Origin of the sequence: Flavobacterium plurextorum, from assembly GCF_002217395.1 — a bacterium.
In the GTDB taxonomy this organism is placed as follows: Bacteria; Bacteroidota; Bacteroidia; order Flavobacteriales; family Flavobacteriaceae; genus Flavobacterium; species Flavobacterium plurextorum.
The window spans coordinates 1-54,423 of record NZ_MUHD01000019.1; the positions used below are offsets into that span (position 1 = coordinate 1).

The 54,423-nt window shown below is 32.9% G+C and carries 45 protein-coding genes; 14 read left to right on the forward strand and 31 right to left on the reverse strand.

Annotated elements, in window-relative coordinates; all coding sequences use genetic code 11:
• The first annotated feature begins 230 nt into the window (after nt 1–230).
• From B0A81_RS10785 to B0A81_RS10800, 4 genes are all read left to right on the forward strand, one after another.
• A complete protein-coding gene (locus B0A81_RS10785; RefSeq protein ID WP_089055969.1) occupies nt 231–1,592 on the forward strand; it encodes an exonuclease domain-containing protein in 1,362 nt (453 codons plus the stop codon).
• A 29-nt stretch (nt 1,593–1,621) separates the two neighbouring features.
• Entirely contained in the window at nt 1,622–2,461 is an 840-nt protein-coding gene (locus B0A81_RS10790) for an ion transporter (RefSeq protein WP_089058049.1), read from the forward strand.
• 155 nt (nt 2,462–2,616) lie between these two features.
• The gene (gene miaA / locus B0A81_RS10795; protein ID WP_089058050.1) at nt 2,617–3,537 is read left to right on the forward strand and encodes a tRNA (adenosine(37)-N6)-dimethylallyltransferase MiaA; all 921 of its coding nucleotides are present in this window, start codon (nt 2,617–2,619) and stop codon (nt 3,535–3,537) included.
• 78 nt (nt 3,538–3,615) lie between these two features.
• Entirely contained in the window at nt 3,616–4,362 is a 747-nt protein-coding gene (locus B0A81_RS10800; protein WP_089058051.1) for an acyl-[acyl-carrier-protein] thioesterase, read from the forward strand.
• Between the two features lie 112 nt (nt 4,363–4,474).
• Here the strand turns inward: B0A81_RS10800 and B0A81_RS10805 are convergent, their stop codons facing one another.
• The 16 genes from B0A81_RS10805 to B0A81_RS10880 all read right to left on the reverse strand — a co-directional run bounded on the left by B0A81_RS10805 (nt 4,475) and on the right by B0A81_RS10880 (nt 20,315).
• Nucleotides 4,475–5,002 carry a hypothetical protein gene (locus tag B0A81_RS10805; RefSeq protein WP_089058052.1) on the reverse strand — a complete coding sequence of 176 codons (528 nt, stop codon included), beginning with the start codon at nt 5,000–5,002 and terminating at the stop codon, nt 4,475–4,477.
• A gap of 75 nt (nt 5,003–5,077) precedes the next feature.
• Nucleotides 5,078–5,767, reverse strand: a complete 690-nt coding sequence (gene prfH / locus B0A81_RS10810; RefSeq protein ID WP_089058053.1) for a peptide chain release factor H — start codon at nt 5,765–5,767, stop codon at nt 5,078–5,080.
• The gene (locus B0A81_RS10815; RefSeq protein WP_089058087.1) at nt 5,755–6,366 is read right to left on the reverse strand and encodes a hypothetical protein; all 612 of its coding nucleotides are present in this window, start codon (nt 6,364–6,366) and stop codon (nt 5,755–5,757) included. Before B0A81_RS10815 ends, prfH begins: the two co-directional genes overlap by 13 nt.
• Before the next feature lie 13 nt (nt 6,367–6,379).
• A complete protein-coding gene (locus B0A81_RS10820; RefSeq protein WP_089058054.1) occupies nt 6,380–7,771 on the reverse strand; it encodes an RtcB family protein in 1,392 nt (463 codons plus the stop codon).
• A 620-nt stretch (nt 7,772–8,391) separates the two neighbouring features.
• Nucleotides 8,392–9,108, reverse strand: coding sequence for a response regulator transcription factor (locus tag B0A81_RS10825; protein WP_071637402.1), 717 nt, complete (start codon nt 9,106–9,108; stop codon nt 8,392–8,394).
• 3 nt (nt 9,109–9,111) lie between these two features.
• Complete coding sequence (locus B0A81_RS10830) at nt 9,112–10,698, reverse strand: sensor histidine kinase (protein ID WP_089058055.1); 1,587 nt, start codon at nt 10,696–10,698, stop codon at nt 9,112–9,114.
• A 59-nt stretch (nt 10,699–10,757) separates the two neighbouring features.
• Nucleotides 10,758–11,354: a dephospho-CoA kinase gene (gene coaE / locus B0A81_RS10835; protein ID WP_089058056.1), complete on the reverse strand. Its 597-nt coding sequence runs from the start codon at nt 11,352–11,354 to the stop codon at nt 10,758–10,760.
• Between the two features lie 3 nt (nt 11,355–11,357).
• Nucleotides 11,358–12,356, reverse strand: coding sequence for a glycosyltransferase (locus B0A81_RS10840; protein ID WP_089058057.1), 999 nt, complete (start codon nt 12,354–12,356; stop codon nt 11,358–11,360).
• A gap of 121 nt (nt 12,357–12,477) precedes the next feature.
• Complete coding sequence (gene fabV, locus B0A81_RS10845; RefSeq protein WP_089058058.1) at nt 12,478–13,668, reverse strand: enoyl-ACP reductase FabV; 1,191 nt, start codon at nt 13,666–13,668, stop codon at nt 12,478–12,480.
• Nucleotides 13,669–13,773: 105 nt separating this feature from the next.
• Nucleotides 13,774–15,426, reverse strand: coding sequence for a DNA repair protein RecN (gene recN, locus B0A81_RS10850; protein WP_089058059.1), 1,653 nt, complete (start codon nt 15,424–15,426; stop codon nt 13,774–13,776).
• A gap of 51 nt (nt 15,427–15,477) precedes the next feature.
• On the reverse strand, nt 15,478–16,362 hold the full coding sequence (porD, locus tag B0A81_RS10855) for a type IX secretion system protein PorD (RefSeq protein ID WP_089058060.1): 885 nt from the start codon (nt 16,360–16,362) through the stop codon (nt 15,478–15,480).
• 67 nt (nt 16,363–16,429) lie between these two features.
• Nucleotides 16,430–17,641, reverse strand: a complete 1,212-nt coding sequence (coaBC, locus tag B0A81_RS10860; protein WP_089058061.1) for a bifunctional phosphopantothenoylcysteine decarboxylase/phosphopantothenate--cysteine ligase CoaBC — start codon at nt 17,639–17,641, stop codon at nt 16,430–16,432.
• A 9-nt stretch (nt 17,642–17,650) separates the two neighbouring features.
• Nucleotides 17,651–17,968, reverse strand: coding sequence for a DNA-directed RNA polymerase subunit omega (locus B0A81_RS10865; RefSeq protein WP_008463064.1), 318 nt, complete (start codon nt 17,966–17,968; stop codon nt 17,651–17,653).
• A gap of 8 nt (nt 17,969–17,976) precedes the next feature.
• Nucleotides 17,977–18,771 carry an outer membrane protein assembly factor BamD gene (locus B0A81_RS10870; protein ID WP_089058062.1) on the reverse strand — a complete coding sequence of 265 codons (795 nt, stop codon included), beginning with the start codon at nt 18,769–18,771 and terminating at the stop codon, nt 17,977–17,979.
• Between the two features lie 139 nt (nt 18,772–18,910).
• On the reverse strand, nt 18,911–19,789 hold the full coding sequence (gene dapA / locus B0A81_RS10875; RefSeq protein ID WP_089058063.1) for a 4-hydroxy-tetrahydrodipicolinate synthase: 879 nt from the start codon (nt 19,787–19,789) through the stop codon (nt 18,911–18,913).
• 13 nt (nt 19,790–19,802) lie between these two features.
• Nucleotides 19,803–20,315: a DUF6913 domain-containing protein gene (locus B0A81_RS10880; protein WP_089058064.1), complete on the reverse strand. Its 513-nt coding sequence runs from the start codon at nt 20,313–20,315 to the stop codon at nt 19,803–19,805.
• A gap of 47 nt (nt 20,316–20,362) precedes the next feature.
• On the opposite strand from B0A81_RS10880, the gene B0A81_RS10885 reads away from it, so the two are divergent.
• Both B0A81_RS10885 and B0A81_RS10890 read left to right on the forward strand, forming a co-directional pair.
• The gene (locus B0A81_RS10885) at nt 20,363–21,142 is read left to right on the forward strand and encodes a 5'-nucleotidase C-terminal domain-containing protein (RefSeq protein ID WP_089058065.1); all 780 of its coding nucleotides are present in this window, start codon (nt 20,363–20,365) and stop codon (nt 21,140–21,142) included.
• Between the two features lie 132 nt (nt 21,143–21,274).
• Nucleotides 21,275–22,186 carry a bifunctional metallophosphatase/5'-nucleotidase gene (locus B0A81_RS10890; protein ID WP_089058066.1) on the forward strand — a complete coding sequence of 304 codons (912 nt, stop codon included), beginning with the start codon at nt 21,275–21,277 and terminating at the stop codon, nt 22,184–22,186.
• Here the strand turns inward: B0A81_RS10890 and B0A81_RS10895 are convergent.
• The 9 genes from B0A81_RS10895 to rpsF form a co-directional block, all read right to left on the reverse strand.
• Nucleotides 22,172–22,867 (reverse strand): hypothetical protein, encoded by a 696-nt coding sequence (locus B0A81_RS10895; RefSeq protein ID WP_089058067.1) that lies wholly within the window; start codon nt 22,865–22,867, stop codon nt 22,172–22,174. The two genes, B0A81_RS10890 and B0A81_RS10895, sit on opposite strands and share 15 nt — an antisense overlap.
• Nucleotides 22,854–24,860 (reverse strand): NAD-dependent DNA ligase LigA, encoded by a 2,007-nt coding sequence (ligA, locus tag B0A81_RS10900; protein WP_089058068.1) that lies wholly within the window; start codon nt 24,858–24,860, stop codon nt 22,854–22,856. Before ligA ends, B0A81_RS10895 begins: the two co-directional genes overlap by 14 nt.
• A 246-nt stretch (nt 24,861–25,106) precedes the next feature.
• Nucleotides 25,107–27,041, reverse strand: a complete 1,935-nt coding sequence (locus B0A81_RS10905) for an OmpA family protein (protein WP_089058069.1) — start codon at nt 27,039–27,041, stop codon at nt 25,107–25,109.
• Nucleotides 27,042–27,053: 12 nt separating this feature from the next.
• Nucleotides 27,054–27,986, reverse strand: a complete 933-nt coding sequence (locus tag B0A81_RS10910; RefSeq protein ID WP_089058070.1) for a PorP/SprF family type IX secretion system membrane protein — start codon at nt 27,984–27,986, stop codon at nt 27,054–27,056.
• Between the two features lie 46 nt (nt 27,987–28,032).
• Complete coding sequence (locus B0A81_RS10915) at nt 28,033–38,472, reverse strand: Ig-like domain-containing protein (RefSeq protein WP_244281377.1); 10,440 nt, start codon at nt 38,470–38,472, stop codon at nt 28,033–28,035.
• A 1,205-nt stretch (nt 38,473–39,677) separates the two neighbouring features.
• Nucleotides 39,678–40,151: a DUF6495 family protein gene (locus B0A81_RS10920; RefSeq protein WP_089058072.1), complete on the reverse strand. Its 474-nt coding sequence runs from the start codon at nt 40,149–40,151 to the stop codon at nt 39,678–39,680.
• A 137-nt stretch (nt 40,152–40,288) separates the two neighbouring features.
• Complete coding sequence (gene rplI, locus B0A81_RS10925; RefSeq protein WP_089058073.1) at nt 40,289–40,729, reverse strand: 50S ribosomal protein L9; 441 nt, start codon at nt 40,727–40,729, stop codon at nt 40,289–40,291.
• A gap of 64 nt (nt 40,730–40,793) precedes the next feature.
• Nucleotides 40,794–41,090, reverse strand: coding sequence for a 30S ribosomal protein S18 (gene rpsR / locus B0A81_RS10930; RefSeq protein ID WP_002987043.1), 297 nt, complete (start codon nt 41,088–41,090; stop codon nt 40,794–40,796).
• A gap of 5 nt (nt 41,091–41,095) precedes the next feature.
• Entirely contained in the window at nt 41,096–41,437 is a 342-nt protein-coding gene (gene rpsF, locus B0A81_RS10935) for a 30S ribosomal protein S6 (RefSeq protein ID WP_007810575.1), read from the reverse strand.
• Nucleotides 41,438–41,613: 176 nt separating this feature from the next.
• Here rpsF and B0A81_RS10940 point away from each other — a divergent pair, with 176 nt between their 5' ends.
• A complete protein-coding gene (locus B0A81_RS10940) occupies nt 41,614–42,309 on the forward strand; it encodes a LytR/AlgR family response regulator transcription factor (RefSeq protein WP_071637338.1) in 696 nt (231 codons plus the stop codon).
• A 3-nt stretch (nt 42,310–42,312) separates the two neighbouring features.
• Here B0A81_RS10940 and priA read toward each other — a convergent pair whose 3' ends face one another.
• From priA to nadC, 5 genes are all read right to left on the reverse strand, one after another.
• Nucleotides 42,313–44,763 (reverse strand): replication restart helicase PriA, encoded by a 2,451-nt coding sequence (gene priA / locus B0A81_RS10945; RefSeq protein WP_089058074.1) that lies wholly within the window; start codon nt 44,761–44,763, stop codon nt 42,313–42,315.
• 29 nt (nt 44,764–44,792) lie between these two features.
• Entirely contained in the window at nt 44,793–45,533 is a 741-nt protein-coding gene (gene bla-B1-FLAV, locus B0A81_RS10950; RefSeq protein ID WP_089058075.1) for a subclass B1 metallo-beta-lactamase, read from the reverse strand.
• Between the two features lie 10 nt (nt 45,534–45,543).
• The gene (locus B0A81_RS10955; protein ID WP_089058076.1) at nt 45,544–45,975 is read right to left on the reverse strand and encodes a DUF2147 domain-containing protein; all 432 of its coding nucleotides are present in this window, start codon (nt 45,973–45,975) and stop codon (nt 45,544–45,546) included.
• A gap of 2 nt (nt 45,976–45,977) precedes the next feature.
• Nucleotides 45,978–46,901, reverse strand: coding sequence for a YihY/virulence factor BrkB family protein (locus tag B0A81_RS10960; RefSeq protein ID WP_089058077.1), 924 nt, complete (start codon nt 46,899–46,901; stop codon nt 45,978–45,980).
• A gap of 73 nt (nt 46,902–46,974) precedes the next feature.
• A complete protein-coding gene (gene nadC, locus B0A81_RS10965; protein WP_089058078.1) occupies nt 46,975–47,832 on the reverse strand; it encodes a carboxylating nicotinate-nucleotide diphosphorylase in 858 nt (285 codons plus the stop codon).
• A 215-nt stretch (nt 47,833–48,047) separates the two neighbouring features.
• On the opposite strand from nadC, the gene B0A81_RS10970 reads away from it, so the two are divergent.
• From B0A81_RS10970 to rlmH, 7 genes are all read left to right on the forward strand, one after another.
• Nucleotides 48,048–49,148: a DNA alkylation repair protein gene (locus tag B0A81_RS10970; RefSeq protein WP_089058079.1), complete on the forward strand. Its 1,101-nt coding sequence runs from the start codon at nt 48,048–48,050 to the stop codon at nt 49,146–49,148.
• 322 nt (nt 49,149–49,470) lie between these two features.
• Nucleotides 49,471–50,352, forward strand: coding sequence for a pirin family protein (locus B0A81_RS10975; protein WP_089058080.1), 882 nt, complete (start codon nt 49,471–49,473; stop codon nt 50,350–50,352).
• Between the two features lie 3 nt (nt 50,353–50,355).
• Nucleotides 50,356–50,751, forward strand: coding sequence for an OsmC family protein (locus tag B0A81_RS10980; RefSeq protein ID WP_089058081.1), 396 nt, complete (start codon nt 50,356–50,358; stop codon nt 50,749–50,751).
• Between the two features lie 5 nt (nt 50,752–50,756).
• Nucleotides 50,757–51,041, forward strand: a complete 285-nt coding sequence (locus tag B0A81_RS10985) for a GNAT family N-acetyltransferase (RefSeq protein ID WP_089058082.1) — start codon at nt 50,757–50,759, stop codon at nt 51,039–51,041.
• A gap of 217 nt (nt 51,042–51,258) precedes the next feature.
• Nucleotides 51,259–52,674: an amidohydrolase family protein gene (locus B0A81_RS10990; protein ID WP_089058083.1), complete on the forward strand. Its 1,416-nt coding sequence runs from the start codon at nt 51,259–51,261 to the stop codon at nt 52,672–52,674.
• Between the two features lie 92 nt (nt 52,675–52,766).
• Entirely contained in the window at nt 52,767–53,069 is a 303-nt protein-coding gene (locus B0A81_RS10995; RefSeq protein WP_089058084.1) for an antibiotic biosynthesis monooxygenase family protein, read from the forward strand.
• A gap of 143 nt (nt 53,070–53,212) precedes the next feature.
• A complete protein-coding gene (gene rlmH / locus B0A81_RS11000) occupies nt 53,213–53,686 on the forward strand; it encodes a 23S rRNA (pseudouridine(1915)-N(3))-methyltransferase RlmH (RefSeq protein WP_089058085.1) in 474 nt (157 codons plus the stop codon).
• A gap of 39 nt (nt 53,687–53,725) precedes the next feature.
• Here rlmH and B0A81_RS11005 read toward each other — a convergent pair whose 3' ends face one another.
• Nucleotides 53,726–54,358, reverse strand: coding sequence for a hypothetical protein (locus B0A81_RS11005; protein WP_089058086.1), 633 nt, complete (start codon nt 54,356–54,358; stop codon nt 53,726–53,728).
• Nucleotides 54,359–54,423: the final 65 nt, after the last annotated feature.

Genomic DNA, 54,423 nt, shown 5'->3' on the forward strand with positions numbered 1-54,423 from the left:
ATTTTAAACTTACAATAATTTTAAAAAAAAGAATGGTTTTTCAAGTAGTATTTTCTATCTTGAAACCTGAAAAAATATTATAATTCAAGAATATAAAAATGAAGATATTCTCTAATCAAAGAGAATACTGAAACAAATAAACGAGCCGTTTTTAAAGTCTATTTTTTAAAGGATAAAAAAACGAATTATTTGATTTTTATTTCTATATCATTGACCATTGACATTTAAGAATGTACGCAATACTAGACATAGAAACTACTGGAGGCCAGTTTAATGAAGAAGGAATTACTGAAATTGCCATTTATAAATTTGATGGCCATGAAGTAGTTGATCAGTTTATCAGCCTAATTAATCCCGAAATTCCAATTCAGCCCTTTGTGGTTAAATTAACTGGAATCAACAATGCTATGTTGCAGTCAGCTCCAAAATTTTTTGAAGTAGCCAAGCGAATCATCGAAATAACATCAGACTGTATTATTGTTGCTCACAACGCATCATTTGATTACCGAATTTTACGAACAGAATTTAGACGTCTTGGTTATGACTTTCAAGCAAAAACACTTTGTACCGTTGAACTTGCAAAAAAATTAATTCCAGAGCAGCCTTCCTATAGTTTAGGAAAACTAGTGCGCGCTCTTGGAATTCCAATGGCAGACAGACATCGCGCCAGCGGAGATGCAATGGCAACTACAAAGTTGTTTAAAATGCTTTTAGAAAAAGACTTAGAAAAAACAATCGTAAAAGATTTTATAAAGCTGGAAGTAGAAAAAGGAATTGCACCAAAATTTCTAGATCTATTAAACCAAATGCCTGCAAAAACCGGCGTATATTATATTTACAACGAAAGCGGGACTTTAATATACATCGGCAAAAGTCAAAACATAAAAAAAAGAATCAATCAGCATTTTACAGGAATCACGACAAAAAGTAAAAAAATCCAAGCCGAAGTTTTTACTATTACATATGATGAAACCGGAAGTGAATTAATTGCTCTTTTAAAAGAAAGTGAAGAAATAAAAATAAACAGACCGCGATATAATCGTGCTCAACGCAAAACAATTTTTCAATATGCCCTATATTCTGAAAAAGATTCAAATGGCTATATTAATCTAAAAATTGAAAAAACCGACGGTCGTAAGCGAGAAATCACTTCGTTTGTTACTCTGCAAGAAGCGAAAAATGCCCTTTTTAGATTCACAGAAAAATATCATCTCTGTCAAAAACTGACGGGACTTTATCAAACAAAAAAAGAGTGTTTTCAATATAAAATAAAACAGTGCGACGGAGCTTGTATTGGCGAAATTACTCCAGAAGTTTACAATGCCCGAGTGCAGCAGTTTATCTCTGAAAATAGTTTTGAGAATAAAAGCATGATTTTAAAAGACAGAGGTCGAAATGTAAACGAAAGAAGTGCCGTTTTGATCGAAAATGGAATCTATAAAGGTTATGCGTATTACGATTTAAATTATCAAATTACGAATATCGAGATTCTAAAAAACATTTTAATACCAATGCAGCACAATCGAGATGTAAAAAATATTATACAGAACTACATCCGTAAAAACAAGAATCTCAAGATTCTTCATTTTTAACGCTCGAAACTATCATTAGCTTCGCTGATATGAAAAACAAAAAAACGAACTACGAAATATTCAGAGAACGAATAAAAATTATTCTATACGGTACTAATACCATATTAGGACGAATGTTCGATTTGGTTTTATTGGGATTGATATTACTAAGTGTTCTTCTTATTATGCTCGATACCGTCGAAGGAATCAGCCAAAAATACCACAACCAGCTGCTTATTTGCGAATGGATTATTACTGTGTTTTTTACAATAGAATATATCTTAAGAATCATCTCCATTCAAAAACCAGTCAAATACGTATTCAGCTTCTACGGGATTATCGATTTACTTGCTGTTTTACCTATGTATTTATCAATATTTTTTCCTGGAGCAAGTGTTTTATCCGTTGTCAGAGCGCTGCGTTTTTTCCGATTATTCAAAATACTGCATATTCCACAAATCTCCCATCAATCCGCACAGCTTAAAGATGCAATAGAAGCCAGTAAGGAGAAAATTTTAGTTTTCATCTATTTTGTACTTATCAGTACCGTAATCATTGGTACAATTATGTATTTAGTCGAAGGCAAAGAGTCTGGATTCACCAGTATTCCAATGGGAATTTACTGGACAATCGTAACACTGACAACAGTTGGTTACGGTGACATTTCGCCACAATCTCCTTTAGGACAGTTTATCGCAGCACTTGTAATGATTTTAGGTTATGGAATCATTGCTGTTCCAACTGGAATTGTAACCGCAGAGTTTGCAAAAAGCAGTCTAAAAAGCAGTTCCGTAAACACTAAAAAAACATGCAAAAAATGTCAATCGCAAGTTCACTTCGATAACGCCAAATATTGTTACGAATGCGGAACTCAATTGCCAAATAGTTAAATTTAAGAAGCTGATCCGGCTGTACATTGCAACTCCTCCTTATCTTTGTTGTTTTTTAAAGGCATAAAAAAAGCTTCTAAAGTCGCTTTTTTATCCCAAAAAAAACGAACAAACATAAGTCCGGGGTTTTCATTTCCATCCGGGCTAAAAACAATATGAAATACCTAATTACCATTGTCGGACCAACAGCAATAGGCAAAACAGCCTTAAGTATTGCTTTAGCACAACATTTCAAATGCGAAATTGTTTCTTGCGACAGCCGTCAGTTTTTCAAAGAAATGACCATTGGAACCGCAGTTCCTAATCAAGAAGAATTAAGTGCGGCCCAACATCATTTCATTCAAAACAAATCTATTTTCGAAAATTATACCGTTGGTGATTACGAAAAAGAAGCTTTAGCCAAAATTGAAGAACTATTTCAAACCAATGATTTTGTCATTCTTATTGGTGGTTCAGGATTATATGTTGATGCCATTTTAAAAGGTTTCGATGAATTTCCTGAGATCGATCCTCAAGTTCGTTCTCTAGTAAACGCTAATTATGAAAAACTTGGAATTGAATATCTTCAAGAACAACTGAAAAGTTTAGATCCTGAATATTATCAAAAAATTACTTTAGAAAACCCGCAAACACTACAAAATCCACAGCGAATGATGCGTTTTGTAGAAGTTTGTATTGGAGCCCAAAAACCCTATTCATCATTTCTAAATCAGAAAAAAAACAATAGAAACTTCACTCCTATTTTAATTGGTTTAGATGCCGACAGAGAAATCATTTACAACCGAATCAACCAGCGTGTTGATATTATGATGAATGAAGGTTTACTTGAAGAAGCAAAAGCATTGTATCCTAATAAAGCGTTAAATGCACTTCAAACCGTCGGTTATAGAGAATTATTTAGTTATTTTGATGGAGAATTCACTTTGCCTTTTGCCATAGATGAAATCAAAAAAAATACACGACGATTCTCCAAAAGACAATTAACGTGGTTCAAACGAAATGAAAATACAAAATGGTTTGATTACGCAACAGATAGAAAAAGAATTATTGACTACATAGAAAATCTTCTAAAGTAAAAGTCTTTTTTCTTTCATCTATATTCTATTTTCTGAGGTAAAATCTAAAATCAACAATCTAAACTCTAAAAACATCAAATGCCAATATCTCCAAATTTTACATCCGTTTTAAGTAAAGACTGGGAAATCAATTTTACACAATGTACGCCAACAGGTTTCTTAAAATATACCGATTTGTGTAATATTTTACAATTAACCGCTGCCGCACACTCTGAAATTGGAGGAATCAGCTTTTATGATATGCAGGAATTTCACCAAGCTTGGGTTTTAAGCCGAATGCGCGTCGAAGTTCACGCTTTACCAAAATGGCAGGATGTAGTAACCGTAAAAACATGGATTAATAGTCTGGAGAACTCACGCTCCGTTCGTGCTTTAGAAATGTATGTAAACGGAAAGAAGATCGTAGGCTGCGAAACCTATTGGGCAGTTTTTAATACACAATTACGCCGCCCGGAAGCTTTAGCGTTGCCTTACGAACATTTCGAATTATTTCCTGAAAATAGAGCAACTGAGGAAGGTTTTTCTAAAATAAATATCAATCACGAAAAAGAAGCCGTTTTTGAAAAAATAGTTTACTTATCTGATTTAGACATTGTAAACCACGTAAACAACGTAAAATATCTTGAATGGTGTCTCGATCATGTTGACCCAAAAAGAATCATGAAGCAGGAAGTAAAAAGCTTCGAAATGAATTTCATGAAAGAACTTTCATTAAAAGATAATGTTGTGATTCATGAAAGTGAAGATGACGATCATACAACAGCGACATTCAGCATTACAAAAGGCGACAAAACCTGCTTTGCTTTAGAATTGCATTGGAAGTAAATTTCTTCTCTATTTACACAATCTTGTCATTTCGACGAAGGAGAAATCACAGACTTTGAGCTTACTCCTAAAATAAAAAACGATGCAAATTGCATCGTTTTTTTGTTTAAAATCATCTCGATTTCTCTTTAGAGCTCTTTTTAGTTTTCCTTTTTTTCTTTAACAAATCTATTTTTCCTTGAATTCTTTTCTCTACTTCACTAATATCAGAATCAAAAGCAAACTGTAAAGTGCATAATTTTGCATTTCTAATTTCTTTTAATGCTTTTTCAAATTCCTTTTGAACTTCAAAAAGAATCGCTTGCTTCACATAGATATCAGATTTATTTATTCCTTTTATCGTTAAAGCAAAATCGATTAACTTTTGAGCTTCTTCAAAATCTTCATTTAAAATTAAAGTCTGCAAATAATGCGGATACACTTCAAACGCATAAATATTAATAGCCAAAGCTTCCTGAAAATAGGATTTTGCATCTTCATAATTCAGTAACTGCTCCGCCTGAATTCTTCCGTACAAACACAAAACCATAGTATTTTTTGCATCATAAGAAAAAGCATAATCCAAAGACTCAATGGTTTCCTCAAGCGAATACGGATAGTTATCCAAAGCCTGAAAAAGATATTTATCAATTGTTTTCATTTTATCTGTTGATATTTATTGTTATTTTGATCACATATAATTCGCATATCATTATTGTTTCTTGCGATCAAGTTTTTAATCATGCTCATTTCGTAAATCGTTTTTTAATTTCTGACGAGTTCCTTTATAATTTTTCTCTATTTTATTCTTCTTAAAATCACTCCCGGTAAAAACTCTAATAGGATTCCCACGCTGAATATTCTGCTGATTTTCCCATTGTTTTCCTACATGATTTTTAAGCTGAGTTAGTTTTTCGTCTTCTAATTTTTTTAATAATCTTTCTGTTGCTAATTTTTTGTTTTGATGCTGCGAACGACTGTCCATTGCTACCACAGCAATTCCAGTAGGAATATGTGTTGCACGAATTGCTGAACTCACTTTATTCACATGCTGACCTCCTGCTCCAGAACTACGCATTGCCTGATACTGAATATCATTTTCTGAAACTGATGCATTTTTTTGCGGTTCGATTTCAAAAATCCCGATAAACCAGTTCTTCCGTTTGTGCATTTTCCTAAACTGACTTTGACCGATCCACTGAATTGTACCAACCCAAGAATTCACAAAACTGTCCGCATTTATTCCTTTTACAGCAATTGATGCTGTTTCAACCGTTCCATTTTCCTGACCAACTTCTCGCTGAAGCAAAACAACATCCAGCTGCTGATCTTGCGCTTCATCCAAAACTTTTTTAAGCACTTGGGCAGCAACCCAAGTGCATTCAGCAGGTCCGCGACCCGCTGTTATTTGAATTATTCTTTCCATTTTCTTAAAATCTTAAGCAATTTTTCTCTACTTTTTGCTGCTTTTACAAATTGCGGTAAACGAGAAACTAAACTTGATGAATAGTTAACTTTCGAATTCCGTTCTCTTAAATCAGCTTGAATATATCTTTCTAAATAATCAATATGATCTTGATTATAAGCCCAAAAAATATTGTCGCCTACTTCTTTTTGAAACCACAAAGGCAAATTATACCAACTTTCTTTTACCAAACCAACATCTTGTTTTGATTCCTTTCTAACTCTATAAGACTTTGTTTTCCATTCCTCTTGAAAATTACAATGAGGACATTTGGTTTTATACATAAGCGGCTTTTCTTTTAATGCCTGAGACTCGTATTCAAATTTTTCAAAGCAATTATTACAATACTCTTTCCCGTATGCCACATATTGATAAATAGGTTCATCAATTTTGTAAAAGCAATCTTTGCATTCAAAAATCATTGTGATGCATTTACCACATTCACAATCTTTTTTAGGTACACTCTTTACATTGGCCCTAGATTCACATTTTGGGCACTTTACTAAAATCTCATTGTAGAAACTCCCTAACCATTTATTTTCATCTTGAAATCTTTCCATAACCTTCTTTTTTTTAACGATCCATTCTAACAATCTTCGGCGTAAAAGTTCCCAAAACTTCAACCAGATCGGTTTGATTTGCCATTACTTTTGTAATGTCCTTATACGCCATTGGAGCTTCGTCAATGTTTCCTCCAATCAAGGTTACATCATTTGCTTTCAAAACCTTTTTAATTTCACTTTGCGTAAACGTACTTTTACATTTCGCTCGAGAAAACAAACGTCCAGCGCCATGTGAAGCAGAATTTAAACTATCTGCATTTCCTTTTCCTTTTACAATGTAGCCTGGCGCAGTCATCGAACCAGGAATAATTCCCAACTGACCTTCTGCCGCAGGAGTCGCACCTTTTCTGTGAACAATACATTCCTTACCGTTTAACATCTCTTTCCATGCAAAATTATGATGGTTTTCAATTGTTACTACAACTCGTTTACCAATTGCTTTTGCAATTCGCCTATGAATATCGTCATGACAAGCTTTTGCATATTCTCCGGCTAAATTCATCGCCAGCCAATATTCCTGACCATCGTGCGTATTTAAATCTAACCAAGCCAAATGCTGTACGTTTTTTGGTAACGGACACTGCTTTGTTGCCAGATACGTATAATGTTTCGCAATGTTTGCCCCTAAACCACGAGAACCGCTATGCGAAAGAACGGCAAAATATTCGCCTTTATCAAGCTTCCATTCGTTCTCTGGGTTTTCAATTTTAGCGATTCCGAATTCGACAAAATGATTTCCTCCACCTGAACTTCCTAATTGTTTATAGGCTTTTGGTAAAAGATTCTTCAGTAATGGAATATCCTGAAATTCACTTTTATAAAACACTTCATGATCGACTCTTGAAGCGTGCGTTTCATACATCCCAAATTTTGTATTGTCTTTTAAAATTGCTTCTAATTGATGTTCTTTTCCTTTGAAATGAGAAGCGGGCAAATCGAAAATCGAAAGACTCATTCGGCATCCAATATCAACCCCAACTCCATACGGAATTACAGCATTATCTGTTGCCAAAACTCCGCCAATTGGCAATCCATAACCCGAATGTGCGTCTGGCATTAATGCTCCTGCAACTGAAACTGGCAGCTTCAAAGAATCATACAGTTGAAACTTTGCCTGCTGATCTATTTCATTTTCGCCAAAAATCGTAAAAGGTACTCTTGTTGTTTTAAGCTGATGCATTCTAACCTGAACTGGTTTTATCAAACCTTCGGCTACTTTTCCCCAAGTTCCATGTCCATCATAATTTTCAGGATTTAAGAGTACATCTTTTGCTTCCGTTAAAATAGATTCCTTTTTTTCTCTTTTTCTATATCTGTTTATCTGCCCTAAAGCAATATTTATTGAATTGTTCTTTGGAAAACCTAATTTAATCAGGTCTTTTCCAGTTAATTTATTTCCCATAAATTATTTAATTATTTGTTGTGCAAGCTCAAATCAAAATGAACTGTAAATGGTTCAAAATGAAATAAACATGCGAAATCTTTAATCCTTTCGGATAGTTGTTAAATTATTCTTTCGGGAAAATTTGAAGTGTCTAGAATAAAAAAAGCCCGAAACTAAATGTCTTCGGGCTCTTTTATATATCTAAAAAGGTATTTCTAAGATTGAAATAAGCCACGAAGAAATGCTGCACCAAATCTGTTTGGTGTGAAGCTTTGTGATGTTGATGTAAATACAAACATTTTCTTCGTTTTTAAAAGGGTTATTATTTTTTCGTCTGCAAATATTCAGAATTGTTTTTTGAATATCCAAATTTATTTTAAAGAAAATTCTTTAAAATAAATTTTTACTCTCTTTAATACTTAACAAAAACAAAACTATTAGCTTGGTAATAAGACTTTTAACTCCAATGAAATTTAATTAGATTTTTGTCGGCATTACCAACGATTTCAACCGTTAGTGTGTAATTAATTATTGTAATTCGTCTTCTAAGGTTGAAATCGTGAGCTATATAAATTCTAATTTTAAAGCATAAAAAAAGCTCTGATTACTCAGAGCTTCTATTTTTTCGGATGAATTTATTATTCAGACACTTTGCTTTTAACAACTAATCTGAAACCTTCTCCGTGAATATTTAAGATTTCTACATCTTCATCTGCTTTTAGATATTTTCTAAGTTTCGCGATGTAAACGTCCATACTTCTTGAAGTAAAGTAATTGTCGTCTCTCCAAATCTTAGTCAAAGCCAATTCTCTTGGCATTAAGTCATTTTCATGAAGAATCAACATTTTAAGCAATTCGTTCTCTTTTGGAGACAATTTTATTGGTTCTTCGTTTTCAAAAGTTAAAAATCTAAGTTTAGAATTAAGGTGGAATTTACCAATATTAAACTCAAATTGAACTTGTTCTGCTTTTGTATCAGCAGATTTTCTTTGAATAATAGCTTTTATTTTCATCAATAAAACTTCTGAATCAAAAGGCTTATTCAAATAATCGTCAGCACCAGCTTTGTATCCTTTTAACACATCCTCTTTCATAGATTTTGCTGTTAAGAAGATAATAGGCACTTCACTGTTTTTTTCTCTGATTTCTTTGGCTAAAGTGTAACCATCTTTATAAGGCATCATTACATCCAGAATGCATAAATCATATACATCTTTTTTGAATTTCTCGAAACCTTCCATACCGTTTTTAGCTAAAGTAACTTCAAAGTCATTTAACATTAGATAATCTTTAAGAACTGCCCCAAAATTAAGGTCATCTTCTACTAAAAGTATTCTTTTGTTATTATTTTCCATATTTTAATTTATTAATGGTATTTTTATTATAAAGGTGCTACCTTTTCCTTTTTCACTTTCAACATATACTTGACCATTGTGGTCTTCTACAATTCTTTTTACGTAAGCAAGACCTAAACCATGTCCTTTTACGTTATGTAAATCTCCTGTATGTTCTCTATAAAACTTCTCAAAAACCCTTTTTTGAGCAATTTTACTCATACCTAATCCATTGTCTTTTACTTTTATCAGAATCATGTCTTTGACATTCTCTGTAAAAATTTCAATTTCAGGAGTATCTGGTGAATATTTTATTGCATTTTCTAAAATATTAACCAATACGTTTGTAAAATGTACTTCATTTATCAAACAAGTGGTTCTGGCTGCATTATAATGTCTTACAACAGTCCCTTTTCTATCTTCTAAAATTAAATTTACGTGCTCAATTGCATCATCAATTATTTCAGTAATTACAGTTGGCTCTTTTGTAATATCTAATTCTCGTTTTTCAAGTTTAGAAATACGTAATACATTCTCAACTTGTGCATGCATTCTCTTATTCTCATCCCGAATCATTTGAAGATAACGATAAACCTTTTCTTTATCTTCAATAATTTTTGGATTCCTAATTGCATCCAGCGCTAAATTTATAGTTGCAATTGGAGTTTTAAACTCATGCGTCATATTATTTATAAAATCGGTTTTGATTTCAGAAATATGTTTTTGACGCAGCAACTGGTTTAATGCACTGGTATAAGCTATTATAATAATTAATGTAAAAACGATCGATAATATCGTAATGCTTAACAATTCAGATAATAAAAATTTCTTTTTATGAGGAAATGTAACTGATAACTGATACTTACTATTTCCTTCGTTATCTGTAAAAATTGGAATACTATACGTTGCCTCTTTGTCGTAATGAAATCCATCCGACTTTATTTTAGTTGGAACGCCGCTGCTGTAAACTCCAAATTCAAATTTGGTTTTAACGCCGTATTCTTCTAATTCTTTCTTTAAGAGTTTATAGAGTTTATCTTTTGTAATTCTGCCATCAATTGGGGTTAATGACGCAATATCTTTATATTGAATTTGCTGTTGAACTTTATTAAGAATATCTAAACTACCTGATTTTTCAATCTTTAGATCAGGTATTAAACTCTGTCCTAAATTATTATTATCAATACCGTTATTATTGTTATAAACTTCAGTTACTCTTTTCGTACTAAAATTTTTAAATCGTTCACTGCTGAATTTTTTATTAAAAAGCGAACCGCTTATATCATAATCTTCAGAAGTTAATGTATTCGAGTATATAATAGTTTTATTCGTCTTTGCATTTCTCTGAACATAAAAAACCTGCAATAAATCTTCTTTTTTTGGAATTTTCCCTGTACTGTCTTTTATACGATTGTATTTATCGTAAAAACTGTACTCTTCTTGTTGTTCAAGCTTATCAGCAACATTTCCGATTACTTGTGTAACGTGGTATTTAAACTGTTCTTCGTTATTTTTAAACGAAGAATTAAACCAAAATACCTGTACTAGAATTATCCCTATTAAGGACAAGCTCATCAATAAAACAAGTATTCTAAAAAATAATTTATTCATCGAAACAAAATTAATATTTTAACAATATACTAAATAATACATTAACCAAATATTAACATTTAAGACTGATTTTGTTTTATATTTAAAATTTTAAGAATTTTAACAACTTCTTCGTTAGCAATTTTAAGATTACTGTTATTAATAACAAAATTGCTCAAAGAAATTCGTTTTTCATCATTCCACTGCATTTCCATTCGGCTTAAAACCTGTTCTCTTGTAGTATTGTCGCGTTTTATTACTCTTTCAATACGTACTTCGATTGGAGCTGTTACAGTAACAATGTAATCACACTCTTTATATCTTCCGCTTTCAAATAAAATAGCTGCTTCATAAACCACAAATTGATCGTTTTTATGCTGCTGGAGCCAATTTTCAAAATCCTTTTTAACAGCTGGATGCACAATAGCATTTAACTGAGCGAGCTTATCTGCATTATTAAATACAATTTCAGCAAGTTTTGCTCTATTTAAAACATTGTTTTCAAAAAAAGTCTCACCAAAAGCGCTTTTTATTTTATCGATAATTTCAATCGACTGCATTACTTTCTTGGCTTCATCATCGGATATATAAACCGGCACACCTTTTTCTTTAAAAAAATTGGCTATTGTAGTTTTACCGCTTCCAATTCCGCCTGTTAAACCAATGACTTTAACCATGAATTATACTTTAAAAAACATACGAGGAAAAGCTTCTTGCGGTTTTCTCTTTAATAAAATAACTTTTATGAAAGACTCTAAAAACCCTCTTCCATATCCGTAAAACTGTTTCCAAACTGCAATTACAGATAGATACCCAATTTTAATGCTTTTATTCTGAATAGTTGCTGTAAGAAAAATTATAACGAAATATACAAAATATAATTGTAATAAAATATCAATATTGAATATTAATAGTAAAAAAGCTAATAATAGACCTAATATAAACAAAGTAGGAAACCAGAAAGTCAGCTTTTTATGCTCTGGATACCAACTATTTAATATTGGACGAGCTTTTCCGAACTTATTAACCTGTATCGAGAATTTCTCCCAATCGATTCTACGTTTATGATACACATAGGCATCTGGAAATAATCGAGTTTCAAATCCTAAATTCCATAAACGAATGGATAAATCCGGATCTTCCCCAGGATGTATATTACCAAATCCTTTTGAAGCTTCAAATGCTTTTTTAGAAATTCCCATATTAAAACTTCGCGGCTGAAACTTATTAATTTTTTCAGAACCACCACGAATTCCTCCTGTTGTCAAGAAAGAAGTCATAGCAAAATTGATTGCTTTTTGTATGTCTGAAAAACTATCTAATGCTTTATCTGGACCACCAAAACAATCCACATAATCTTCATTTAAAGCCTTGCGAACTTCACTTAGATAATTTGGAGGAATTATACAATCTGAATCGAATATGATAAAATAATCTCCTCTAGCCTTTTGCATTCCAAAATTTCTAGAATCACCCGGCCCGGAATTTTCTTTAAAATAGTATGAAATATTTAATTTTCCTTGATAAGTCATTACAACATCTTTACAAGGAATTGTCGACCCGTCTTCGACAAGGACAATCTCAAAAGCTTCATTATAATCAGATTTTGAAAGACTTTCTAAAAGCTCATCTACTTCATCTGGACGATTATACACAGGTATAATTAAAGAAAAAATCATAATGGGAATGCGGTATTAAATTGTATATTTTAAACTTTAAAAATTTTAACAAAGATAGGCTATATTCATAAAAAAACCATCAACTTTTGGTTGATGGTTTTTTACTTATGTTAATTTTTATTTATTTGATACTTTCAATATTAACTATCTCATTTGCTTCAGCTTTGTAGTCAACTCCAGCAAATTCAAATCCAAATAAATTTAAGAAATCATTTCTATAACCTGCTAAGTCTCCAATAGCTGGTAATGTTTCTGTCGTAGCTTCTTTCCAAAGCTCAGCAACTTTTGCCTGAACATCTTCACGCATTTCCCAATCATCAATTCTAATTCTTCCTTTTTCATCTGTTGGAACTTCAGAACCAGAATACAATCTGTCTTGAAACAAACGCTGAATCTGCTCGATACATCCTTCATGAATACCTTCTTCTTTCATGATTTTGTACAAAAGAGAAATATACAATGGAATAACCGGAATTGCAGAACTTGCTTGTGTAACTAATGCTTTATTTACAGAAACATACGCTTTTCCTCCTATAGATTTTAAACTGTCTGTAATTGTAAATGCAGTCGCTTCTAAATGATCTTTCGCACGTCCGATTGTACCTTTACGATAAACAGCTTCTGTAAGTTCTGGCCCAATATAAGAATAAGCGATTGTTGTAGCTCCTTCTGCCAATAAATTTTCGCTCTTTAAAGCATCCATCCACATTGACCAGTCTTCACCACCCATAACTGCAACTGTATTTTCAATATCTTCCTCGTTTGCAGGAGCGATTGAAACTTCAGTTACATTTCCTGTATGAAAATCAACTGTTTTATTTGTAAAAGTTTGTCCAATTGGTTTTAATACTGAACGGTGTAAAACTCCTGTATTAGGATTTGTACGCACTGGTGAAGCTAAACTATAAATAACAAGATCTACTTGTCCTAAATCAGCTTTTATTAAATCTAATGTTTCTCTTTTTATCTCGTTTGAAAAAGCATCTCCATTGATACTTTTCGCATATAAACCTGCTTTGTGAGCTTCTGTTTCAAATGCAGCAGAATTATACCAACCCGGAGAAGCTGTTTTTCCTTCAACCGGCGGTTTTTCAAAAAACACTCCAATTGTAGCAGCATCAGATCCAAAAGCACTTGTAATTCTTGAAGCTAATCCAAAACCTGTTGAAGCACCAATAACCAGTACTTTTTTTGCACCAGCGATTGCACCTTTTGATTTGATATATTCTATTTGATTTTTAACATTTTGTTCGGCTCCCTTTGGGTGGGCTGTCAAACAAATAAATCCTCTCATTCTAGGCTCTATAATCATACTTTTTTTATTTATTCGTAAATCAGCTTCTCATTAATAATCACAAATGATAAACTAATTTCGTTTGTTTAATAAGTTTTTAGATGGCAAATATAAATTATTTCTTTAGTTCAACAAGGCTTTGGCATGATTTAAAGCTGAATCTGAAACCACTGCACCAGATAACATTTGCGCAATCTCTATAACTCTTTCGTCCTGAGACAAAAGCTTTAATTCTGACTGCGTTGCATCATCAATTATTGATTTAAAAACTTTAAAGTGCGAATCACCTTTTGCAGCAATTTGAGGTAAATGTGTAATGGCAAAAATTTGCATTTTTAAACTCATTTCTTTCATAATTTCCCCCATCCTAATAGCTATTTCACCAGAAACTCCTGTATCAATTTCATCAAAAATTAAAGTCGGTAATTTTGAATATTGAGCTAATATTGCTTTTACTGCAAGCATAATACGAGACATCTCTCCTCCTGATGCCACTTTTTTCAGTAATCCAAAATCAGTTCCTTTATTGGCTGCGAACAAAAACTGCAATTCATCTTTTCCATTCTGAAAATAAGTTTCTGATGGAATCAATTCAATTTTAAAGCGAACATTAGGCATTCCCAACGTATCTAAAATAGTTATCAATTGATTGGATAAAACCGGAATTGCATCAATTCTGTTTTTATGAATTACTGTCGCAAATTCATTCAATTCGACCGCTTTTTGCTCTATTGCTTTTGAAAGAGATTCTATTTCTTCTTCGATATTATCCAATTCAAGCAACGTCTTTCCTAAATCTTCCTGAATTTGAAGCAATTCCTCTACAGAAGCCGCATGGTGCTTTTTCTGCAGATTGAAAATTAACTGCAATTTTTGACTAATTGCTTCTAATTGCTCTGGGTCGTTTACTAATTTTTCAACGGCATTTTGTAACTCTTTAGAAATATCATCAAATTCGATAGATAAACTTGTTATCCTTTCGAATAAATTCTGATATTCAGACGAAAAAGGTGCAATTTTTTGCAGCGATCCTTTAATTTCATTTAAATTATGAAAAACTCCAAATTGCTCTTCGTTTGCAATTACAAGCGATTTATCAATTGATTCTTTAATAATTTCAACATTATTAAGTTTCTCAAAATCAGATTCCAATTCTGCTTGTTCACCAGATTTTAATTTAGCCGAAACCAATTCATTCAGTAAAAAAGTATTGTACTCTTGTTCTTTTCCTGAATCGCTTTGTTTTTTAAGCAAGGCGTTTAACTTTGACTTATCTGATTTATAAACTTTTAATAAATCTTGATATGCTGCAATTGTATTTCCGTTACTCGCAATTGCATCAATAATTTTAAATTGAACACTTTCCTCTGATAATTCCTGAGTTTGCTGCTGCGAATGAATATCTATTAAAAACAAACTTAAATCTTGCAGTTCCTGTAGGTTCACAGGACTATCATTTATAAAGGCGCGAGATTTTCCAGAAGGCAAAATTTCACGACGAATTATGGTTTCGTCTTCGTAATCTAAATCGTTTGTCTCAAAAAACTCTTTTAGATTGTATTTAGAAATTTCAAACTGAGCTTCTATGACACATTTTTCTTCTTTATTTTTTAACGAAGTAAGATCTGCTCTTTTCCCTAGAACCAAGCCGATTGCACCTAATATTATAGATTTACCAGCTCCTGTTTCTCCTGTAATTATAGAAAATCCTTTTGAAAAATCAATTGAAAGCTTTTCAATAAGGGCATAATTTTTAATTGACAGTGAAGTTATCATAGGGGGAATTTATAAATATTTAAGCTAATGAAAAAATAAGAAACAAAGTTATTAAAACTTTATTTGAGACCATTTTGAAGAATTTAATGGCGAAACTTTATTTAAAACATCTGTTAAATCAGAAATTGGAATACTTGGACCTCCAGAGAAAATAGAAACAATTTCATCTGATTTTGCATCAAAAAATATTCTAGTCAAAAAAGCATTTGGCTTAACTGTATTTAACCTTCCGATAATTAGAATTGCATTTTTTATTTTTTCTTTTGAAGTTTTCAAATCAAGGCTCATACCATCTAAACCTGTGTGATATGCATAAGTTACCTGACGCAAATCACTAAACATTGGAGAAACCATATCATTAATCAAATAATAACGATTTTGAAGTCCATCAGACTGATTCCATCCTTTAAATCCTCCCTGCTGTGCAACGTTTGCAATGTTTTGAGCAGTTTCAAGATATTGATTCCCTGCTCCCATTTGAAACGTATCTGCATCCATTCCTAAAATTAAATAGCTGTAAAACGATACTACAGAAACTAAGTTGGATTCATAAACAGATGGATTAAATAATAAAGGTTCGTACTCTGTATATTTAAAGTTGAAATCTTTATCATTGTAATTCAAAACTGGTGAAGAATAGGTTGAATTAAAAATCAATCGAGAAGACTGTACTTGTATTGTTCCTGTAAATTGATCTGAGCTGTTAGATGAAAGCGTAATATACATTGAACAGTTAATTCGTTCATTCTGCTTTAAAACAGAACCTGTCCAATCTGTTTTGTTTACAAATTCGGACAAAGCCGTTTGAAGTGTTTTAAAAACCTGCTGATTGGGATTTGGCAGTCTTTCAGTATTAATAGTTACTGTACAATTTAGTTGTTGTGCTTGTGTAAAGCCAAAAATTAAAAACGCTAAAAGAGTAACTATTTTATTCATATAAAAAATATTAACTGCTATAAAAAGCCATCTCAAACTTACTTTAAGACGCTGTGCTAAATCCTAACTATTTAGAGAAAAACGAAACTACTTTCTTTAAAATATCAATTGCTACAAATTCCTTAGATTTTAATTCCATTGGCTCGATCTTGAAGTTTTTATCAATAAAAGTAACTTTATTGGTTTCTTTTTTAAATCCAGCTCCTTCATCTTGTAAGGAATTTAAAACAATCAAATCTAAGTTTTTTTTCTGAATTTTCAGCTTAGCATTTTCAATTTCATTTTCAGTTTCTAAAGCAAAGCCAATTAAAAACTGCTTTTCTTTAGCTGCTCCCAAAGATGACAAAATATCTTTTGTTTTTTCCAGCTCAATCGAAAATTCGTTTGAATTTTTCTTGATTTTCTGTAAAGCAACTTCTTTTGGTCTGTAATCTGCTACCGCTGCTGCTGCAATTACTACATCAGAGTTTTTAAAATGCAAATGACAAGCATCATACATATCTTGTGCAGACGTAACGTTTACAACTTCAATAGACTGGTTTTTAACTTTTAAATGTGTTGGTCCTGCAACTAAAACAACTTCTGCTCCAAGTTTTGAAGCTTCATTTGCAATATCAAACCCCATTTTTCCTGAGGAATGATTTCCTATAAAACGTACAGGATCTATTGCTTCGTATGTTGGTCCAGCAGTAACTAGTATTTTTTTTCCTTTCAAAGGCAGTTTACTTTCTAAATCAGCCTCTAAAAAAGCAATAATATTTTCTGGTTCAGCCATACGTCCTTCACCAGACAATCCACTTGCAAGTTCGCCATTTTCAGCAGGAATCATTATATTTCCAAACTGTTTTAAAGAAGCAAAACTAGACAATGTTGATGGGTGTTTATACATATCTAAATCCATTGCAGGAGCAAAATAAACAGGACATTTAGCTGACAAATAGGCCGCAATCAAAAGATTATCGCAATTTCCATTTGCCATTTTCGACAATGTATTAGCGGTTGCTGGCGCAATCAACATTAAATCAGCCCAAAGAGCTAATTCTACATGATTGTTCCATACAGCATCTTCATCGTCCTGATTAAAGAAATTAGAATGTACAGGATTTTTTGATAAGGTAGATAATGTAAGCGGGGTTACAAAATCCTTAGAAGCAGGTGTCATTATCACTTGGACATGTGCACCTGCTTTTATAAAAAGTCGTACTAATGAGGCTGTTTTATACGCTGCAATTCCACCAGAAACTCCTAGTAAAATTTTCTTCCCGTTTAAAACTGACATTATACTATATTATTTATTTGAACTTCTGTGGTAAGTTTTACCATCTAACCATTCTTGAACTGCTAGAGCGTGTGGTTTTGGTAATTTTTCGTAAAATTTAGAAACTTCAATTTGCTCTTTATTTTCAAAAACTTCTTCAAGACTGTCATTGTAAGTAGCAAACTCTTCTAATTTCTCAGTTAATTCTTTTTTAATTTCAGAATTAATTTGATTTGCTCTTTTAGCCATAATGGTAATTGCTTCATACACATTTCCTGTTGGCTCTTCAATAACTGTTTTATTGTAAGTTATTGTATTAACAGGAGCATTCGTCTTTTTTAAATCCATGACTTTATTTATTTAGTAAATTTTTGTAAATCTGTTTCAACTCTGGCATTCATTTCTTCTGCCTTTTCTTTATACTTTGTATCGCTTTTAAACTTTATCAAATTATTGTATGCAACTTTCGCAACGTTTAAACGTTCTTCCATTTTTGATGGAATACTATTAATTGCTAATTGATATGCTGAATCGTATTTGTAAAACAAAGCATCTTCTTTAAAAGGTGTTCCAGGGAAATCTGCAATAAAATTATCAAATGCTACTAACGCTGATTTGTAATCTGAAATTGTGTTATACCCTTTAGCATTTTCGTATGCTTTCTTCTCTAACTTTCCATTTAATATTTTCACAGCTTCATTTGCTTGAGCAAGATATTCTGAGTTTGGATAATTATCAATAAAGGCTTGTAATTTCTCTAATGCTTTTACTGTATCTGCTTGATCTAAACTGTAAACCGGAGCTAATTTCGAGTAACTAAAAGCACCTAAGAAAGCGGCTTCTTGTACTTTTTCACTTCGTGGATAACCTGATACAAAACTTTCGAATTGGTATCCTGCTAAATAATATTGTTTTGTTTTATAGTAAGACTGTGAAAACATATAAAAAAGCTTTTCTGCTTGAGGCTTTCCTCTATATGTAGGTGCCAATTGCTCAAAAAGACGAATTGCTTTTGAATATTTTCCAGCATCATACATTTTTGTCGCCATTTCAAATTTTGCTGCGACATCTTCATTTTTTAATGCTTTTTGGTAATCACTACAAGAACAAAAAAGGGCAACAACAATTAACAGAGATACTAGTTTTTTCATTTTCTTACTTTTATTATGATTCCTTAGACGTTATGCCAAAGCAAAATCACACCGAAGTTTCGGTGGCAAATTTAGTTATTAATTTAGCGAATGCAAAATATTTTTTTCGTATAATAAAATACCGATAATCTTAGAGTTACTAAATACTCGCTTTTACAAAATCATTTAATCTTTGCGCCAGCGAATCGTCAACAGCTACTAGAGGTAAACGCACAGTATTATCAGCAATACCAAGGGCTTGAAAGATTTGTTTAATTCCTGCTGGATTTCCCTGCTCAAAAATCATATCAATACAATCTGACAATAAATATTGTGTTTTAAACGCTTCGTTTACTTTTTTATTCAATCCTAAACGAATCATTTCTGAAAATTCTTTAGGAAAACCTTGTCCAATTACTGAAATCACACCTGCACCTCCTGCTAAAACAATCGGCAGAGCGATCATATCATCTCCAGAAATCACCAAGAAATCTTTTGGTGCATCTTTGATAATCTGCATTGCTTGAGCCATATCTCCAGCAGCTTCTTTTATAGCAACTACATTACTAAAATCATTTGCTAAACGAACTACAGTAGACGGCAGCATATTACTTGCTGTTCTTCCTGGAACGTTATACAAAATTACAGGCACTGGAGATGCTTCTGCAATTGCTTTAAAATGCTGATAAATTCCTTCTTGCGTTGGCTTATTATAATATGGTGAAACAGAAAGTATAGCTTCAAAAGCTGAAAAATCTCTTGTTTTCAATTCTTCTACAATCTGCATAGTATTGTTTCCTCCTACTCCAAGAACTAGAGGCAGTCTTCCTTTATTAACATCGATAACGGTGTTTATAACCAACTCTTTCTCTTCTTGTGTTAAGGTAGCATTTTCTGCCGTTGTTCCCATAACTACAAGATACTCAACCCCTCCATCTATCGAAAAATTAACGATACGCTGTAAGGCTTCGATATCTATTGAAAAGTCTTTTTTAAATGGAGTTACAAGTGCAACACCAGTTCCTATTAATGATTGCATATTAATTTATAATTTATTTTATACTTTTTAAATACTTAAACAATTCTTTAATGAAAAGTTTATAATTCTCTATTTCGGTTTTAATCATCCAGCGATTCAATCGATTGTCTACTGAAGCAAATCCTACTTTAAACCGAGCTTTTGAGCTGTTGGTTATGATCATCAAAATTGCTTTTTCGATTTCGTAATAACTAATCAAAAGATCAAATTCTGTTTCGATAAACTCATTTAAAAAATTTTCTGTAATCTCTCCTTTCCAATTGATATGATTTTTACCAAAAGTGGGCTCTGAATACGTTTCTTTTACTTTAAATTTATCTCTGTATGCAACGATTTTTATGTTTTCCGAAGCGATTCCATAAAGTGTTAATTCTTTTATTAACTCTTTAGAATACTGAAATTTACTTTCATCAACTAATAAACCAATTGTTTGCACATTGCTAGTAAAGACTTCGTTTTTGAGATTATTCAAGTTATTTTTTAATGATTTTTTTACAAAAAATTCCTTTATATAATTTAAAAACATAGTACTTTTACCAAATTACAAAATTAATTATTTAAGCCGCATTTAAAATGGTAAAACTAAAAAAGTATAACCGATTTTTAAAACTTTTTGTTATATTCTTAACACTATTTTCAATATTTTCCTGCAGTACTAAAAAATACAATCTGACAAAAATAGAAGGAAAACAAATCCCTGTTACAGAAAAAAGTGCACAAACACCCGAAATTGAGACTTTTATAAAGCCTTATCGCGATCATATAAATAAAGATTTAGACAGTATTCTTGCTTATTGCCCTGAAACGCTTGACAAAAGTACCGGCAAATGGCAAACAAGTATAGGCTGCTTAATGGCTGATGTTTGTTTAGAACGAGGAAATCTTGTTTTTAAGGCTCGTGAAAAAAAAGATATCGATTTATGCTTCTTAAATCATGGCGGTATTCGTGCTATTTTACCAAAAGGCAACGTTACTACGAGATCTGCTTTTGAAATTATGCCTTTTGAAAATAATCTTGTGGTTCTAGCTTTAAAAGGACAACAGGTTTTAGAAATGACTACTTACATTATTAAGGAGAAAAAACCTCATCCTTTATCAGGAATGACGTTTACAATTGCAAAGGATCAAACGGCTAAAAACATACTTATTCAGGGTAAACCTCTTGATCTTGACAAGATTTATTATGTTGCTACTAATGATTATTTGGCTAATGGCGGCGATAGTATGAATTTTTTCTTGAAAAACGTTCAAAAATTTGATTTGAACTACAAGCTTCGAAATGTACTTATTGATTATTTCAAACAAGTTGATACTATTCCTGTGCCTAAAAACATTAGAATTACTGAAGAGTAAAAAAATTCGCCACGAATTGCACGAATTTAAAAATGCTAAAAAAACAATTTGTTTTAATTCGTGAAATCAGCAGTTAAAAAATAGAATTACTGAAAATAAAAATACAAGCGTTCCCGCAAAAAAACATATACAATGAAAAGAAGAGAATTTATCGAAAAAACCGCTGCAAGTACTGCTTTATTAAGCTTAGGGTTATCATTAAGCAGTTTTGGAAGTAACGATGTTAAACATCTAACGATTCTTCATACTAATGATGTTCATAGTCATATAGATCCTTTTCCGGCTGATGATCCTCGTAACCCAAACAAAGGCGGTGTATCTCGCAGGGCTGCGCTTATTGAAACTATTCGTCAGGAAAATCCAAATGTTCTTTTATTAGATGCCGGCGATATTTTTCAAGGAACTCCTTATTTTAATTATTATGGGGGCGAACTTGAATTTAAGCTGATGAGTATGATGAAATATGATGCATCGACTATAGGGAATCATGATTTTGATAATGGTTTGGATGGTTTATATGCACAAATGCCTCACGCTTCTTTTGATTTTATTTGTTCTAATTATGACTTTAAAAACACGGTCATGAACGGACTTGTAAAACCTTATAAGATTTTTAATAAAAATGGTATTAAGGTTGGTGTTTTTGGTCTTGGTATCGAAATGGCTGGATTAGTTGACAAACAACTTTATAAGGAAACTGTTTATAATGATCCTGTTGAAATTGCTCAGGATATGACTCAATTATTGAAGAAAGAGGAAAAATGTGATTTAGTTGTTTGTCTTTCGCATTTAGGCTATAAGTATAGAGATGATTCTGCTAAAATTTGCGATTTAAAATTGGCTGAACTTACTCAGGATATTGATTTAATAATTGGCGGTCATACGCATACTTTTCTTGATAAGCCTACTATTGTAAAAAACAAGGCAGGAGAAAATGTTTTGGTAAATCAAGTTGGCTGTTACGGAATAAATTTAGGCCGAATTGATTTTTACTTTGATAAAGATAAAGCGCACAGCAATCAAGCCAGATCAATTGTTGTATAATGCTTTTCTATTATTTTTCTCTTTTTCAAGGAAATATTCGACCATAAAATAGTAAGCCAGGATTTGTGTTACATCTCGAATTAAGAATAATACGACTGAGTACGAAAAGTACTCATTGAAAATATAGAATATATCCGAAAAAATATAACTTATTGCCATAAGGGACATTAATAGTGCTAAAAATGTTCCTTTTGTGATGTAGCTTACAAACGAAAAATAACTTACTAAACTAAGTACTATACCGTAAATGGTATAGATTGCATTGAATCTTTTCATTTTATCAAATTGCAGGCTCAGGACTGAAATTAAAAGGTAGACAATAAATATCACTACGATAGATATTGGCAGTATGTCCTTTTTTTTCAGGGTTATTTTTTCGTGCTCGAAAATGAAAATTTTCATGATTAACAGGTATACAATCAAGAAACTTATTACTCCTCCTATTTCCGAAATTTCGATGTCCATAAGATCGAAAACCTGCCCTATAAAACAAAATAGAAAAATAAATCCTTCTGTTTTTCTAATCTTGAAATCGTTACTTATCAAAAAATAAATAAAAATTGCTGGAAGCACGATTGCTTTAGCATAGATTGCTAAAAATTCCTGCCCTGTCCAATCAAAGATAATTGTAAACAGCAGTGCTGAAAAAAATAAAATTAACGATGGTTTATTCGCTTTCATTCAATTTACTTATAAAATCTTCCTCTGATAATATTGGAATATTCAGCTTATTAGCTTTTTCTAATTTAGCTGGTCCCATATTATCTCCTGCTACTACAAAATCGGTTTTTGCAGAAATAGAACTTCCTACTTTTCCGCCGTTATCTTCTATTGTTTTCTTCAATTCGTCTCTAGAAAATGTGGTAAAGACTCCAGAAACAACAAAAGTTTTTCCTATAAATTTCTCAGTAGCATTTGGGTTGATTTTCTCAATTATTTCAAATTGAATTCCATAACTTTTTAAACGTTCAATGATGCGTTTGTTTTCTTCATTCTCAAAAAACTCTATAACACTTTTGGCAATTCTTTCTCCAATTTCATCTACTAAAATCAGATCCATTAACGAGGCTTGGCTCAGCGCTTCAATGTTTTTATAATGTTTGGCTAGTTTTTTTGCAACGGTTTCTCCGACAAAACGAATTCCAAGAGCAAATAAAACACTCTCAAATGGAATTTCTTTTGATTTTTCGACTCCTTTAACCAAATTTTCAGCCGATTTTTGTGCCATTCTTTCTAACGGCAGAATATCTTCTACTTTTAATTCATAAAGATCTGCGTAATTATGCACTAATCCGTTATTGAATAATAAAGCAACTGTTTCTCCTCCCAATCCTTCAATATCCATTGCTTTTCTTGAAATGAAATGCTGAATTCGTCCAATAATCTGCGGCGGACAGCCATAAAAATTAGGGCAGTAATGGTTGGCTTCGCCTTCATTTCTAACCAATTCGGTTTGACATTCAGGGCAGTGTGTAATATATTGTGTTTTTTCTGAATTTTCTGGGCGTTTATCTAAATCTACTGCTATAATTTTAGGGATAATTTCTCCTCCTTTTTCGACAAAAACAGTGTCATTTATTCTAATATCAAGCTTCTCAATTTGATCTGCATTATGCAATGAGGCTCTTTTTACAATGGTTCCTGCTAATTGCACTGGTTCTAAATTTGCAACTGGTGTAATGGCGCCGGTACGTCCTACTTGATAAGATATTGATTTTAATTTTGTTGAAACTTGTTCTGATTTGAATTTGTATGCTATTGCCCAACGCGGCGATTTAGCGGTATACCCTAATTCTTCCTGCGAATGAATACTGTTTACTTTTATAACTACTCCATCTGTTTCATAAGGTAATTCATGACGGTGTACATCCCAATAATCAATAAATTCAAACACTTCTTGCATGTTATTTACCAATTTGGCTTCTTTTGGAACTTTAAACCCCCAATTTCTTGCGGCTTCTAATCCTTCGAATTGGGTTGTAAATGGAAGATCATTTCCTATTACAAAATACAATAAACATTCTAACGGACGCTTTGCAACTTCTGAACTGTCTTGCAATTTTAAACTTCCCGAAGCCGTATTCCTTGGATTAGAATAAGGTGTTTCACCAATCTCTATTAATTCTTGATTCATTTTTTCGAAACCAGCAAAAGGCAGAATAATTTCTCCTCGGATATCAAACTTTTGAGGATAATTTCCTTTCAACTGTAAAGGAACTGACTTGATTGTTTTAATATTACTGGTTACCTCATCTCCTTGAAAACCATCTCCACGAGTTAGTGCTTGAACTAATTTTCCGTTTTCGTAAGTTATACTAATTGAAGCTCCGTCGTATTTTAATTCACAGGTATATTGTAAATCTACATTACCCAAAACACGCTGAATACGGTTCTCCCAATCAATTAAATCTTCTTTTGAATAGGAGTTGTCAAGCGAGTACATTCTGTACTGATGCGCAATGGTTTTAAAATTCTTTGTTATGGTTCCTCCAACACGCTGTGTAGGTGAATTTTCGTCAAAATATTCAGGGTATTTACTTTCTAAATCTTGTAATTCTTTTAATTTAAGATCAAAATCATAATCTGAAATTGTGGCATTATCCAGCACATAATAGTTGTAGTTGTGCTGATTTAGTTCGTTTCTTAAAGATTGAATGTTTTCTTGGATACTCATAAATAATAAAATGATGCTGATTTTGATCGAGAATAATTGAATATCAAAATTAGGATTATTTTTTGTTCAAAAAGCATTAGAATTGAAAGTTTTTAAAATCAAAAATCAAGCTGCAAAATCATGCAGCCTGATTTTCTTCTTGTCCATTATTCTTAAAAAAGAATTAAACAAAACCAACTTCCAAATGGTTTCTACGTTTTATATTTTTAATACTGATTACCAAGTAATTAGATTACAAATATAGCGTTATTTTTGGATAATAATAAAGTCTGAACGTCTATTTAATAAATGCTCTTCTTCGGTACATTTTACACCGTTTTTACATTTATTAATTAATCTGCTTTCACCGTAACCAATTGCACTTTCAATTCTTGACGGATCTATGTCTTGCGAAATGATATAATCGCGGGTCGATTTGGCTCTGTTATCGGATAGTTTCATGTTGTAAGCATCTTTTCCTCTTGAGTCTGTATGTGACTCAATTTTGATGCGGATATTTGGAAATTTCTTCATAACAAATACTACTTTCGAAAGTTCTTCAATTGCCAAAGGTGTAATGTCGTATTTGTCGTAATCAAAATAAATTGGTTTTACATCTACTTTTTCAACTCCTTGTTTTTTCACTACTAAATCATCATAATTGCTAAGCTCAAAGTTGACGTCTTTAATTTCTCCTTCGTTTTCATTTGTAGTTTCTACGGTTTTTTCATCACTGCTGTAATTTGGTTTTGCCGCAATCATTTTAATTGCTTTTCCGCACGGAACAATTATAGCGTATTTACCTTCAAAATTTGTTTTTGTTTCTCCCAGTACTTCACTAAATGAATTATATGCCATTACGACAACATCTGTTAGTGGAAGTCTGGATTTTCTATCAATTGCAATACCTGATATGCTTTGATTACAAATAGGTTTTCCTTTTGCAAACGAATAAATATCGTCGTCTCCTTTTCCTCCTGCTCTATTTGATGAAACATAACCAAAGCTTTCGGTTTTATCAATTATAAAAGCAAAATCATCTTTATTACTATTAATAGGTGCTCCTAGGTTTCGTGGTATCGAAAAACTTCCGTCGTCTAATAATGTGCTTTCATAAACATCTAAATCTCCCCATCCGTAATGTCCATCTGAAGAAAAGTATAATGTTCCGTTTCTAAAAAATGGAAAAAGATCATTACCTAGAGTATTAATATTTGGCCCTAAATTTTTAGGTGAATTCATTGTGCCGTCGGCCGCAATTTTTACCACATATAAATCTGTTCCGCCAAACCCGCCCGGCATATCTGATGCGAAGAAAAGTAATTGACCGTCTTCACTTAAAGAAGGATGTCCTACAGAATAATCGTCGCTGTCAAAGAAGACTTTCTCAGAATTTTCTAGTTTATTATTGACTATTGAACCTTTAATAATCTGAAAGTTATTCGTTTTACTTTCGTCGATTACTAATTTCTTTTTCTTTACAATATTTGTCGAATAATAAATGGTTTTTCCACTGCTGTCAAATGTTGCTGTCGCTTCATGATACTTTGTCATTACGTTTGGAAGGAATAATTCTGCGTTAAGCAAATTTCCATCAGCGGCATTTCTTTCGGCAATATATAAGTTTAGAAATGGCTGATTGTTCCAGTTATATAATTTTTGACTAAATTTTGTTGTATCTCTTGCGGATGTAAATACAATTTTATCTTGAAAAAAAGTAGCTCCAAAATCAGATTTATTGGTGTTTATATCCAAATTTTTAATCTGATACAGCGATTTTGTTTTCGCTAAACTGTCCATTTGTTTCTTCTGAGTCACATAGCGATTAATCTCTTTTTGATCTCCTTTTTTATTAAGATACTCTTTCGTAATTCTATCGGCATCATCATAATCCATAACTGCTTTCATTGTTTGGATGTATCGCAGATAATAAACGTCTGTCATATTATTATCCTGAGCTTCATATAGTTTTTTATACCATTTAAGCGCATTTCGAGCATCGGATATAAAATAATACGAATCGGCAGCGTTCTTTAATGTTTGTGTCGATGGTTTTTTAATGTTTTGCAAACATTCTTCATAGGCTTTTGAAGCATCTAGATAAGAATAGTTTCGAAACAAGGCATCGGCTTTTTTTAAATTAGTTTGAGCAAAACCAAATGTCAAACTCAATACTAAACTAAGGATATATAGTTTTTTCATAGGTTCTTAATTTTAGAAGAATCGAGGAGATTTAATTTTACTTTGTCCTTTGTTAAACTGATAACGTAAGATGATTTCATGGGTTCCATCGTTATATTTATTTAGTTGGCTCACGGTGTAATCGAAAGCATATCCTAAATAAAAACTCTTAGATATTTGAAAACCTGCTAAAATGCTTACGGAATCATCTGTTCTATAAGAAGCTCCGATTACAAATTTCTCGGCAATCATAAAATTTGCCGAAATATCAGCAGTAAGTGGTGCTCCACTCACTGCTTTTACTAAAAATGCTGGTTTAAATTTTAAATTCGGATTCAAATCAAAAACATAACCTCCCATTAAATAATAATGTAAACGATCATAATCTATAGATTCCTGAACATCATCGTAATAAGTGCTTTGAATAAAACTAGGCACAGATAAACCTACATACCATTTATCGGTATAGTAATATACTCCTGCTCCAACTGCCAATTTTGCTTGATTGTTGATATTTTGATTCAATAAAACATCGTTTGGATCGTAGTACTTTCCTTTTGACCAATCAATATTCAGCATTCTCATACCGGCTTTTAACCCAAATGCTAGTCTTTTTTCATAACCTAACGGAATTGAATAAGAGAAATTTCCATCTAGATATAGTTCGTCTGACGGGCCGATTTTGTCGTTTACAACGCTAAGTCCTAAACCAATCTTTTCGTCACGAAGCGGAGTTTGAATAGAGAATGACTGTGTTTCTGGTGCACCAGGAATTCCAATCCATTGTGAACGGTATAAAAGTGCTGCTTCTAAACTGCCGGTAGACCCAGCATAAGCTGGATTTACCGCCATTGTGTTGTACATATATTGTGTGTACTCTGGATCTTGCTGCGCGGTTGCACAAAATGTGATTAAAGAACATATTATTACAAAATACGTTTCTAATGATTTTATATATAGTTTCATAACGATACTTATTTAGTTTAATTAATTAGATGATTAATCGAAATGCTTATCTCATAATAGATAACCATCCTTTTTTAACTGTTCCATCTCCAATGGTAATCACATAAAAATAAGTACCCGTTGGCAGCATATCTCCTCTATTAATTACTCCCGACACATTTGCCGTTCCGTTCCAATCATTTTCGTAATGCTGTTTACTGTATACCAATGCTCCATATCTGTTATAAACTTTCAGCTCATTATTTGGATATGATTCGATACAATCAATTCTGAAAAGATCGTTTGCTCCATCGTTATTTGGTGTGAATTCATTGTAAACTGTCAAGCAAATTGGATCAACAGAGGCTGAAGCCGAATTATTTGAAGCATCAACATCTAATGGAGTTGAAATTTCTATTGTAGCCACATTTAAATAATTTCCGCTTGGCAATACCTCAGCAACAATAGTGAGTGTTGCACTTTGACCTGAATTCAACGTTGGAATCGTCCAGAGCTGTGTCTTTGGATCATAAACTCCGATAGTTGTGCTTGAACTTACCAAATCATAACCGCTAGGCAGCAATTCGCTGACGATGGTATTTATAAAACTACCTTGTCCTACATTATTTACAGTCACTGTAAAGGTTACATGATCACCAAAATTAGGTGTTGGATTGTCGACTGTATTTGTAATTGTTATATCTGAACAAGTCGCAACTGTTACACTCAAAGTCTTGGTGGTAGTTTCATTACAAGTATTGATATAAGTAACTTGAACTTTACCCGGTCCAATATCTGACCATGAAATTGTAACATCATCATCTGATGTTCCGCCGCCATTAATAATGGTTCCATTAGTTACAGACCAAACGTAATTTGATTTTCCATTTGCTATCGAATAAGTCACACCTTGAAAAACACATGGTGTATCATCATTGGTTGTAATTGGAACTAAAGCGTCATTTTCAAAACTAACTGTTACACCTAATCTTGAAGCTCCTCCACAGCCATTTGTAATATTGATAAGGGCATCGGCATAATATGTCGTTGCAGTTAACAATGTACTTGCAGTTAACGGAGCTCCTCCTGTTGGTGTTGAATACCAAACTACATTTGCTTCATTAACCTGAATATTAGCTAATGTTGGTGATGCTGCTAAACAGAATACTTGTGCTGTTCTTGGTGTTGTAATTCTTCCAGGAGTATTAACTGTTACTGCAACTGCTAATCTATTAGGATTCTCGCAGTTTGTAGTACTTGCTGCCGCTCCGTAGTAAGTTCCTGTTGCTAAAGCTGTAGAAGCTGAAATAGCAGTACCTCCTGTTTGGGTGTTGTACCAAATTACATTTGCTTCATTAACCTGAATACTGGCAATTGTAGGCGAAGCAGTTGAACAGAAATCTTGTGTTGTATCTGTTGTAGTTGGCGTTGGACTCGGAGTTGTTACTGTAATTGTAACTTTTAAACGAGTTGCGCTTTTACATCCTGTTGCGGCGTCTGTGATTTCTCCATAATATATACCAGAAGTTAACGCAGTTGTTGCAGTAATTGCAGTTCCTCCAACAGGAACATTAAACCATGATACGTTGCTTTCATTTACTTTAATACTAGCAATGGTTGGTGTTGTTGTTGAACAAAACTCCTGTGCTGCATTATTTGTTGTAGGTGTAATTGAATTACCAACAGTTACCGTTACTTTTAATCTATTACTGCTCTCACAACCTGTTACAGCATCTTTTAATGCTGCAAAATAATCTCCATTTACTAATGGTGCAGTTGAAGCAATCGCCGTTCCTCCAATTGCTGCGTTATACCAAATTACATTACTTTCATTAACTTGGATACTGGCTACCGTTGGATTATTACCTGAACAAAAAATCTGTGTTCCAGAAGTTGTTGTTGGTGTAACAGGATCTGTAACTTTTATTGCAATTGGCAGTCTTGTATTACTTTCACAAGATGTTACTGGATCTTTTATGGCTGCATAATAAGTTCCTGTTGTTAATGTTGTTCCCGCAGGAATCAAATTTCCTCCAACTAAAGTAGTGTACCAAACAACATTATTCGCTGGACTTACATTAATTGATGCGAACGTTGGAGCGTTTACAACACAGAAATCTTGGTCTTTATCTGCAATGTTTGGTGTTCCTGGATCTGTTACATTTACTACTACAGCTAATCTTGCATTGCTCTCACAAGTCGTTGTGGCGTCTTTCAATGCAGCATAATACGTTCTTGTTGTCAATGCTGTCGTTGCTGTTACTACATTTCCGCCTGTTAATGCGTCATACCAAACTATATTTCCTGTTTCTGGACTTACATTAATACTTGCAATTGTTGGAGTATTTACTAAACAGAAATCTTGATCTTTATCTGTTATATTTGGTGTGCCCGGATCTGTAACATTTACTGCTACAGCTAATCTTACATTACTTTCACAAGTTGTTGTGGCATTTTTCAAAGCCGCATAGTACGTTCTTGTAGTCAATGCTGTTGTTGCTGTTACTACATTTCCTCCTGTTAATGCATCATACCAAACAATATTTCCTGTTTCTGGACTCACATTAATATTGGCAATTGTTGGAGCATTTATCAAACAGAAGTCTTGATCTTTATCTGTAATATTTGGCGTACCTGGATCTGTAACATTTACAGCAACTGCTAATCTTACATTGCTCTCACAAGTTGTTGTGGCATTTTTCAAAGCTGCATAGTAAGTTTTTGTTGTCAATGCTGTTGTTGCAGTTACTACATTTCCTCCTGTTAAGGCATCATACCAAACTATATTTCCTGTTTCTGGACTTACATTAATATTGGCAATTGTTGGAGCATTTATCAAACAGAAATCTTGATCTTTATCTGTAATATTTGGCGTACCTGGATCTGTAACATTTACAGCAACTGCTAATCTTACATTGCTTTCACAAGTTGTTGTGGCATTTTTCAAAGCTGCATAGTAAGTTTTTGTTGTCAACGCTGTTGTTGCAGTTACTACATTTCCTCCTGTTAATGCGTCATACCAAACTATATTTCCTGTTTCTGGACTTACATTAATGCTTGCAATAGTCGGAGTATTTACCAAACAGAAATCTTGATCTTTATCTGTAATATTTGGTGTGCCCGGATCGGTAACATTTACAGCGACTGCCAATCTTACATTACTTTCGCAAGTTGTTGTGGCGTCTTTCAATGCAGCATAGTAAGTTTTTGTTGTCAACGCTGTTGTTGCAGTTACTACATTTCCTCCTGTTAATGCGTCATACCAAACTATATTTCCTGTTTCTGGACTTACATTAATGCTTGTAATAGTCGGCGCATTTACCAAACAGAAATCTTGATCTTTATCTGAAATGTTTGGTGTTCCTGGATCTGTAACATTTACTGCAACTGCTAATCTTACATTACTTTCACAAGTTGTTGTAGCATTTTTCAAAGCCGCATAGTAAGTTTTTGTTGTCAATGCTGTTGTTGCTGTTACTATATTTCCTCCTGTTAAAGCATCATACCAAACTATATTTCCTGTTTCTGGACTCACATTGATGCTTGCAATAGTCGGCGCATTTACCAAACAGAAGTCTTGATCTTTATCTGTTATGTTTGGTGTTCCTGGATCGGTAACATTTACTGCTACGGCTAATCTTACATTGCTCTCACAAGTTGTTGTGGCATTTTTCAAAGCTGCATAGTAAGTTTTTGTTGTTAACGCTGTTGTTGCAGTTACTACATTTCCGCCTGTTAAAGCGTCATACCAAATAATATTTCCCGTTTCTGGGCTTACATTAATATTGGCAATAGTCGGAGCATTTACCAAACAGAAATCTTGATCTTTATCTGTTATGTTTGGTGTGCCCGGATCTGTAACATTTACAGCAACTGCTAATCTTACATTGCTTTCACAAGTTGTTGTGGCATTTTTCAAAGCTGCATAGTAAGTTTTTGTTGTCAACGCTGTTGTTGCAGTTACTACATTTCCGCCTGTTAAGGCATCATACCAAACTATATTTCCTGTTTCTGGACTTACATTAATATTGGCAATAGTCGGCGCATTTACTAAACAGAAGTCTTGATCTTTATCTGTTATGTTTGGCGTACCTGGATCTGTAACATTTACTGCTACAGCTAATCTTACATTGCTTTCACAAGTTGTTGTAGCATCTTTTAAAGCTGCATAGTAAGTTTTTGTTGTCAACGCTGTTGTTGCAGTTACTATATTTCCGCCTGTTGAGGCATCATACCAAACTATATTTCCCGTTTCTGGGCTTACATTAATGCTTGCAATAGTCGGCGCATTTACTAAACAGAAGTCTTGATCTTTATCTGTAATATTTGGCGTGCCCGGATCTGTAACGGTAACTGTAATCGCCAGCCTTTTTTTACTTTCACAATAAACCGTTGGATTCAATTTTATTGGAACAGAAAATACTCCATAATAGATTTTGCTAGTCAATGGATCGCTTGCTAATAGTGGAGTTGTACTTGTCGCAGAATCATACCAAACAACATCAGCTTCATTAGTTTTAAGATCTGAAACTTTTGGACTGTTTATTACACAAAAATCTTGAGTATTATCATCAGTTGTTGGTGTTGCTGGATCAGTAACTGTTACTGTTACTTCTTTAAGTTCACCAGCTTTATTTGGACAAGTATTATCACTTTTAACTGCTGCATAGTAAGTCATAGGACTCATTGCCGCCGTTAAACCAGAGGCTGTCAAAACTCCTGTTACATTATCTACTGTGTAAGTTACACCATCAATTAAACCAGTTAAAATAGGCTTCGTTTTATTAGCATCTAAATACCAAAAGAATACTGGATTTGCCAAAGAACTCGATGGTGTTAAAGTCGCTGTCGTATTATGACAAACTGAATCATTATTAACCGAAATATCCGTTGGAAGAGAAGTTGGTAAAATAGTAAATGTTACTTGTTTTCTATCGCCTGGAGCAGTTTCACAATATTCATCAGAACTAAGTCCTACATAATAAGTATAGGTTCCAGGAGACAATCCTGTTACGTTTAATGTTGAAGTTGTTTTTCCTGGTATTAAATTACTTTTTGTTCCATCAAAACTATACCAGTAATAGACTGGATTTGTAAGTGTTGGTAAAGGTGTAACTAAAACAGCTTCTAAGCTCACGTTCCCATTTTCAGAACAAATCACGGTATTAGATCCATTATTTATTTTTATACTAGCTATAGTTGCAGCTGGTGTTGTTGCTCTAACTACCACTGTTACTACGCCTCTTGTTAAAGCTGGACAACCATAACGTATAGGCTGAATATAATATTTATAAGTACCCGCTGCCATTGCAGCTGGAAGTGTATAGGATTGACCATTAGCCAATACATTACCGCCAGTTGGAGAATCATACCAAGCGTAAGTCGAACAGTTCTTAGGAGCAACCTCCAATTTTAATTCAGAACCTGGACAGACCGTGAGCGTATTTTTAATATCACTCCCTATAACCTTCGTATTGGTTACTCGATCTATACTATGAACTCTAAGCTGATCAAATACACTTGCTACACCGCCCAAACTAATTCTAACTTTATCGTAAGGCTGAGTTTGAGGTGCTAGAATTGTCATAGCCATAGTATCGCCTGAAAGTAATTTTAAACTCAACAAATTACTGTCATTCTTAATAGGTGCTCCAACCTCAATATTTCCTGAATAAAGTTGAATAACGAACCCTGTAAGCAAATTAAGATTTAAAATTGTACCAGGTTTAGAAATCACTATTCTAAGACTATCTCCTACCATTGAAGGTGTTCTAAAAGCGGTGGTAAGTTCAGCTGCTGCCAAAACTCCTGCCCCGCTAAACATTGTAGCATAAGTACCCACATCACCATCAGCAACATTCCAAGGTTGAGAAACTCCAACTGTAGTAGTTAAAGCTCCAACTCCTAAATCTCTTACGCCGGAGAAAATATCTTCAATATCGCCCTGACCACATGTAATTTGTTTTACTTGTTTTTTATAATGAGCATCATAAACATTAATACTTTGTCCCACACTTAAAACTGATCCTAGTTGTACTCGGATACCATCATAATCTTTAGTACCAGAAATATCAGAAGGAACGAAGGTATATTCAAATGAGTTTTGCCCTGATAATAGATTTACTAATGATCCAGATACAGATTGCAGAGTTCCAATATCAATTGGATTTCCAAGTCCGTCACGTTTCGTACCTACTACCGTAATACTTTGTCCTACCGCAATTAAACTGTTTTCTAAACCAAGTTTCACAGTTACAGGAGTTCCTTTAGAAATAGTTGTTGGCCATTGCAGGTTTTGCCATGTCGTTCCAATACCCAAAAGCCCAAAACCTGTCGTTATTGTCGAATATGTACTTGGGTTACCATCTACTGCTAAAGCCTCATTCGAAACACCTCCGGTAAGAATTGATCCGTAAGATTGTGCATTAGCATAAACTCTTTCTAGTAAAGTATCACAATCCAAAGGATCAATAACACTAATTGTTACCGTTTGACTATTGGTACACGTTCCATTATTGACAATTACAGTATAGGTATAAACACCAACAGTATTAAGTGCTCCTGTACTATTTGAAGGTAAAGCATTACCTTGCGGATCATACCAAGTTATTGCTGCATTTGATGTTGCGTTTAATGTTACAACTTCTCCTTTATTAACTACTCTATTAGTGGTTACATCTGTTAAAGTTGGAATCTGATTAATTGTAACAGTTACTTTCTGCTTGGCCGATAAACAGCTATTACCTTTTGTTTGAGCTTGAATCCAATAATCACCACTTGCCGTAATATTTACAGCCGCTCCGTCTGTAATTTGAGTATTTATTGGACTATAGAAAGTATAAGTCGTATTTCCTGATGTATCAAAACTTGCTATTGCATCTTTTAAATTGACCTTTGCACAACCTGATAAAGTTGCTGAAACTGTTAAAGCTGGAGTTGGAGCGTAATTTACAACTACTTCTTTTAATGTCCCCGTTTCATTTTCGCATGAACCTTCATTGACTACTGAAATAAAATATGTAGTAGAAGACGTTAATCCGCTAATCGTCAAGGCTCCCGCAACATCTTTTGAGTACGTTACACCCGCAACATTTCCGGTTGGTACCGGCTGCGTTTTATTTTGATCAAAATAATAATTAAACTTAGCTCCTGCTAATGAAGATGTTGGAGACAATACAATTCCTCCGGTACAAGAAGTTGTCAAAGGACTACTTATTAAAATATCCCCAGCTGTTGGAACTGATACAATATTTACTGTCACTGCTTGACGAGTAGAATTCACACAAGTACCACGCGTTTCTTCTAAATAATAAGTTGTACTTGTATTTAATGCCAGCGTAGTATAAGTTGAAAGTGCCGAAAGCTCAGTACCTCCTGTAGGCAGATTATACCATTTATATGTTTTTCCTGTAGTATCAGAAGTAACTGCCAAATTTGCTGATTTCCCTACACAAACAGTAGTTCCCGAAACAGCAGCTTCTTTAAATCTATAAGATGCTCCATAAATATCTAAGCTAGTTGCTATAGTAGCTAATCCGCCTAATTTAACTTGAATGGCTGAAAATGATCCTCCCGCAACAAAACTTGCTTTAAATCGATTTCCTCCCAACAACTGAACATTTACGAGAGCTCCAATAGTGGTCAAATCATTATTTGGAGTTGCACCGTTAAAACTTCTTAATGTAACATTAGAAACAAGTCCAAGATCAACAATTCCTCCTGGCAATCCTAACTCTACATCTATAATATCTCCCGCTTGACCCGTTGTTGTAAAAATTAACTTTTGTTCTAAGGTTGACAAAATACCAAGTCCGAAAGAAAGTTTTGCTGCAGTAGTATTATCTCCATCTACTGAAAAATCTGGATCTGTTACACCGCAAGGAACTATACACACAGCACCATCCAAACTCGTTTGTTGTATAGTGGGTCTCAAACAAATATCAACTGTATTAATTACAGAGACATTAATTACAGCTCTTGGGCTACTTTTGCAATCTGAAGCTGTATCTACAGCTTCTACATAAAAAGTTTTACTAGCAGTTAAAGCTGGACTAGGAGTAAAAGTACTACTGCCTAATTCTATTGATATTCCTCCGCTAGGAACATCAAACCAATTATATTTTATGGTTCCTCCAGCATCTACTACAGCCAACTGCACACTCTGACCAGACTGAATCGTTACATTTGAAGATACTGGAACTGGTACAGAAGGAAGAGGGTTTACATTTATCGTTTTTTGTGTACGAGTACTCGAACAACTTCCAATCACCGCTTCAACATAATAACTTGTAGCAGCTATTAAATTTGGTGTTGAATAGGAAGTTCCCGTAAATATTAAACTTCCTCCAGTTGTAGCATCATACCAATTATATGTTGTTCCTGCGATTGGCGAAACAACAGATAAAACGGCTGAACCTCCTGCACAAATATTTGTAATAGTAGAATTAATTGCCGGAGCAACAGGATTATTTACAGTAACAAGAACAGCCGATCTTTCGCTATTAACACATCCATTGCGAGTTACCTCGACATAATAAGTTGTATTTGCTGTTAAAGCAAGAGTTGTAAATGCAGCCGCACTTGATAATAAATTTCCTGCTGTTGCAGCATCATACCATTTAATCGATTCACCTAAAGCTACATCGGCTGTTAATGTTGTTGTTTGCCCGCTGCAAATAGTTTTATTTCCAGTTATAGTTCGTTCTTTAAATTTATAGGAAGCTCCATAAATGTCAAGGCTCGTTAATAACAAAGCCAATCCCCCCAACCTAATCTCAACACGATCAAAAGAAGATTTTGCTTCAAAAGTTACTCGAAAACGTCCACCAGAAAGTAACTGAACGTTCAAAAGAGAGTTTACTGCCTTACGATCGTTATTGAATGTAGCACCATTATAAGTTGCAAGAGAGATGTAAGTTAATAAACCAACATCAGCTAATCCGCCTGGGATTCCTAATTCAACTGTAATAACGTCTCCCGCCTGACCTGCATTATTAAATTGCAAAATCTGCTGCACCCAATCATTAACAAGTCCAACAGGTACAGTCAACCTTGCGGCAGAATTATTATCACCATCAACTGACTTATTTTGATCTGATGAACCACAAAGCAAACAAAGCCCACTCTGAGAAGTCTGCTGGCTATTTGCCTGTAAGCAGCTGCCTTGTACAGCCGTAACCGTAACTGTAATAGGAACTCTTAAAGCACTAACACAGCCACCCGCACTATTACGAGCTTCAACATAAAAAGTTTTTGTCGCAATTAAAATAGGTGTCGTAAAAGTATCGGAGCCTCCTAATAATTTAGTCCCTCCTGCAGCTACATCGTACCAATCAAAAGTAACCCCTGATTCATTTGTAAAAGCGTTTAAAGTTGCATTTTGACCAGACAGTATCGACACACTCTGAGTTAACACCGTTGGATTTGCAGGAACTGGTGTTGATGTGACAGTTACCGTAGTTCTTGTCGTTTTACAACTTCCAATCGAAGCTTCAACATAAAATTTAGTAATACCAGTTGGAACCGTTGGAGCATAAGTATTTCCAGGCGTTAAAAGGTTTCCTCCAGTTTCTGCATCATACCATTTATAATCTGTACCAAGCACAGGGTTTATTACAGACAATGTAGTTGCTTGTGTTGCGCCAGAGGAGCAAATTGCAGTACCAGCTGTACTAATTGTTGGTAAAGCCGGCTCAATTACATTAACTGTTACAGGAATACGTTGATCACTTTCACAACCTCCAACTCTCGAAGTACTAACATAATAAGTTTTAGAAGTTGTCAAAGCAGGTGTAGTAAAACTACTAACAGCTGAAAGAGCAGTTGTTGATGTTGGAGAATCATACCAAGCAACGGTTGTGCCAGCAGCTGCAGTAGCCGAAAGCGCAATTGACTGTCCTGTACATACAGATTGGGTCTCACCGCCAACAATTGTTGGTTTAGCAAATTGCAAGCGTGCATCGTAAATACGCAAAGTATTTAGAACACCTACTAAACCACCTCCAAGCTTGATTACAACTCTGTTAGCATCTTGAGTCAAAGTGTATCGTATAACCCCAATTTTATCACCCGAAAGCAATGATAAATTCAAAATAGAACTGCCTAAAGCAATTTTATCACCAGCACTTACTGTGCCCAAAAAGGGCTCAATTGTTGCAGTTGAAAACAACCCTAAATCAAGTATATCATCACCGCTGCCAATGTATAATACAATTTGATCACCAGCTTTTGCTGTCTGATTAAAAATCAAGGTTTCCTGAAGAGTACAGACAACTCCGACAACAGTACTTAAAGTTGTAGCTGTTGTTGGCACCGCACTGGACTCAGCATCATAAGCAAATGCAGGATCAGTTATACCAGAACCAATGCATAATCCCGAATTACCAATACTATGCGAAGTGGGTCTACAAAAGGTTTGCGCAAAAGTCATATTGCTCAAAAGCAATAAAAACGCCAAACCAAATAATCTCTTCTTTAAGATGAGATCATAAAAAGTAATTTTTTTCATAATTTGGAAGATTAGAAAATGGACAATAAAATACCTGTTGCGGTAAGCACGTATGCTTAGGCAATTTTAAAATTGTTAATAATCAAACACTTAGAATGAAATCTTAATTTTTAGTGATCAAAAATTAAAACTGCACTTTAATAAAAATTATGTTGTATTGTGTATACCAAAGTATACGAAAGAGCACTTTTTGCTCCTTTTGAACAAAAAATGTCTTGAAACTTTTTGGAAATACTGATCTAAACCAGACTTCCTCGTGGAGTGATTTGTTAGAGGGATAATTTTCATAAAAGAAAATTTAAGTTTAAGTAGAACTGGGGGTAATTCTATTAAATATACTATCATTCAATATTTATAGAAAGTTGATTACTCTTCCTGTAAACTGTATTTCATTAGAATAAACTCTAAAGCTGAATGTCAATACCCTTAATAAATAATAATACTGTTTTTAAAAAACAGAAAAAAATCTTTCATCAACAAAACCGCCGATTGGATTTTGAAAACGAAAAAATAAAATAATTATAAAATTTGAAAAATAAGTTTGAAGTGGAACTAAAATTAAATTTCAAAATCAATTCAATTTTATACAAACTCATAAAAAATAAAGCCAAAATAATACCTAATGAAAAAATGATAAAGAAAGTAATGATTAATTCCATACGCAGCTTAATTAAGTTATTATAAAAAACTTCAACTCTCATTGTTATAGAAGTAAACAATTAAGTATTAAAAAATACTCCATCAGAATGTTATTTCCAGAAACAGAAAAAACAACTTTGTTTAACTTTTCTAATCTAAAATTAGAAAAAAGAAACACATTAAACAAGTGTAAAATTCCTATTTTTTAGTTCAAAAAAAACTAAAAATATAAGAACATCAGAAAAACCTATAGTTGAACTGCATCTTTTATCGTCATATACCAACTAAAATTCTTTGACTTTTTTATGTTAAACTTTTTATTGTAGTACAAGTACTACGGTAAAAAAGAAAAAAATCACTCAAAAGAACATCAAAATGAACCAAATAAGGAACAAATCTTACATTTATACCTGAAAATTTCAATTTATTGCAGTATTAAGAAAAAAAGCGTAGAAATACGGGGTAAAAAAAATGACAAAGTTTAAACAAAAGTTAAAAAATTAAAAAAAGGCAAACAATTGCAATAAACAACCATTTACCTTTTACATTCTTTATTTATTTAAAACCTAAGATTCAATTATCGAATTAATCTGAGAAAATAATTGTCCATCACTTAAAAAAGCACCTTGCTGAATCAACTCAAATATAGATGCGTTTCTGTCTTCTGTAAATACTTTCTTTCCAACTTTCATTTCAATATTTTCAGTAAACATATTATCAGATAACCACTGTAAACCTTCTGTGGTTAAAAAATCAGTTTCTTCAACTAGTGATTTCAAAACTATTGATTGCACATGAGTTTCAAAACACTGAAACAAGAAAATATGATTTCTAGAAAAATGTTCTAAAAATTCAGCTCTTGACAATACACCTTCCCAAATTAAATCTGAGAAAACATCTAATTCCTGCTCGGCAACTTCAGGTTTATTTACTTTTAGAGCATCCCACTCTGCTTTATCAATAGCTTGCGTAGCTAAAAAACTAGCAAACTCTGCGTGTAGTTCATCAAATTGCTCTTTTGTTAATCTTGCGTATTTCATTTTATTTTAGGCTTTATGCTTTACGCTGTAAGCTAAATACTCTAGCCACCAACATTAAGTCTAATTAATATTAATTCATTTCATTAAACAAAAAAATCCCGATTTGCATCGGGATTTTTATATAATCTTTAAAACTATTACTTTTCAGCAACAATCTCGTAAGCTAACTCAACGATTACATCTCTGTGTAAACGAACACTAGCAGAATATTTACCAGTACGTTTTACGATACCGCTTGTGATGAATTTTCTATCAATAGCGTTACCAGATTTCTCTAAAGCATCAGCAATATCGATGTTAGTGATAGAACCAAAAAGTTTCTCTCCACCAGCTTTTGCAGTAAGTTTAATTTCAAGAGCTTTTAAAGTTTCAGCTAATGCTTTAGCATCAGCAACAACTTTAGCTTCTTTATGTGCTCTTTGTTTTAGATTTTCAGCTAAAACTTTTTTAGCAGAAGGAGTTGCTAATGTAGCAAAACCTTGAGGAATTAAAAAGTTACGACCGTAACCAGGTTTTACAGATACTACATCATCTTTAAATCCTAAGTTTTGTACGTCTTGTTTTAAAATAAGTTCCATGTTGTTGTCCTTATATTTTAGAAGTTAGGTTCTATTATTAGAAACCAGCGACTAGAGTTTTTAATTATTTTAATAAATCGGCCACGTATGGCATTAAAGCTAAGTGACGAGCTCTTTTTACAGCTACAGAAACTTTTCTTTGGTATTTTAATGAAGTTCCAGTTAAACGACGAGGAAGAATTTTTCCTTGCTCATTTACGAATTTCAATAAGAAATCAGCATCTTTATAATCGATGTATTTGATTCCTGATTTTTTGAAACGACAATACTTTTTAGTTTTGTTTGTTTCAATGTTTAAAGGCGTTAAATATCTGATATCTCCGTCTTTTTTTCCTTTTGCAGATTGCTCGATTGTAGACATAATAATTACGCTTTAGTAGATTTTAATTTTGCTCTTCTTCTTTCCGCCCATGAAATAGCATGTTTGTCTAAACTTACAGTTAAGAAACGCATAACTCTTTCGTCACGTCTGAATTCAGTTTCAAAAGCAATTAGAACTTCTCCAGCTACTTTGAATTCGAATAAATGGTAAAAACCACTTTTTTTGTTTTGGATTTCGTAAGCCATTTTTTTCAGACCCCAATCCTCTTTCGATACCATTTCAGCTCCTCTACTAGTAAGAAATTCTTCAAATTTCGTTACTGTTTCCTTCACCTGAACCTCAGATAAAACGGGATTTAAAATGAAAACAGTTTCATAATGATTCATAAATACAATATTTATTTGTTAAAATTGGGTGCAAAAGTAACCATAATTTTTAAATATACAACACTTTTTTACTTTTATTCGTTGTAATGTAAAAAACAGAGCTTAACTTTAGTTTTTTTTACAAAAAAATAATACATTTACTATTGCTATCCTGAATTTATTCTAAATTTATTGTTATGAAACTAAACTGTGTTGTTGTAGATGATAGTTCTATACAGAGGACAATTATTGCAAAATTAGTCAATAATCACCCAGGTTTGCATTTAATCGGTGATTTTTCTAATGCAATTGAAGCGAAAAGTTGTATCTCTTTAAATAATATCGACCTAATATTTCTTGATATAGAAATGCCAGTTATAAATGGCTTTGACTTCCTTGATGGATTAAAGTCTAAACCGCAGATCATATTCATTACTTCTAAAGCCGAATACGCTTTAAAAGCTTTTGATTATGATGCTACCGATTATTTGCAAAAACCTATTGCGGTGGACCGTTTTAATGCTTCTGTAAAAAGAGCTATAGACATGCATTTACTTAAAAAAGAAGTAAAAGAAGAAGAAGGCGAACATATCTTCATTAAAAGCAACCTTAAAAAACTTAAAATCTTCACAGCAAAAATCAAATGGATTGAAGCTTTTGGAGATTACGTAAGAGTTGTTACTGAGGACGACAGTAATCTGGTACTTTCGACTATGAAATCCTTTGAAAATGATTTATCAAAAGATAAATTTATTCGTGTGCACAAATCGTACATCATCAATATAGATAAAGTAGAACGCTTTAACAGCAAGTTTGCCGAAATCGGTATTACCAAAATCCCACTTAGCCGCAACAAAAAAGAAGACTTAGTAAAAGCATTGTCAACATCTTGATTTTTAATAAAAATCAACATTAATAACAACCTTTACAGCTCTGTACTGAGCAACAGCCTCAAAACTATTCAATATTTTTTGAATAGTTTTTTTTGTACTCCCTAATGGAATTTCCTGTGGAATTTTAATTAAAATAGTTCTAATATACTCATTTCGTATCCTATTTATCGCAGGTTCTTCAGGACCCAAAACCGGCATTTTTAAGTTTTGACTTAAAACCTGATACAACCACATAGAACCTTCCTTTAATTTATCAAACTCACGGTGTTTTAAAGTAAGTTTAATAATCCTGAAATAAGGCGGATATTTATAAATCATTCTATCATACAATTGCTCCTTATACATACCTATATAATTATGGTTTGTAACTTGTTGAATTGTATTGTGATTTGGATTATAAGTTTGGATCACAACTTTACCTTGTTTTTCAGATCGTCCTGCTCTTCCTGCAACTTGTATCATCATTTGAAAACTGCGTTCAAAAGCTCTAAAATCTGGATGATGCAGCATGTTATCTGCATTCATAATTCCAACCAAGCTCACATTATCAAAATCAAGTCCTTTAGCAAGCATTTGCGTTCCTACCAAAATATCTACTTCTCTATTCTTGAACGTATCAATAATTTTTTCAAAACCAAATTTACCTCGTGTTGTATCCTGATCCATTCTAGCCGTTTTAGCTTTTGGAAAAAGAGAAACCAATTCCTGTTCGATTTGCTCCGTCCCAAAACCTTTAGTCGTCAAATCTATACTCGAACAACTATGACAATGTGTTGGCTTTGCAATTGAATAACCACAATAATGACAACGCAATTGATTTTTAAATTTATGAAATGTCAAGCTTACATCACATTGCTGGCAATGCGGGACATGACCACAAGTCATACATTCTATTACAGGAGAATAACCTCTTCTGTTTTGAAACAAAATTACTTGTTCGCCCAAAGACAAAGCTTCCGTAATTTCTTCAATTAAAATATCACTAAAATGCCCTGTCATTCTTTTCCTGAAATGTTTGTCTTTTAAATCAACTAAAACTACCTCAGGCATTCGAACATTTTTATAACGCTCAGTTAAAGTTACTAAACCATATTTATCTGTTTGAGTATTAAAATATGTTTCGATACTTGGGGTCGCAGAACCTAATAATACTTTGGCATTATGAAAATTTGCCAAAACAATTGCAGAGTCACGCGCATGATATCTTGGTGCAGGATCGGTTTGCTTAAAAGTTTGCTCATGTTCTTCATCAACAATCAGCAAACCCAAACTATTAAAAGGCAGAAACAAGGCAGACCTCGCTCCTATTACAATCTGTGCTTTTTCAGAGTTTTCTAGTGTTTGTTTCCAAACCTCAACTCGTTCGTTATTGCTGTATTTTGAATGAAAAACGGCAACTTTATCTCCAAAATGAAGTCTCAATCGAGAAACTAACTGTGTTGTAAGCGCAATTTCTGGCAGCAGATATAAAATTTGTTTGCCCGTTTCTAAATATTCTTCTATCAGTTTAATATAAATTTCCGTCTTTCCACTTGATGTAACACCATGGAGAAGACAAACTTCTTTTTCTAAAAAACTATTTTTTATTGCAGTAAAAGCATTTTCCTGAGCCTCGCTTAATAGAAGTTCTTTTTCTGATTTCTCTCCATTAAATGAAACACGATCGTGCTGTAAATAATACTCTTCAAAAATTTCTTTCTCGATTAAAGCTTTTACAACAGCTGAAGTAGAATTTGAAACTTCAATCAATTTCTTTACCGTAATCGGTTTCTTTTCTGAAGCGCTTATCTGAAAATAAGCCAGCACAATTTCTTTTTGTTTATTAGCACTTTTCAATACCTCGAGCAGTTCTCCTAAACCATTATCAGATTCATATTGCGAATGTAATTTTACATAACGAATCAGTTTTGGCTTGTAGCTTTCTTTAATTTCTTCCTCTAAAACAATAATATCCTTTGCAATTAATTTTTGAAGAATTGGCAGGATATTTTTCCTGTTTAAAATCGAAACAATCTCCTGAACTTTAAGCGAACTTTGATGCTGCAATGCTTCATAAACTAAAAACTCATCATCGGAAAGTTCTGAATCATTTACGACAACTTCTGGTTTATGCGAAACAATAGTTTCACTTTCCAATAATAATCCAGTTGGAAAAGCACCGCGATAAACATCACCAATACCACACATATAATAATTGGCAACCCAAAGCCAATGTTTAATCTGTGTTTCGGTCGCAATTGGTTTTTCATCTAAAATCTGATGAATTTCTTTTGCCTCATATAATGTCGGTGCGTTTTCGTGTATATCGATCACCAACGCCGTATAAATTTTACTTTTACCAAATGGCACTGCCACCCGCATACCCTTTTTTATAAAATGATATTCAGCTTCAGAAACGCGATATGTAAAAGTTTTAGCTAAAGAAAGCGGTAAAACAACTTCGATAAAAAACATGCACTAATTTTATATGATTTGGAAACTTATTATTTTCCCGAAGATTTAGCTAAATAATCATTAACCAATTTCAACGTATGATTTAGAGATTCTACATTAGTTCCATTGTCATGACCTGGAATAACATATACTGGCTTCTTGAATTTTGCTTGCACTTTATGCATCGATTTCTGCCATTCCTTTACGTCCGCATCACCTAAATAACCAAGATCAACAGCAGATATACTTTTTACAAAACAACCACCGTAAAGTATTTTTTCTTTATTAAACCATACCACAACATTATCAGACGCATGACCTTTTCCTGGATAATAAACCTCAAAAGTATGCTGACCGACGGTAAATGTCGTATCATTCGGAATTATAAATTCTGCCCTGCCTTCGCCGTTCTTTTTAAGAATCTCATCTGTTAATTTAATTGTATACGTCTTAATACCTTTCTTTCTGTAAAAGTCCAGTCCTCCAGCACGATCTTCATGAGAATGCGTTGCAAAATGCATTATAACCTTTTTATTATGTCTTGCTTTTATTGTATCTAATAAAGGCTGAAACTGTGATTTATCCCAAGGCGCATCAAACAAAACTACACCTTTACTGGTAACCAAATACAAAGCATTGGCAGAAATCTTTGTTCCTTTATAATCATGAAATGTTTTATAAACATAAAAGTCACCCGTAAGATGACTTATTTGTAATGGCGAATTCTTAGATTGTCCAAAACTATTTGAAGCTAAGACTAAGAATAAAATTATCGAAGCTAATTTTCGCATATTTTTAAAATTAATTTTTCACTCGTGTCCAGTATTGCGTTCTTCCCATTAAAGAAATTCCAACATAACCGCGAAGTTTTAATTTATCTGCAGATTCTAATGAAATATAACATTTGTATTTTTTACCATTTGTAGGATCTAAAATAGTTCCTCCATTATATTCAGAACCATCTTTTTTAAGACCATTCATAATAACCATTCCTAAAATAGGTTTATTTTTCTCAGCACCGTCACATTTAGTACAAACATCCTTTTTATGATCAGCACGAAGAATTTCAACTACTTTACCGTAAATTTTTCCAGATTTTTCATAAACCTCTACTACAGATTTTGCCTCACCCGTTTCATCGTCAATAGTTTTCCATTTTCCGATAACACTTTGAGATTGCATTGTACTTAATGCGAAGAAAAAAACACCAATTGTTAAAATCCAATTTTTCATACCTATTTATTTTTTTTTTGTTTTAATTTTCTGATTGAGGCATTCAATTCAAAACCCAAAAGCAGAATCATACAGTTTATCCAAATGTAAAACATTAGAATTAATAATGTTCCAATTGAACCATAAAGTTCGTTATATTTTGAGAATTTTATAACCCAAATCCCAAAAAAGAACGAAGATATAACAATTAAGATTGTTGTAAAAACCGATCCAATACTTATAAAAGGCACTTTATTATACTGCTTTGTACCATAACGCAATAATATTGAAGATGTTATCAAAATCATCAGTATAATAAACAAATATCGACCTAAAATAATCAACGGAATACGGTCACTCAAAACATCCTGAATAATTGTTTTTTGAATAAAAACCTCAAAAACAACGATCGTAGCCACCGTTACAAACAATATAATAGTCATAACAAGCGAAATAGCTAATGCTACCAAATATTGCTTTAAAAAACCACGCTTATCAAAAACATGCTTAGAAGATTCAAAACCGCTTAGAATTCCGTTAATACCATTCGCCATTAAAAAAATCGAAAGCAAAAATCCCGACGATAACAATCCCGAGTGACTATTATTTAAAATATCACTGATAATTTTACTAATAGCATCATAAGTATTTGGAGGAACTCCCTGTTGTACAAACTGCAAAAAATCGGCCTGAAAACCTTCTATCGGAATAAAAGGAATCAAGTTTAAAATAAATAATGCAAAAGGAAATAAAGCCATAAAAAAGCTGAAAGAAACAGCACTGGCATGATAAGAAAATGCACCTTCAATAATTCCTAAGGTATACATTTCAAGCAAATCATAAAGCGAAAAACCTTCCAGCCAAGGCAATTTTATTTTCTTAAAAAATCGGGCTATAGAACGTATTACAGGAACTTTTTCAATCCGATCTTCTATTTCTTGAGACATACTATTTTAGATTTTTAGATTGTTGAGTTGGATTTTAGATTACAAAAATTACAATTTAAAACACTTTACTCAATTAAAAAGCTTTTAAACTCAAATCCATATTGTAAACTGAATGAGTTAACGCTCCAGACGAAATATAATCTACACCGCAAAGTCCATATTCGCGAATTGTTTTTTCGCTGATATTTCCTGAAGATTCTGTCTGACATTTTGAACCAATTAAAGCTACGGCAGTTTTAGTATCTTCATAATTAAAATTATCGATTAAAATTCTGTGAACACCGTCGCTCAACAAAATTTCACGAATTTCATCAAGATTTCTAGCCTCAACAATAATTTTTAAATCTAGATTATTCTCTTTCAAATAATCCTTAGTTTTTTTTATGGCAAGCGTAATACCTCCTGCAAAATCAATATGATTATCTTTCAACATTACCATATCGTATAAAGCATAGCGATGATTTTCTCCTCCTCCAATTTTCACCGCCCATTTTTCTGCAGCTCTAAAATTTGGTGTCGTTTTGCGAGTATCTAATATTTTAGCTCCCGTTCCTTCTAAAAGCTGCACGCAATGATTTGTTTTTGTTGCAATTGCAGACATTCTCTGCATAGTATTTAAAACTACTCTTTCTGCCTTCAAAATAGATTGAGAACTTCCAGAAACTTCAAAAACAATCTCACCATATTCTACATGCGTTCCATCCTCAATAAATGTTTTTACCTTTAATTTAGGATCAACATAATCAAATATCATTTTCGCAAGCGCAACACCAGCAATAATTCCCTGATCTTTCACTAATAATCTTGCTTGACCATGAGCCGTGTCTGGAATACAAGCAAGAGAACTATAATCGCCTGATCCTACATCTTCTCTAATGGCGTTACTAATCAAAAGTTCTAATTCTGATTGAAATTGAGCTTCACTTATCATTTTTATATTTTTTATAATATGCTAAATTATGACTTATTTTATGGATTTGAAAATTACTATAACATGAAAAGTTATACAAAACATTAAATATCTCTTTTTTAACCATTAAGATATTCAGAAAGACCGAGATTTGATTCTTAATGAAACTTACTATTTTTAATGATAGAAAAATCAAAGAACATTAAATATCTTTGAAATTCAAGCAAACAAAACTTATGGGATTAATTAAAGATATCTATTCTGTTTCTTTCTACGAAAAATTTAGTCAGGCTGCAGCCGAAGTACATCCAAAATTCGACAAGCAAAAATTTATTGAAACTATTTACGAAGGAGATTTTGCTCAAAAGGAATGGAAAGAAAGAATGAAACACACAACAGTTGTTTTTCATGAATTTATGCCCAAAAATTTCCCGGAATCCGTTACTTTAATTGACAAAATCATTGAAAATTTAAAGAAAAATAATTTCACAGACAGCAATCTGGCTTTTATCTTCTTTGCTGATTATATCGAAATGTACGGTTTAGACGATTTTAAAACTTCAGCGAAAGCTTTTGTTTCTATCACTCAATTTATAAGCTGCGAATTTGCTGTTCGTCCTTTTATTTTAAAGTACAAAGAGCAAATGATTGACGAAATGACAAAATGGTCATTGCATGAAAATCATCACGTGCGTCGTTTAGCCAGCGAAGGTTCACGCCCAAGATTACCGTGGGCAATGGCAATTCCGTTCTTAAAAAAAGATCCTTCATCTATCCTGCCTATTTTAGAAAACCTAAAAAACGATCCTTCCGAATATGTCAGAAGAAGTGTTGCTAATAACTTAAATGATATCGCAAAAGACAATCCGCAAATAGTATTAGAAATCGCTTCAAGATGGAAAAATCAAAGTAAAGAAACTGATGGAATTATAAAACACGGCTGTAGAACATTATTAAAGCAAGGTCATCCGGAAATTTTAAGCCATTACGGTTTAGAAAGCACGAATATTGAACTTTCATCATTTGAAGTTAAAACTCCAGTTGTAAAAATTGGTGATTATCTGCAATTTCATTTTCATTTAAATAATAAAAACGAAGACCCAAAAACGATTCGTTTAGAATATGCCGTTCATTATAAAAAAGCAAAAGGACACTTGGCTAAAAAAGTATTTAAAATAAGTGAGAAAGTTTATCCTCCGAATCAATTAACCAAAATTGAAAGAAACCAATCTTTCAAATTGATTACAACGAGAGTTTTTCATACTGGGATTCATCAATTGTCAATTATTATTAATGGAACGGAAAGTGAAGTTCTAGAATTTGAATTGATTGATTAAGCCGAGATTCCAATTCTCATGCTCCGGCGGAGCAAAATATTTATAGCGAAATATCGCATTACCACAGAAAAAGCTCCAGAGGAGCGACATATTTATCACCCCGCTGGGACTTTATGAAATGTGATATTATTCTTTGCTATAAATATTTCGTCCCTCTGGGACTTTCTAAACTTAAATTTAATCCTCTCTTTAAAACTTAACCACCGTTTTTTCTTATTTTTATAATTCTAAAAATTCAAAACAAACTTTTCTTAATCTAAATTAAGTTACAGACAGGCTCCGTTACTTTAATTTTGTTTTCAAATCAAATAAAAAATACCACATGTCAAATATCAGTTTAATTATAGAAGAACGTGCTGCCAATATTGGCAATTTTATGGTAGGTCGTTTGCTGCCTTTCCGTGAAAAAAGAGCTGTTGGTCCATTTGTATTTATCGACCATATGGGACCTGCACATTTAAGTGATCATGAAAATATGGATGTTCCTCCTCATCCGCATATTGGACTTTCGACTTTAACATTCTTGTTTGAAGGAAGCATTATGCACCGTGATAGTTTAGGAACCGAATTAGAAATAAAACCAGGCGCCGTAAACTGGATGACAGCTGGAAAAGGAATTGTTCATTCTGAAAGAACACCAGAATATTTAAGACATTCAGACAAAATGCTCCACGGATTACAGATTTGGGTAGCGCTTCCAAAAGAATTGGAACAAATGGATCCAAATTTCACACATGTTGAAGCAGATGATATTCCTGCTTGGGAAGAAGACGGCGTTTCGTATAAACTGATTGCCGGCGAAGCATTTGGTAAAAAATCGCCAGTTCCTGTTTATAGTCCGCTTTATTTTATTGAAATCAAAAGTACTGAAGCTAAAAAAATCAATATTGGAAGTCATTTATTTGGCGAAAGTGGTTTATATATTCTCGAAGGAAGCATCAAAAGCGGCGAACATATTTACGATCCAAAACAAATTTTAATTACAAACGACAGTACACTTTGTGAGTTTGAAATTGCCGAAAATTCAACTGTTTATATCTTTGGCGGACAACCATTTCCTGAAGAACATTTTATCTTTTGGAACTTTGTTTCTTCAGATAAAAACCTCATCGAAAAAGCCAAACAAGATTGGACAAACCAAACATTCCCAAAAGTTCCCGGTGAAACAGATTTTGTTCCATTACCTGAACCAAGAATCAAATAAATTATGAAAACAATATCAGCACAAATAGATACTCGTTTGTATCGCACCGAAATAACATCATCCAGCGGAAATATTGTAATCGCCGATGAACCTCAAGAAGTTGGAGGAAAAAATCTTGGTTTTAGTCCATCAGAACTTTTGGCATCAGCATTAGCATCTTGCACTTTAATAACATTGCGAATGTACATTAATCGCAAACAATGGGATGTTTCTGAAATTAATGTAAAAATAGATTTTGAAAGAGACAATCATCAAAACATTTCTCTATTTACAAGAAAAATTGAAGTTATAGGCGAAGTCGACGAAAAACAACGACAACGATTAGAGACAATTGCAAACAGCTGTCCTATACACAAAACATTAACAAACTCAATCGAAATTAAAACCACCTTAATATAACCATCATGGAAATTCAACAAATAAACGATACAAGAAGAGGCTACTTTGAAGCTGTAGAAGACGGAAAAGAAGCTGGAAAAATGACTTATACTTGGGCAGGCGATTCAAAATTTATTATTGATCATACTGAAGTAAACCCAGATTTTAACGGAAAAGGAGTTGGCAAAAAACTAGTTATGGCTGCTGTAGAATATGCTAGAACAAATAATTTAAAAATTATTCCGCTTTGTCCCTTTGCAAAAAGTGTTTTTGATAAAGTCGAAGAAATTCGTGATGTACTTTTTACTTAAAGGTTCAGAGTTGCAAAGAAACAAAGCTTCAGAGGTTTCTCTTACAACTAATAATTTTAATACTGAGACGCACTTTTGTGCGTCTTTTGTGTTTTTTATAATACCCATTTCTTTAAAACTTTATCCCTTTGCACCATTGAACCTTTGCCTCTTTAAAAACATTTTTTCCAAATCTCCCCGAAAACTCGTATATTTGCGCGTAATTTAAACTTAGAGTATGACAAGGATAATTACGCTTTTCTGTATTTTTATAGCACAAATCGGCTTTTCTCAAACAGCTGAAAGTTATTTAGAAAAAATCAGAAATAATGAAGCTCTCTTAACAGCTTTCTTTCAACAAATGCCCAAAGGAGGCGATTTACACCACCATTTTTCAGGATCAATTTATGCAGAACCTCTTTTAGAAAGAGCAATTGCAGAAAACTTTTATTTGAATCTAGAAACCATGGAAGTCTCAAAAACCAAACCTGCAAAAGGAAACTGGGAAAACTTCTCTTCTCTTAAAGAAAAAGGAAAACTAGATTATTACGAGCAGCAAATTATGCAGACTTGGTCAATTAAAGATTATAATGGTTCTGTACCTTCTGATGATCAGTTTTTTGACTCTTTTATGAAATTTGAACCTACTATCACAGGTCATTTTGCAGAAGGAATGCTTGAACTTAAAAAACGTGCCATAGCAGAAAACGTAAGTTATATCGAAACCCAATTATCAACGATTCCGTGCGATATGAATGTTTCTGATCTAAACGATTTCAATACAAAACTTCGTCTTGCTGCAAATGTAAAAGATGAAAAAGCAGTTTTAAAACTTTTAGATGAGTTGTATAAATCACTTCAGAAAAAAGAAGCAAAAAAATATGCTGATGATTTCAATACTAATTTCTTGGCAAAACTTCACAAAGATCTAAAGATCGATGACGAGCGTTTCACAATGCGCTATCAAAATTTTGTGCTGCGTTTTATGGATCCTGTAGACTTGTTTAAAAACTTAGTTATTGCTTTTATTTCTTCTAACGAAAGCAAACTGACTGCGGGTGTAAACATAGTTTCTCCAGAACACGGACAAAATTCTATGAAAGATTATTGGCTTCACATGGTGATGTTTAAATATTGTCATTCAAAATTTCCTGACGTAAAATATACACTTCACGCAGGCGAATTGACTTTAGGTTTGGTTCAGCCAGAAGATTTAACTTGGCATATAAATGATGCAATTTATATCGCTGGTGCAAACAGAATTGGTCACGGAGTTGATATTGCTTACGAAGCAAATTCATATGATTTATTGAAATATATGTCTAAAAACAATATTCCAATCGAGATTAATTTAACGAGTAATGAGTTTATTTTAAAAGTAAAAGAAAACAGACATCCATTTACACTTTACAAAGAATTCAATGTGCCAATAGTAATCAGTACAGACGACGCGGGAATTTTAAGAAGCAATATGACAGAACAATATGTTTTGTTAGCTAAAAGATATCCTGATGTGAATTACGAAACGATTAAAAAATACGTTTACAACAGTATCAATTATAGTTTCATTCAAGATGAATCGGTTAAAAAACAATTGACTAAAGATTTGGATAATCGTTTTAAAGCTTTCGAAGCGAAGTTCTCAAAAAACTAATAAAATAATAAATCTGTTAGATCTGCTAAATCTGCGGGAAAAAATATACTCTCGCAGATTTAGCAGATCTGGCAGATAAAATTCATTTCAATATGATACTTGAAGCCGCATTTCTTTTTATAAAACCAGAACTATCAAATCAGTTTGAAGTTGATTTTGCAAAAGCAAGTCAATATATTTCGTCAATTGATGGTTATTTAGGACATCGTTTAGAAAAATGTCTTGAAATAGAAAACAAATATCTTTTATTAGTCGATTGGAATACGCTTGAAGATCATACAATAGGTTTCAGAACTTCTGAAGCGTATTTAGAATGGAAGAAAATTTTACATCATTATTACGAACCGTTTCCTATTGTAGAACATTTCGAAACGGTTTTTGAGAATAAAAAATAGAGATTTCTTTTGCCACAGATTAAAAAGATTTTCACAGATTAATTCAAAAAAAATCCTTTTTTAATCCTTTGAATCTGTGGCTAAAAAATAAAAATTAAATTCGCGCTAACCCCTTTGTGCAATTAGTGGCAAAAGAAAAAAACATGAATATAAAGCTCATCGCCATTGGCAAAACAGATAATAAATCGCTTCAAACTTTGATTGACGATTATACCAAACGTTTGTCGTTTTACATCAAATTTGATTTAGAAATTATTCCCGATATCAAAAACGTAAAAAACTTATCTGAAAGTCAACAAAAAGAAAAAGAAGGCGAATTGATTCTGTCAAAACTTTCTCCAACCGATCAGTTGATTTTGTTGGATGAAAACGGAAAAAACTTCTCCAGTGTTGGTTTTTCTGAAGAATTACAAAAGAAAATGAATTCCGGAATCAAAACTCTAGTTTTTGTAATTGGCGGTCCTTACGGATTTTCGGAAACGGTTTATAAAAAAGCACAAGGAAAAATTTCGCTTTCCCTGATGACGTTTTCACACCAAATGGTTCGTTTATTTTTTATCGAGCAATTGTACCGTGGGTTTACGATTTTACGCAACGAACCTTATCATCATCAATAATTTTTTGTTTCAGGTTTTCTTTGTTTCAGGTTTCAAGTTTTAGAAGATGAATTCTTCATCAGTCAAATTAATTAAAGGAACTGGAAATTTTAAAGTTCCGATAAAAATCTTGTTTTTTATATAAGCGTCGTAGCTTATATTTTTATTAAAACAAAACATATACTTAAGAGGCTTATCATGAATCATGTGATTCAAATAACTCTGTAATTCTTCTCTTTTAACCAAAATTCCCTCTACTAAAATTGAGTTATCTTTTTTGAAATACACTTCAACTCCAAACTTTGGTTTTTCCATTTTATAATACACTTTCGTAAAAGGCAGAAAAGCGAGATTCTTCCCGATTGAATCTGCGTATGAATAATAATTTTCAGCATTTTCATTTTTGTGGGCACTGTCTGCTCTTTTCTTTTCCTGCATTTTCATAACCTGCGGAATTACCATTTTCAAAGGCAAACGCTTATCGATGTTAAAAATCCAATTGGTCGAAATAATACTGCTTTTTCGATTTAAATCAGCGATCGTATCTTTTCCTTCGGTTTTAAAAAAAATGTAAATTGGTGAATGATCTTGTACGTCTTTTACAATTGAAACATTTGCTTTTGGCAATAAAACGTCTTCTTTTTTTCCACAAGAGAAAAGAAGGAAAGCAATAATTAAAGTAATGTATTTCATATTTGTTTGTTTTTAAACTCAAAGTTTGTCATTTCGATCCCGAGGCTTCGGGATCGAAATGACAA

Coding starts and splice junctions, on each gene's coding strand:
- B0A81_RS10785 (WP_089055969.1), top strand. CDS start 231: ATGTACGCAATACTAGACATAGAAACTACTGGAGGCCAGTTTAATGAA.
- B0A81_RS10790 (WP_089058049.1), top strand. CDS start 1,622: ATGAAAAACAAAAAAACGAACTACGAAATATTCAGAGAACGAATAAAA.
- miaA (WP_089058050.1), top strand. CDS start 2,617: ATGAAATACCTAATTACCATTGTCGGACCAACAGCAATAGGCAAAACA.
- B0A81_RS10800 (WP_089058051.1), top strand. CDS start 3,616: ATGCCAATATCTCCAAATTTTACATCCGTTTTAAGTAAAGACTGGGAA.
- B0A81_RS10805 (WP_089058052.1), bottom strand. CDS start 5,002: ATGAAAACAATTGATAAATATCTTTTTCAGGCTTTGGATAACTATCCG.
- prfH (WP_089058053.1), bottom strand. CDS start 5,767: ATGGAAAGAATAATTCAAATAACAGCGGGTCGCGGACCTGCTGAATGC.
- B0A81_RS10815 (WP_089058087.1), bottom strand. CDS start 6,366: ATGGAAAGATTTCAAGATGAAAATAAATGGTTAGGGAGTTTCTACAAT.
- B0A81_RS10820 (WP_089058054.1), bottom strand. CDS start 7,771: ATGGGAAATAAATTAACTGGAAAAGACCTGATTAAATTAGGTTTTCCA.
- B0A81_RS10825 (WP_071637402.1), bottom strand. CDS start 9,108: ATGGAAAATAATAACAAAAGAATACTTTTAGTAGAAGATGACCTTAAT.
- B0A81_RS10830 (WP_089058055.1), bottom strand. CDS start 10,698: ATGAATAAATTATTTTTTAGAATACTTGTTTTATTGATGAGCTTGTCC.
- coaE (WP_089058056.1), bottom strand. CDS start 11,354: ATGGTTAAAGTCATTGGTTTAACAGGCGGAATTGGAAGCGGTAAAACT.
- B0A81_RS10840 (WP_089058057.1), bottom strand. CDS start 12,356: ATGATTTTTTCTTTAATTATACCTGTGTATAATCGTCCAGATGAAGTA.
- fabV (WP_089058058.1), bottom strand. CDS start 13,668: ATGATTATAGAGCCTAGAATGAGAGGATTTATTTGTTTGACAGCCCAC.
- recN (WP_089058059.1), bottom strand. CDS start 15,426: ATGATAACTTCACTGTCAATTAAAAATTATGCCCTTATTGAAAAGCTT.
- porD (WP_089058060.1), bottom strand. CDS start 16,362: ATGAATAAAATAGTTACTCTTTTAGCGTTTTTAATTTTTGGCTTTACA.
- coaBC (WP_089058061.1), bottom strand. CDS start 17,641: ATGTCAGTTTTAAACGGGAAGAAAATTTTACTAGGAGTTTCTGGTGGA.
- B0A81_RS10865 (WP_008463064.1), bottom strand. CDS start 17,968: ATGGATTTAAAAAAGACGAATGCTCCTGTTAATACAATAACTTACAAT.
- B0A81_RS10870 (WP_089058062.1), bottom strand. CDS start 18,771: ATGAAAAAACTAGTATCTCTGTTAATTGTTGTTGCCCTTTTTTGTTCT.
- dapA (WP_089058063.1), bottom strand. CDS start 19,789: ATGCAATCATTAATAGGAACTGGTGTTGCACTTGTAACTCCATTTAAA.
- B0A81_RS10880 (WP_089058064.1), bottom strand. CDS start 20,315: ATGTTTTTAAATTATATAAAGGAATTTTTTGTAAAAAAATCATTAAAA.
- B0A81_RS10885 (WP_089058065.1), top strand. CDS start 20,363: ATGGTAAAACTAAAAAAGTATAACCGATTTTTAAAACTTTTTGTTATA.
- B0A81_RS10890 (WP_089058066.1), top strand. CDS start 21,275: ATGAAAAGAAGAGAATTTATCGAAAAAACCGCTGCAAGTACTGCTTTA.
- B0A81_RS10895 (WP_089058067.1), bottom strand. CDS start 22,867: ATGAAAGCGAATAAACCATCGTTAATTTTATTTTTTTCAGCACTGCTG.
- ligA (WP_089058068.1), bottom strand. CDS start 24,860: ATGAGTATCCAAGAAAACATTCAATCTTTAAGAAACGAACTAAATCAG.
- B0A81_RS10905 (WP_089058069.1), bottom strand. CDS start 27,041: ATGAAAAAACTATATATCCTTAGTTTAGTATTGAGTTTGACATTTGGT.
- B0A81_RS10910 (WP_089058070.1), bottom strand. CDS start 27,986: ATGAAACTATATATAAAATCATTAGAAACGTATTTTGTAATAATATGT.
- B0A81_RS10915 (WP_244281377.1), bottom strand. CDS start 38,472: ATGAAAAAAATTACTTTTTATGATCTCATCTTAAAGAAGAGATTATTT.
- B0A81_RS10920 (WP_089058072.1), bottom strand. CDS start 40,151: ATGAAATACGCAAGATTAACAAAAGAGCAATTTGATGAACTACACGCA.
- rplI (WP_089058073.1), bottom strand. CDS start 40,729: ATGGAACTTATTTTAAAACAAGACGTACAAAACTTAGGATTTAAAGAT.
- rpsR (WP_002987043.1), bottom strand. CDS start 41,090: ATGTCTACAATCGAGCAATCTGCAAAAGGAAAAAAAGACGGAGATATC.
- rpsF (WP_007810575.1), bottom strand. CDS start 41,437: ATGAATCATTATGAAACTGTTTTCATTTTAAATCCCGTTTTATCTGAG.
- B0A81_RS10940 (WP_071637338.1), top strand. CDS start 41,614: ATGAAACTAAACTGTGTTGTTGTAGATGATAGTTCTATACAGAGGACA.
- priA (WP_089058074.1), bottom strand. CDS start 44,763: ATGTTTTTTATCGAAGTTGTTTTACCGCTTTCTTTAGCTAAAACTTTT.
- bla-B1-FLAV (WP_089058075.1), bottom strand. CDS start 45,533: ATGCGAAAATTAGCTTCGATAATTTTATTCTTAGTCTTAGCTTCAAAT.
- B0A81_RS10955 (WP_089058076.1), bottom strand. CDS start 45,975: ATGAAAAATTGGATTTTAACAATTGGTGTTTTTTTCTTCGCATTAAGT.
- B0A81_RS10960 (WP_089058077.1), bottom strand. CDS start 46,901: ATGTCTCAAGAAATAGAAGATCGGATTGAAAAAGTTCCTGTAATACGT.
- nadC (WP_089058078.1), bottom strand. CDS start 47,832: ATGATAAGTGAAGCTCAATTTCAATCAGAATTAGAACTTTTGATTAGT.
- B0A81_RS10970 (WP_089058079.1), top strand. CDS start 48,048: ATGGGATTAATTAAAGATATCTATTCTGTTTCTTTCTACGAAAAATTT.
- B0A81_RS10975 (WP_089058080.1), top strand. CDS start 49,471: ATGTCAAATATCAGTTTAATTATAGAAGAACGTGCTGCCAATATTGGC.
- B0A81_RS10980 (WP_089058081.1), top strand. CDS start 50,356: ATGAAAACAATATCAGCACAAATAGATACTCGTTTGTATCGCACCGAA.
- B0A81_RS10985 (WP_089058082.1), top strand. CDS start 50,757: ATGGAAATTCAACAAATAAACGATACAAGAAGAGGCTACTTTGAAGCT.
- B0A81_RS10990 (WP_089058083.1), top strand. CDS start 51,259: ATGACAAGGATAATTACGCTTTTCTGTATTTTTATAGCACAAATCGGC.
- B0A81_RS10995 (WP_089058084.1), top strand. CDS start 52,767: ATGATACTTGAAGCCGCATTTCTTTTTATAAAACCAGAACTATCAAAT.
- rlmH (WP_089058085.1), top strand. CDS start 53,213: ATGAATATAAAGCTCATCGCCATTGGCAAAACAGATAATAAATCGCTT.
- B0A81_RS11005 (WP_089058086.1), bottom strand. CDS start 54,358: ATGAAATACATTACTTTAATTATTGCTTTCCTTCTTTTCTCTTGTGGA.